46 protein-coding genes and 6 pseudogenes are annotated in these 48,054 nt (G+C 69.4%); 23 read left to right on the plus strand and 29 right to left on the minus strand.

What is annotated here, in order from left to right; translation table 11 throughout:
* Positions 1-1,149: 1,149 nt before the first annotated feature.
* A complete protein-coding gene (locus tag ACGF5T_RS34915; RefSeq protein WP_361019167.1) occupies positions 1,150-1,446 on the minus strand; it encodes a hypothetical protein in 297 nt (98 codons plus the stop codon).
* Between the two features lie 185 nt (positions 1,447-1,631).
* Between ACGF5T_RS34915 and ACGF5T_RS34920 the strand changes: the two genes are divergently transcribed.
* The 7 genes from ACGF5T_RS34920 (at position 1,632) to ACGF5T_RS34950 (ending at position 11,251) form a co-directional block, all read left to right on the plus strand.
* Positions 1,632-2,387 carry an ankyrin repeat domain-containing protein gene (locus tag ACGF5T_RS34920; protein WP_366768868.1) on the plus strand — a complete coding sequence of 252 codons (756 nt, stop codon included), beginning with the start codon at positions 1,632-1,634 and terminating at the stop codon, positions 2,385-2,387.
* Positions 2,377-2,868: a hypothetical protein gene (locus ACGF5T_RS34925; RefSeq protein ID WP_366768867.1), complete on the plus strand. Its 492-nt coding sequence runs from the start codon at positions 2,377-2,379 to the stop codon at positions 2,866-2,868. The genes ACGF5T_RS34920 and ACGF5T_RS34925 overlap by 11 nt, the downstream gene beginning before the upstream one ends.
* Positions 2,865-5,555 carry a Helicase associated domain protein gene (locus ACGF5T_RS34930; protein ID WP_366768866.1) on the plus strand — a complete coding sequence of 897 codons (2,691 nt, stop codon included), beginning with the start codon at positions 2,865-2,867 and terminating at the stop codon, positions 5,553-5,555. Before ACGF5T_RS34925 ends, ACGF5T_RS34930 begins: the two co-directional genes overlap by 4 nt.
* A 313-nt stretch (positions 5,556-5,868) precedes the next feature.
* Complete coding sequence (locus tag ACGF5T_RS34935) at positions 5,869-7,248, plus strand: dsDNA nuclease domain-containing protein (RefSeq protein WP_392890278.1); 1,380 nt, start codon at positions 5,869-5,871, stop codon at positions 7,246-7,248.
* Positions 7,245-7,817, plus strand: a complete 573-nt coding sequence (locus tag ACGF5T_RS34940) for a hypothetical protein (RefSeq protein WP_366768864.1) — start codon at positions 7,245-7,247, stop codon at positions 7,815-7,817. Before ACGF5T_RS34935 ends, ACGF5T_RS34940 begins: the two co-directional genes overlap by 4 nt.
* Position 7,818: 1 nt before the next feature.
* Entirely contained in the window at positions 7,819-9,756 is a 1,938-nt protein-coding gene (locus ACGF5T_RS34945; protein ID WP_366768863.1) for an AAA family ATPase, read from the plus strand.
* Positions 9,757-10,411: 655 nt separating this feature from the next.
* Entirely contained in the window at positions 10,412-11,251 is an 840-nt protein-coding gene (locus ACGF5T_RS34950) for a hypothetical protein (protein WP_366768861.1), read from the plus strand.
* A 759-nt stretch (positions 11,252-12,010) separates the two neighbouring features.
* Here the strand turns inward: ACGF5T_RS34950 and ACGF5T_RS34955 are convergent.
* On the minus strand, positions 12,011-13,090 hold the full coding sequence (locus ACGF5T_RS34955; protein WP_366768860.1) for a hypothetical protein: 1,080 nt from the start codon (positions 13,088-13,090) through the stop codon (positions 12,011-12,013).
* Between the two features lie 323 nt (positions 13,091-13,413).
* Here ACGF5T_RS34955 and ACGF5T_RS34960 point away from each other — a divergent pair, with 323 nt between their 5' ends.
* Positions 13,414-14,310, plus strand: coding sequence for a replication-relaxation family protein (locus ACGF5T_RS34960; RefSeq protein WP_366768859.1), 897 nt, complete (start codon positions 13,414-13,416; stop codon positions 14,308-14,310).
* A 978-nt stretch (positions 14,311-15,288) separates the two neighbouring features.
* On the opposite strand, the gene ACGF5T_RS34965 is transcribed toward ACGF5T_RS34960, so the two are convergent.
* Entirely contained in the window at positions 15,289-15,534 is a 246-nt protein-coding gene (locus ACGF5T_RS34965; protein WP_199577817.1) for a hypothetical protein, read from the minus strand.
* Between the two features lie 425 nt (positions 15,535-15,959).
* Here ACGF5T_RS34965 and ACGF5T_RS34970 point away from each other — a divergent pair.
* A protein-coding gene (locus ACGF5T_RS34970; protein ID WP_392890281.1) for an IS5 family transposase occupies positions 15,960-16,777 on the plus strand; the annotation gives its coding sequence in 2 pieces (ribosomal slippage) (positions 15,960-16,311 and positions 16,311-16,777; 819 coding nt in all).
* A 189-nt stretch (positions 16,778-16,966) separates the two neighbouring features.
* Here the strand turns inward: ACGF5T_RS34970 and ACGF5T_RS34975 are convergent.
* Positions 16,967-17,626 (minus strand): HNH endonuclease family protein, encoded by a 660-nt coding sequence (locus ACGF5T_RS34975; protein ID WP_366768857.1) that lies wholly within the window; start codon positions 17,624-17,626, stop codon positions 16,967-16,969.
* Between the two features lie 233 nt (positions 17,627-17,859).
* Between ACGF5T_RS34975 and ACGF5T_RS34980 the strand changes: the two genes are divergently transcribed.
* Positions 17,860-18,153 (plus strand): DUF6207 family protein, encoded by a 294-nt coding sequence (locus ACGF5T_RS34980; protein ID WP_366768856.1) that lies wholly within the window; start codon positions 17,860-17,862, stop codon positions 18,151-18,153.
* Here the strand turns inward: ACGF5T_RS34980 and ACGF5T_RS34985 are convergent.
* Positions 18,140-18,973 carry a hypothetical protein gene (locus ACGF5T_RS34985; RefSeq protein WP_366768855.1) on the minus strand — a complete coding sequence of 278 codons (834 nt, stop codon included), beginning with the start codon at positions 18,971-18,973 and terminating at the stop codon, positions 18,140-18,142. The genes ACGF5T_RS34980 and ACGF5T_RS34985 overlap by 14 nt on opposite strands.
* Before the next feature lie 298 nt (positions 18,974-19,271).
* On the opposite strand from ACGF5T_RS34985, the gene ACGF5T_RS34990 reads away from it, so the two are divergent.
* Positions 19,272-19,820 (plus strand): hypothetical protein, encoded by a 549-nt coding sequence (locus ACGF5T_RS34990; protein ID WP_392890296.1) that lies wholly within the window; start codon positions 19,272-19,274, stop codon positions 19,818-19,820.
* Between the two features lie 705 nt (positions 19,821-20,525).
* On the opposite strand, the gene ACGF5T_RS34995 is transcribed toward ACGF5T_RS34990, so the two are convergent.
* On the minus strand, positions 20,526-20,762 hold the full coding sequence (locus ACGF5T_RS34995; protein WP_366768854.1) for a hypothetical protein: 237 nt from the start codon (positions 20,760-20,762) through the stop codon (positions 20,526-20,528).
* Positions 20,763-20,971: 209 nt separating this feature from the next.
* Here ACGF5T_RS34995 and ACGF5T_RS35000 point away from each other — a divergent pair, with 209 nt between their 5' ends.
* A complete protein-coding gene (locus ACGF5T_RS35000; protein ID WP_366768853.1) occupies positions 20,972-21,397 on the plus strand; it encodes a hypothetical protein in 426 nt (141 codons plus the stop codon).
* Positions 21,398-21,500: 103 nt separating this feature from the next.
* The gene (locus ACGF5T_RS35005; RefSeq protein WP_366768852.1) at positions 21,501-21,842 is read left to right on the plus strand and encodes a hypothetical protein; all 342 of its coding nucleotides are present in this window, start codon (positions 21,501-21,503) and stop codon (positions 21,840-21,842) included.
* Positions 21,843-21,994: 152 nt separating this feature from the next.
* On the opposite strand, the gene ACGF5T_RS35010 is transcribed toward ACGF5T_RS35005, so the two are convergent.
* From ACGF5T_RS35010 to ACGF5T_RS35040, 7 genes are all read right to left on the minus strand, one after another.
* A complete protein-coding gene (locus ACGF5T_RS35010; RefSeq protein ID WP_366768851.1) occupies positions 21,995-22,957 on the minus strand; it encodes a hypothetical protein in 963 nt (320 codons plus the stop codon).
* Positions 22,954-23,499, minus strand: a complete 546-nt coding sequence (locus ACGF5T_RS35015) for a hypothetical protein (protein WP_366768850.1) — start codon at positions 23,497-23,499, stop codon at positions 22,954-22,956. The genes ACGF5T_RS35010 and ACGF5T_RS35015 overlap by 4 nt, the downstream gene beginning before the upstream one ends.
* A 207-nt stretch (positions 23,500-23,706) precedes the next feature.
* Positions 23,707-24,117, minus strand: coding sequence for a DUF6415 family natural product biosynthesis protein (locus ACGF5T_RS35020; protein ID WP_366768849.1), 411 nt, complete (start codon positions 24,115-24,117; stop codon positions 23,707-23,709).
* A gap of 44 nt (positions 24,118-24,161) precedes the next feature.
* Positions 24,162-24,344 (minus strand): hypothetical protein, encoded by a 183-nt coding sequence (locus ACGF5T_RS35025; RefSeq protein ID WP_366768848.1) that lies wholly within the window; start codon positions 24,342-24,344, stop codon positions 24,162-24,164.
* Positions 24,345-24,440: 96 nt separating this feature from the next.
* Positions 24,441-25,292, minus strand: a complete 852-nt coding sequence (locus ACGF5T_RS35030) for a helix-turn-helix transcriptional regulator (protein WP_366768847.1) — start codon at positions 25,290-25,292, stop codon at positions 24,441-24,443.
* A gap of 31 nt (positions 25,293-25,323) precedes the next feature.
* On the minus strand, positions 25,324-25,851 hold the full coding sequence (locus tag ACGF5T_RS35035) for a DUF6879 family protein (protein WP_366768846.1): 528 nt from the start codon (positions 25,849-25,851) through the stop codon (positions 25,324-25,326).
* Positions 25,820-26,011: a hypothetical protein gene (locus ACGF5T_RS35040; protein WP_366768845.1), complete on the minus strand. Its 192-nt coding sequence runs from the start codon at positions 26,009-26,011 to the stop codon at positions 25,820-25,822. Before ACGF5T_RS35040 ends, ACGF5T_RS35035 begins: the two co-directional genes overlap by 32 nt.
* A 1,415-nt stretch (positions 26,012-27,426) precedes the next feature.
* Between ACGF5T_RS35040 and ACGF5T_RS35045 the strand changes: the two are divergent.
* A pseudogene (locus tag ACGF5T_RS35045) lies at positions 27,427-27,633 on the plus strand (transposase); the annotation flags it as partial.
* A 64-nt stretch (positions 27,634-27,697) separates the two neighbouring features.
* Here ACGF5T_RS35045 and ACGF5T_RS35050 read toward each other — a convergent pair.
* On the minus strand, positions 27,698-28,009 hold the full coding sequence (locus ACGF5T_RS35050) for a hypothetical protein (RefSeq protein WP_366768843.1): 312 nt from the start codon (positions 28,007-28,009) through the stop codon (positions 27,698-27,700).
* 153 nt (positions 28,010-28,162) lie between these two features.
* Positions 28,163-28,642: an ATP-binding protein gene (locus ACGF5T_RS35055; RefSeq protein ID WP_366768842.1), complete on the minus strand. Its 480-nt coding sequence runs from the start codon at positions 28,640-28,642 to the stop codon at positions 28,163-28,165.
* 158 nt (positions 28,643-28,800) lie between these two features.
* Between ACGF5T_RS35055 and ACGF5T_RS35060 the strand changes: the two genes are divergently transcribed.
* The gene (locus tag ACGF5T_RS35060) at positions 28,801-29,175 is read left to right on the plus strand and encodes an STAS domain-containing protein (protein WP_366768841.1); all 375 of its coding nucleotides are present in this window, start codon (positions 28,801-28,803) and stop codon (positions 29,173-29,175) included.
* A gap of 48 nt (positions 29,176-29,223) precedes the next feature.
* Here ACGF5T_RS35060 and ACGF5T_RS35065 read toward each other — a convergent pair whose 3' ends face one another.
* Positions 29,224-29,520: a hypothetical protein gene (locus ACGF5T_RS35065; RefSeq protein WP_366768840.1), complete on the minus strand. Its 297-nt coding sequence runs from the start codon at positions 29,518-29,520 to the stop codon at positions 29,224-29,226.
* Positions 29,517-29,714: a toxin-antitoxin system HicB family antitoxin gene (locus ACGF5T_RS35070; RefSeq protein ID WP_366768839.1), complete on the minus strand. Its 198-nt coding sequence runs from the start codon at positions 29,712-29,714 to the stop codon at positions 29,517-29,519. Before ACGF5T_RS35070 ends, ACGF5T_RS35065 begins: the two co-directional genes overlap by 4 nt.
* A 334-nt stretch (positions 29,715-30,048) precedes the next feature.
* On the opposite strand from ACGF5T_RS35070, the gene ACGF5T_RS35075 reads away from it, so the two are divergent.
* Positions 30,049-30,261 carry a DUF6233 domain-containing protein gene (locus ACGF5T_RS35075; protein ID WP_392890287.1) on the plus strand — a complete coding sequence of 71 codons (213 nt, stop codon included), beginning with the start codon at positions 30,049-30,051 and terminating at the stop codon, positions 30,259-30,261.
* Between the two features lie 299 nt (positions 30,262-30,560).
* Positions 30,561-30,959: a hypothetical protein gene (locus ACGF5T_RS35080; protein ID WP_366768838.1), complete on the plus strand. Its 399-nt coding sequence runs from the start codon at positions 30,561-30,563 to the stop codon at positions 30,957-30,959.
* Positions 30,960-31,036: 77 nt separating this feature from the next.
* Here the strand turns inward: ACGF5T_RS35080 and ACGF5T_RS35085 are convergent, their stop codons facing one another.
* From ACGF5T_RS35085 to ACGF5T_RS35115, 7 genes and pseudogenes are all read right to left on the minus strand, one after another.
* Positions 31,037-32,434, minus strand: coding sequence for a replication-relaxation family protein (locus tag ACGF5T_RS35085; RefSeq protein WP_366768837.1), 1,398 nt, complete (start codon positions 32,432-32,434; stop codon positions 31,037-31,039).
* 589 nt (positions 32,435-33,023) lie between these two features.
* Positions 33,024-33,152, minus strand: coding sequence for a hypothetical protein (locus ACGF5T_RS35090; RefSeq protein WP_366768836.1), 129 nt, complete (start codon positions 33,150-33,152; stop codon positions 33,024-33,026).
* Between the two features lie 89 nt (positions 33,153-33,241).
* On the minus strand, positions 33,242-33,970 hold the full coding sequence (locus tag ACGF5T_RS35095; RefSeq protein WP_366768835.1) for a hypothetical protein: 729 nt from the start codon (positions 33,968-33,970) through the stop codon (positions 33,242-33,244).
* 45 nt (positions 33,971-34,015) lie between these two features.
* On the minus strand, positions 34,016-34,213 hold the full coding sequence (locus ACGF5T_RS35100) for a hypothetical protein (protein WP_366768834.1): 198 nt from the start codon (positions 34,211-34,213) through the stop codon (positions 34,016-34,018).
* A 135-nt stretch (positions 34,214-34,348) separates the two neighbouring features.
* Positions 34,349-35,137, minus strand: a complete 789-nt coding sequence (locus ACGF5T_RS35105) for a hypothetical protein (protein ID WP_366768833.1) — start codon at positions 35,135-35,137, stop codon at positions 34,349-34,351.
* 168 nt (positions 35,138-35,305) lie between these two features.
* Positions 35,306-35,900, minus strand: a pseudogene (gene mobF / locus ACGF5T_RS35110) (MobF family relaxase).
* Positions 35,809-36,396 (minus strand): relaxase domain-containing protein, encoded by a 588-nt coding sequence (locus ACGF5T_RS35115; protein ID WP_392890291.1) that lies wholly within the window; start codon positions 36,394-36,396, stop codon positions 35,809-35,811. The pseudogene mobF and the gene ACGF5T_RS35115 overlap by 92 nt, the downstream one beginning before the upstream one ends.
* Before the next feature lie 528 nt (positions 36,397-36,924).
* Between ACGF5T_RS35115 and ACGF5T_RS35120 the strand changes: the two genes are divergently transcribed.
* The 4 genes and pseudogenes from ACGF5T_RS35120 to ACGF5T_RS35135 form a co-directional block, all read left to right on the plus strand.
* The gene (locus ACGF5T_RS35120) at positions 36,925-37,578 is read left to right on the plus strand and encodes an ABC transporter ATP-binding protein (RefSeq protein WP_366768831.1); all 654 of its coding nucleotides are present in this window, start codon (positions 36,925-36,927) and stop codon (positions 37,576-37,578) included.
* Complete coding sequence (locus tag ACGF5T_RS35125) at positions 37,575-37,862, plus strand: hypothetical protein (RefSeq protein ID WP_366768830.1); 288 nt, start codon at positions 37,575-37,577, stop codon at positions 37,860-37,862. Before ACGF5T_RS35120 ends, ACGF5T_RS35125 begins: the two co-directional genes overlap by 4 nt.
* A 281-nt stretch (positions 37,863-38,143) precedes the next feature.
* Positions 38,144-40,741 carry a polyprenyl diphosphate synthase gene (uppS, locus tag ACGF5T_RS35130; protein WP_366768829.1) on the plus strand — a complete coding sequence of 866 codons (2,598 nt, stop codon included), beginning with the start codon at positions 38,144-38,146 and terminating at the stop codon, positions 40,739-40,741.
* 431 nt (positions 40,742-41,172) lie between these two features.
* Positions 41,173-41,358: pseudogene (locus tag ACGF5T_RS35135) on the plus strand (arsenic resistance protein); the annotation flags it as partial.
* 55 nt (positions 41,359-41,413) lie between these two features.
* Here ACGF5T_RS35135 and ACGF5T_RS35140 read toward each other — a convergent pair.
* The gene (locus ACGF5T_RS35140) at positions 41,414-41,887 is read right to left on the minus strand and encodes a hypothetical protein (RefSeq protein ID WP_392889933.1); all 474 of its coding nucleotides are present in this window, start codon (positions 41,885-41,887) and stop codon (positions 41,414-41,416) included.
* Positions 41,888-41,910: 23 nt separating this feature from the next.
* Positions 41,911-42,603, minus strand: a complete 693-nt coding sequence (locus ACGF5T_RS35145; RefSeq protein WP_392890294.1) for a hypothetical protein — start codon at positions 42,601-42,603, stop codon at positions 41,911-41,913.
* A gap of 322 nt (positions 42,604-42,925) precedes the next feature.
* On the opposite strand from ACGF5T_RS35145, the pseudogene ACGF5T_RS35150 reads away from it, so the two are divergent.
* Positions 42,926-43,493: pseudogene (locus ACGF5T_RS35150) on the plus strand (HNH endonuclease); the annotation flags it as partial.
* Positions 43,494-43,727: 234 nt separating this feature from the next.
* On the opposite strand, the pseudogene ACGF5T_RS35155 reads toward ACGF5T_RS35150, so the two are convergent.
* Together ACGF5T_RS35155 and ACGF5T_RS35160 are read right to left on the minus strand one after the other, a co-directional pair.
* Positions 43,728-43,937, minus strand: a pseudogene (locus ACGF5T_RS35155) (DNA helicase); the annotation flags it as partial.
* A 13-nt stretch (positions 43,938-43,950) separates the two neighbouring features.
* A complete protein-coding gene (locus ACGF5T_RS35160; RefSeq protein ID WP_366769422.1) occupies positions 43,951-45,207 on the minus strand; it encodes a serine hydrolase domain-containing protein in 1,257 nt (418 codons plus the stop codon).
* A gap of 186 nt (positions 45,208-45,393) precedes the next feature.
* Here ACGF5T_RS35160 and ACGF5T_RS35165 point away from each other — a divergent pair.
* A pseudogene (locus tag ACGF5T_RS35165) lies at positions 45,394-45,920 on the plus strand (GNAT family N-acetyltransferase); the annotation flags it as partial.
* 463 nt (positions 45,921-46,383) lie between these two features.
* Here the strand turns inward: ACGF5T_RS35165 and ACGF5T_RS35170 are convergent.
* Entirely contained in the window at positions 46,384-46,719 is a 336-nt protein-coding gene (locus tag ACGF5T_RS35170; protein ID WP_356611055.1) for a MerR family transcriptional regulator, read from the minus strand.
* Between the last annotated feature and the right edge of the window lie 1,335 nt (positions 46,720-48,054).

Raw genomic sequence — 48,054 nt, forward strand, 5'->3', positions numbered from 1 at the left:
CCCGCGGAGCGGGTACCACATCGCTGCGCGATGTGCAAGCGAACACCCGCGCTGCGCGCGGGTGTTCCGCTCCCGCTCCGCGTGAGCGGAGCGGGACGCTGCGCGTCCCGCTCACCGGCCTGGCTGCGCCAGGCCGGTGACGCTCCGTCCGCTGCGCTCCCGGAGCTGCGGGGCATTGCCCCGCTGGGGTGGCCTGCGCTGCGCTCCAGCCACCTCGTGGCGCTGCGCGCCAAAAAAGGCCGGCCCCGCTGCGCGGTGCGGCCAACGGGCCTGCGGCCCGGGCGGCGAGGAGAGGGGGCTGGGCCAGGCGGTTCTACTCGGGCTGGGTCACAGTCAGAGCCCAGCGGACACTGTCATCTGAGGCGTCAACGCCCACGGTGAAAGAACCTCGCTGCACGACCCCGGGATCCATGGTCACCGAGCCCACACCTGCACTGCCGGCAGGACAGTCCACCGAAAACTCAGCCACGCGTGCCTGCTGCGATTCCATCGTCACCGCCGCACTGCCTCCGCCTTCACAGGCCACCGTGAGCACGGTCGGCAGCCCTTCCCATGCCCCACCGGATGCGACCCCGCCGTCCCCCGTCCACTCCGGCACCCACACCAAACCCTCAGGCCCGGGATGAGGAAGAAGACCACCATCCGCCGCGGCCGGCACCGCCCCTGCGCCCACCGCCCCGAAAGCCGCCAACAACACCACTGCTACGGTCCTACGCACATTCATCACGCTTGCCCCTCCTTGATGGTCTGTCACGGCCAAGACAGTGTGACGCGAGGGAAGACCGCCACGCATGAGTACAACGACTCATGGCATCCAGAGCACTGTGCGCCACAAACAGCTCGGTCCGGGCAGCGAGGGCACGGAAGTGAGGGCTTGACTCACTCAGCCGTCGCGCGCTGTGGCTTTCCTCCTGGCCCGGCTCGCCACCCACCGCGTCACCACGTTTACTACGGCCACGAGAACCCCGAAGACAAGCGCGTCTAGCCATGTTCTGCCTGTAACCGCGCGCCACACCACCGCGGCCACCCCGTAGACGGCCACAACAACCACCCACCGCACCCACCGTCGAGACCACCACTCGACTGACCGCTCTGGTGTCTGCATGCCACTCGGTTACCCGGGAATCGTGCCCGCAGGGTGACGTGGTTTCAGGCGGGGGCGTGACGACGGGTGGCCGGCGCCTTGTGTGGGGCGGCGTGGTGCGCGGGTCGGCCGGTTGCAGGAACGGTGAGGCGCCGCAGGGAGAGGCTCGCGGTGGCCAGGAGAACGGTGAAGACGGCCAGGAGGAGGACGGACACCCACATTTGCCGGCTCCCCGGGGCCTGCCAGCCGGTCCAGGCCGCGGACCCTGCCCACAGGAGGATGGCCGCAGTGTAGAAGGAGCGGATGCGGCGCAGTTGCCGCTCGGCCCGCAGGAACTGGATGCGTTCGGTCTTCGGTGCCATGCGGCACCGTGTACCCCGATGTGCGATGCCCACCGGGGTCGGACGAGATCTCGCGGAGGGGATCGGTCGGGGGTTCCGCAAGACTTCATCTCGGTGTGATGCAGTATGTAGCATTGGCGTAAAGCAGGGACACCACAGTAGGCAGGTGTCCGCAACGTCCTGGCAAGGCCGGCGGAGAGGGAAACATGATGGATTCCGATGCGCTGAGGCCGAGCTCTTTTCCCAAAGTGGAGCCGTGGACGCCGGCGCACGAGGCCGTAGAGATGAGTGAGTATGAGACTCTCGCCAGGCTCCTGAACGCTGGCGCCGATCCGGACGAGGTGTGTTTCGGGCTCACGCTGCTGACTCACGCGATCGACACAGAAGGTGACAGTCACCTGCAGTCGGTCCATCCCCTGCACACGGCCGGTATGGCAATCGTGCTGGCGTATGGAGCCGACCCTCGCCTGCCGTCTGCCGGCGGGGAAACTCCGCTGCAGTGCGCCGAGGACTACGACCACGAGCCGGCCACGCGGCTCCTCAAGCGCTTCCTCGCACCGGTGGAAGCTTCAGGGAGTGGGCGTGGAAGTGGTCGCGGGGCTTCCGTCGAGGTGGAGTCGTGGACGCCCGTGCACAGGGCCGTGGAGATGAGTGACTACGAGGCCCTCTCCATCCTGCTGGACTCCGGGGCGGATCCGGACGAGGTGTGCTTCGGGGACACGCTGCTGACTCACGCGATCGGCCTGGAAGGCGACGCTCACGTACAGACGGACTACCCCCTGAGTACGGCCTCCACCGCGATCCTGCTCGCCTACGGTGCCGATCCACGCCTGCCGGCCATCGACGGAGAGACTCCCCTGCAGATCGCCGAGTACTACCACCACGAGCCGATCAAATGGCTCCTCCAGCGCTTCCTCGCCCTCACCCCGGCGGAGACTCCAGGGAGTGCGCGTGACGAATGACCGCGGGCTTTCGCCCCTCGGTCCGGACTCCGCTTACAGCGATGCCTCGATCTACGTGAACGCGGAGGCCGCTCCGCGGGTCGTAGGCAGGCTTCGAGACTTGCTCGGCCTCGTCGAGGACGACGGCGCGGAACTGGTGGTCGGGCCCGTGCGCGTGGAAGGCGAGCCCAACGGCTACGCCACAGGCCAGCGCGCACATCCCTTCGACTTCCTTCAATGGCCGACCGTGCTGGAGTGCGAGGCCCCCGCGGGAGCGCCGGCCGAGGAGGTGGTGCAGGCCGTCACAGCCGTGCTCGAAGCACTGTGGCGCGGGGGCTTCAAGGCCGTAGCCGCCTGCGACTTCGAGGACGAGCTGCCCGCCCGCGGCGGCATCGACAAGTACTCGCTCCCCGCACCTGGCTCTGGCGGGTCCGGTGCTTCCGTGAGCTCGTGGTGGAAAAACCTGATTTCACCCGGAAAAAGGAAGGATCGAATGTCGTGATCAGCCTCCGGGAACATCAGGTAACCCAGAAAACCGCAATCCGGGAATGGGTCAAATTCTTTGCAAGATCATCTGTGCCTGCTGAGGGGGCACGGGGCACGCTGGTGTCCGCCACCGGATCGGGCAAGACGATCACGGCTGCCGCGAGCGCGCTGGAGTCCTTCCCAGGCGGGCGGATCCTGGTGACCGTGCCGACCCTGGACCTGCTCGCACAGACCGCCCAGGCGTGGCGGGCGGTCGGGCATCGGGCACCGATGGTCGCGGTGTGCTCGCTGGAGAACGACCCGGTGCTGAAGGAGCTGGGCGTGCGGACCACCACTAACCCGATCCAGCTCGCCCTGTGGACCGGGCACGGGCCGGTCGTCGTGTTCGCCACGTACGCCTCTCTCGTGGACCGCGAGGACATCGACGCTCCCGTGGGCCAGCGGAAGGTGCGCGGGCCGCTGGAGGCCGCTCTGGCGGGCGGGGAACGGCTCTACGGGCAGCGCATGGACGGCTTCGACCTCGCGATCGTGGATGAGGCCCACGGAACCGCTGGTGATCTTGGTCGTCCGTGGGCGGCGATCCACGACAACGCCCGCATCCCCGCCGACTTCCGGCTCTACCTCACCGCAACCCCACGCATCCTCGCCGCACCCCGCCCGCAGAAGAGCGCGGCCAGCCAGGAGGCGGAGATCGCGACCATGGCCGACGACCCGGACGGCACCTACGGCGCGTGGCTCGCAGAGCTCGGGCTGAGCGAGGCGATCGAGCGGGAGATCCTCGCCGGGTTCGAGATCGACGTCCTGGAGATCCGCGACCCCTCCCCCGTCCTCGGCGAGACCGAAGAAGCCCGGCGCGGCCGGCGCCTCGCGCTCCTGCAGACCGCCCTCCTGGAGCACGCGGCGGCGTACAACCTGCGTACGGTCATGACGTTCCACCAGAAGGTGGAGGAGGCCGCCGCGTTCGCGGAGAAGCTGCCGGAGACGGCTGCCGAGCTGTACGTCAATGACGCCTCCGATGAGGACTTGGCCGCCGCCGACAAGCTCCCCGTGTCTTCCATCGACGCGGAGTTCTACGAGCTGGAGGCCGGCCGCCACGTCCCGCCGGACCGGGTGTGGTCGGCGTGGCTGTGCGGCGACCACCTTGTGTCCGAGCGACGCGAGGTGCTGCGCCAGTTCGCCAACGGCATCGACGCAGCCGGACGCCGGGTGCACCGTGCGTTCCTCGCCAGCGTTCGCGTTCTCGGTGAGGGCGTGGACATCACCGGCGAACGGGGGGTCGACTCGATCTGCTTCGCCGACACCCGCGGCTCCCAGGTCGAGATCGTCCAGAACATCGGCCGCGCGCTGCGGCTCAGCCGCGACGGCTCCACCAAGGTAGCCAGGATCATCGTGCCGGTGTTCCTGGAGCCCGGTGAGGACCCGCAGGACATGGTCGCCAGCGCCAGCTTCCGCCCCCTTGTAGCTGTCCTCCAGGGCCTGCGTTCGCATGACGAACGTCTGGTCGAGCAGCTCGCTTCCCGGGCGCTCACGAGCGGGAAGCGCAAGGTCCACGTCCGGCGCGACGAAGACGGGCAGATCGTCGGGGCCGGCGGAGAGGGCGACGGCGAGGACCAGGAGGACGACAACACACAAGCCGCCGCCGAAGCGGCCCTGCTCCACTTCTCCAGCCCGCGCGACGCCGCGACCATTGCCGCGTTCCTTCGCACGCGGGTGTACCGGCCGGAATCGCTGGTGTGGCTGGAGGGCTACCAGGCGCTGCTGCGGTGGCGGAAGGAGAACGAGATCACCGGCCTCTACGCCGTGCCCTACGACGTCACGGTCGAAGTCGGGGTCACGAAGAATTTTCCCCTGGGCAGGTGGGTGCACCAGCAGCGGAAGGCGCTGCGGGCCGGGGAACTGGAGGAGCGGCGCAAGACGCTGCTGGACGCGCCGGAGGCCGGGATGGTCTGGGAGCCGGGTGAGGAGGCGTGGGAGAACAAGCTCGCCGCGCTGCGGTCCTACCGGCGGGCGGCCGGGCACCTCGCGCCCCGTCAGGACGCGGTGTGGGGCGAAGGTGAGGCGCTGGTGCCTATCGGGCAGCACATGGCGAACCTGCGCCGGGAGGGCGGTCTGGGCAAGGACGCGGAGCGGGCCGCCGTGCGCGCGCAGCAGCTGGCCGCGGTCGATGAGGACTGGAACTGCCCGTGGCCGCTGGACTGGCAGCGGCACTACCGCGTTCTGGCGGACCTGGTCGACGCCGACGGCGTTCTGCCAGCCATCGAACCGGGGGTGCTGTTCGAGGGTGATGACATCGGGCGGTGGCTGGAGCGGCAGAAGAACCCGGGCACCTGGGTGCAGCTGTCGACCGAGCAGCAGCAGCGGCTGTCGCAGCTGGGTGTGCAGCCCGCTGAGACGCCGTCTCCCGCCCCGTCGGCCGCGCGCACGGCGAAGGGCCCGGGCAAAGCGCAGGCGGCGTTCCAGCGGGGACTTGCGGCCCTCACGCAGTGGGTGGAACGCGAGGGCGCTCGGCCTGTGCCGAGGGAGCACAGCGAACAGATCACGGTCAACGGCGAGCCGGTGACCGTGAAGCTGGGCGTATGGATTTCGAACACAAAATCAAGAAGGAACCGGCTGGACGCCGACCAGCTCGCCGCGCTCGCGGAACTGGGCATGGACTGGGCAGTGCCGGTCACGATCCCCCACCTGGCCCCGGACAGTCTCTGACCACCTCCAGCGCCGTGTCCGGGTCTCGGGCCTTTCCAGGCCCGGGGCCCGGTGCTGTGTGCCGCGCTCTGCCGAAGTCGCCGCGGTCAGCGGCCTGCCGGGCCCAAGATCTGGGCGCGCCTGTTCCCTCCTTACCGAGGCAGGTCCGCCGCCAGCAAGCCGAAGCCAGGTACGGGTGCGTCCCCACATCTGATCCGCAACGCACAGTTACGCGTTAGTCCTTGAGTGTGATATCGCTAGAGATCTTCAACACCTACCGACGCAACAGAGCGGTGGGGAAATGCGCTCATGCAAGCCAGAGCGGGGGACTTTGATGGTCGATACGGCGGGCGTGGGCCAGGGGGACGAGGGAGTCGGGACGCCTTCTGATGCGGGGGGTCCTCACGGTGCAGCACACACGCTCTTCGATCTGGCTCCCGAGGAAGACAGCGGCTCGGACACTCTTGGCCGCTACCGGTACCAGGCGGAGGTAGCCGCGCGGGACTGCCTGGCCATGCTCACGCAGGAAGCCATCGACTTCGTCGTCTGCGAGTGGCATGAAGACTTCGTGGTGGCGTGGACCGACGGATCAGTGGAGCTGGTGTCGGTCAAGCATCGCGAAGGGACCAGGGGTCCGTGGACGCTCCCTGAGCTGTGCAAGGACGGTGGTCTGACCCATCTCTTCGACCGCTGGTGCGCATGTGAGTGCGCGGACAATGTCCGTCTGAGACTGGCCACAAACGCGGCTCTGAAGCCAGGTAAGGGCAACGCCGGCGTGCTGGCTCGGATGTGTGGCCCTGAGCCTGAACTCACGTCCGGGCTGAACACCATGGCGGAGGACGTCGCACGCCAGATGCTGAAAGTCCGCTGGAAGCAGCCTTATCCCAACGTCCCGGGTACCCCAGAGGTGCGCAAGCTCACGGACATTCAGATACCCGAGGGCTTCGTGGCCAAGGTCGTGCGCTTCCTGGCAGTACTGGAGATCTCTTGTAAGCCCCCCGAACGCGAGAGCATCACCGACGTCAACATCCAACGGCTTCTGGCGCCTGCGGTCGAGCACCTGCAGCTGGCTCATGTGGACCTGGAGGCCACATACCGAGGCATTGTGGATCGGATCGAGCGCGCGAACCGCGATGAGAGCGACCGCGCCCAGCTCGCCGTGTACATCGCTGACCCAAGCCGTTCTCGCCACAGCACTCAGATTCAGCAGCGCGTCGGCCGACGCAGAATCACCCGCGAAATCCTCCATCAGCAGATCGCCTACACGACGGCGCGACTGCCCACCTTTCCGCGCGGCAAAGCGCCCGTCGCGGCGCCCGGAGGCGCAAAGCTCCGCCGCAAACTGCGTCGGGGCCTGGTGCCTGCCGACGAAGCGGCCTTCGCCGAAAGACTCCGGTCCGCTTGGTACACGACCTGGTCCGAGCGGCGCTCCGGCCTGGCAGGGGACGAAACCGACCTGCTGAATCTGTCCACGGACGTCCTGGAGATGGCCTTCGAGTGCCGACGTCACGCCCGGGCGCAGGTGCCCGAGGGCAGCGAGTTCGGCATCAAGATGAACGACCTGCTCGCCGAACGGCTCAAGGTCGAGGCTCTGCCCTCGCCGCCGCCCTTCCAGCTCAACAACCAGCACCTGCGGGGGCTCGCCTACCAGTTGTGCGACGAGTGCCTCTTCTTCTTCTCCGAGACGTTCGACGTGGATGAGGAAGCCTCATGACGCATGGCGCCGATTTCGAGACGGCTGTAGCGCGTATGCGGACTCAGCGCAGGCAGGCCGAGCAGCGTGAGGTGCACTATCACGAGGCGCGCATCCTCCTCCTCGTCGCCCGGTTCACCACGCCCAAAGGCGGGCTCGCAGGGCTGACGAAACTCGCCAAGCTCGACTTCCTGCTGCGCTACCCGGCAATGCTGGAGCGTCTCCTGCCCGCGGGTGAGGCGTCGTGGCCGGCAGGAACGGCGCCCACACCGTCTGAGCGCCTTGCCGTCGAAAGCCGCATGACCCGTTACAAGTACGGGCCCTGGGACCAGCGCTACTACAGCATCCTCGGCTCGCTCACCGCCCGCGGCCTAATCACGTACGGCGACAGCGCCCGAGCCGAGTTCCGGGTGACAGCGCAGGGCGCCGTCGCAGCGGCCAGTCTTGCCGCCACCCCGGAGTGGGCAGTGGTCGACAACCGGATCAGACTGCTCAAGCGGAACTTCAACAAATCAGGGTCTGCCTTGAAGAACCTCATCTACGACCGCTTGCCCGACGCCGTCGACCGGCCATGGCGGACGGAGATCTGACATGGCCGTCAACCTGCGCATTGTGTCCCTGACCGTAACGACCGCCGAAGCGGAACAGACCTACCGCTTCGACCGACCGGCCACGGTCATCACGGGTCCCATCGGCACCGGCAAGTCCAGCCTGCTGATGCTCTTCAAGCATGCCCTGGGTGGCAGCGCCATGCTCACCCCAGCGGTCCGGGAGAACGTGCTGTCGGTCCAGGCCGAGGTCGTGGCCGGCGATGAACGCATGGTCCTGAAGCGGGCCATCGAGGGAGACGCCGCCGAGACCGTCGACCTCCTGGACCCCCACTCCCTGGCGCTGGAACGCACGCTCCCCCTGCGGGCCGGCGACGGCCTCACGACGCTCTCCGACCACCTGCTTGACGCGCTCGGCTTCCCGCGGGAACAGATCGCTGCGCGCAGGGAGGGTTCAGCCCGGCCACAGAACCTCACCTTCAACGACCTGTACGCCTACGTGTACCTCCAGGCGCGCGAGATCGACCGCCAGGTCGTTGGTCACCTGGACAGTTGGTTCGAGACCAAGCGCAGAGAGCTCTTCCGCCTGATGTTCGGGCTCACCGACAGCGCGCTCATGGAGCTCAAGCGCACCAAGAACCAACTCTTGGACAAGTTGAAGGCCAGGACGGCCGAACACAAAAACGTCAGCGCCTTCCTGGCGGCCTCCGACCCCCGCAGCGACGACGAACTACGGGCTGAACTCAAACAGCTGCGCGACACCCTGGGCCGGGCCGAGGCCGGACTGAGGAGTCTGCGCACCGAACTCGAGGAACAGACCGCCGCTGACACCGCGCTGCGCCAGGAGCTCCAGAACGCCATCCGCTCCGCACGGCAGGCAGAAGAAGAAGTGGCGGCAGCCGCCGACCTTGTGGAGGCCCGGCACGCGGTCGTTGCCCAGGTCCACCTCGATCTGTCCCGTCTCGCCCGCTCGGCCACGGCCATCGACCAACTTTCCCCATTCGAATTCGTCGTCTGCCCACGGTGCATGCAATCCCTGGCAGCCCGGTCCGTCGAGGACGGCCACTGCCTGGTCTGCCTCCAGCCCGACCCCGTCGAGGCCAACATCGACCCGGCAGCCATCGAAGAGACCCGCACGACGCTGCACCAGCAGCTCGGGGACGCGCAACGCATCCAGCAGTCCGACGAGGCGCACCTGCAGGCCGCCCAGGAGCGCTCGCAGCAGCTCAGCTTCGTTGTCTCCAGCCTGCGCCGGCAGCTCGATGCTCAGACCCGTGATGCCGTCGCCCCCCGCTTCGACGCCATCGCCGAGGCCAGCTCCCGGGTTGCCGCACTCAAGGCAACCATCGACGCCATCACCCAGCTGCGTGAGTCCTGGGCCCGGGTACGCACCATCGAGTCGGACATCCGCGCGATCAAAGCCGAACGCGCCCGGGTCAATAAGGCCATCAAAGACAAATCCGAGCAGCTCAAGGCCAGCCAGACACTGGTCGGCGACCTCAGCACCGAGTTCGGCCGGCTCCTCACCGGCTGGAACCTGCCCTGGGTCGACACCGCTGTCATCGACCGCGACACCTACCTACCCGTGATCAACGGCCAGCCCTTCGAGAGCCTGCAGGCCTCCGGCGGCGGCATCGCCACCTCCGTCAACCTCGCCTACAGCCTCTCTCTTCTCGCTTTCGGACTTGATCATCCCGAGGTCCTGGTGCCATCGCTTCTCGTGATCGACTCACCCCGCAAAGCCTTCGGTAACAACGACTCCGACCGGCAGCGCGCGGCCGAGATCTACAGCCGTTTCAGGACCATGGCCGACGCGTACGGCGAACGCCTGCAGGTGATCATCGCCGACAACGACCCCCCACCCATCACTAGCGAATCCTTCGGCAAGGTGGAGTTCGATTACGACAACCCCATGGTGCCCGGCGTCGACCACCCCGGCCCCGACCACGCCGGCCGCCTCGAGAACGAAGCGGACGGCTGACCTCACCGGACGGTACGGGCCCCAGTCGGTGTCACCGGACGTTCGCCAGCCGCCGGCCCACGGGCCGTCGGTGGTCGTGAGTACACGACCGGCGAGCAGGCCACCCAGGATTCGGTCGATCACGGCGGTACCTCCATCCGGCGCAACCCTTCCGCCTCACCCCCTGGTGGGCCTCGCGGCACCAGAAGGACAGCACCGAGGCGCCGGCCACTTCCGTCCCGGCTCCGCCGCCGGGTCGACGGCGGCGAGGCGCGGCGGCCCCGACCGACGCGCAACCGGCTGAGCGCCCCGATCCCCGGCCGCGGCCGCGCCGCCCATCCCGCCCGCCCGCCCCTTCCTCCTTCACTCCAGCCAAGGGACATGGGCAGAGCAGCCGCAACGGGGATGTCAGCGATCCGACCACGGCAAAACAGCGTGGTGACCTGCGCGGACAGAGGGACGGTCCTGCGGGCCGCGCAACACCTAGCGCAACCCTTGGCACAACATCCAGCGCAACAGATAGGCGCAACCCTTGGCGCAACCTCGTGTTCCTGGTCGAACGGGGCGACCGGTCACGCGGCCCGGTGGGTTTCGTGAGTCAGTCCAGCCGTTCCGGTCCTGGTCAGCACGGGTTGTCATGCCGGAAGATGCTCCAACGTGCAAGGGAGGAATCTAGGTGGCGAACGGTTTCGATGCACAGCTGGCCAAGGTATTGAATGCAGCCACGGAGAACATCCGTCGGACGGTGGCAGCAAACTTCATACCAGCACCGAAGGTGGAGCTTCCAGCGCCGCTGCTGGAAGGTTTGTCCAAGGCCGTCGCGCCTTTGCAGTCGGTGCTGGAACGCCTGGACGCGATGATGCCGGAGAACTGGCAGGGCCAGCGCCTGGCGTACAAGGACATGGTCCGGCTGATGCAGGAGGGCATGCCTCTGGCGTGGGTGCCCCCGGCAGATGTGATCCGGCAGTTGCTCGTTGCGGGTGACGCCCCCGCCCGCACGGCGGTCCTTGACGACTGCCGACCAGAGATCCTCGCCTCTTGCAGCGAGGCTTTGGCTGCCGTCACTGACGCACGGTTCTCCGCGCAGAAGACCTTGCTTGAAGAGTGTGTACGGATGGCCGAGCGCGGCATGTTCAGCGGTGCGCAGGCACTTGCCGCGAATGTCTGGGACACCCTTGTTCGCGGTCTGGCCTTCGCCAACCCGGCATGGCTCACCGATAAGGGCTGGTGGCCCGGCTACGGCAAGATCGGGCGGAGCGTCCCCACCGTCGACGTCGACGACGACGCCACGATCGGACAGTTCCGCAAAGCGGCCGTTTCCCTCCCCTTCGCCAAGACGCTGGAGGAGTTCTGGCGCCAGCACCCTGTGCCGGAGGGCTTCAACCGGCACGCCACCGCCCACGCTGCCGGCGCTCTCCAGTACACCGCTGCCAACGCCGTAATCGCCATCATGATCGCTGTCAGCGTCCTGCGCGAGATCGACGATCAGGCCTATCCCATACAGCTGCACGCCTGACAGGAACATCGCAATGTCAGAGCCCATGGGCGCCGTCCCTACGACCTATGCTGGCACCCGCTTCCGGTCCCGCCTCGAAGCTGACTGGGCCATCACGCTCGACGGCCTCGGCATTTTGTGGGAGTACGAGCCTGAGCTGATCGTCCTTCCCTCCGGCACCCAGTACCTGCCTGACTTCTGGCTCCCTGAGGTGGGGACGTGGCTGGAGGTCAAGGGACCGAACACGCCCCGGCGAGAGAAGGCGACAGAGCTCGGCAAGGACCGCGCCTGCCACTGCAAGGGTGCGTGCAGCTGCCGGTGGCCAATTGGTCCTGCTGGGTTGGCCCTCGCACCGCAGTCCGAACCGGCCGGGGTATCGCGCCCGTTACGGTCACGCATGGTGGGGCGCGGCGTACGGTCCAAGCGCCTATCTCATCGAGTGCCCGTCGTGCGTCCGCGCCCACTGGGTCACCCTGCGCAGGCCGTGGCGGTGCCGCGGTTGCCGCGCCAGCATCGGCGCGACGCCCCGTTTCTACAGCCCAGCAGAGCAACTGATCCGATTCGGCGAAAGCGACTCGCTCGCGTCGGCACTCCTCGAAGAGGACATGCGGCGGCTCGCGGAGAAAGAGCGGCTCGCGGAACTCGGAGACGATGACGGCTGGTGACCCCTGCGGCTTCCGCACGATCACCCCAGATGATCAGTGCAGTCCTTCCAGTGCACCTGGGAATGCGGCTGCGGTTGCCGGGCGGATTCGGCCGGCAACCGCAGCAGAGCCTGCATCAGGCGGAAGGCAGCCCGGGGAGCACCACGACGGCGTACGCGGCGAGGACGCTGCCCAGTGCTCCACTGACTACGGCCGATTCGAGGAGGCCAATGGCTTGGCTGCCCCAACGCCGGAACCTGCTGGGGTCGGGAGATTCACTACCGGCTTCGGTTTCGAGACGCGTGGCGAGTTCGGTGAGCTCCTGAGCGTCGTCTTCTGGCAGGTCCAGCACGGGTGCGGCCTGGCGCAGGGCGCGGGCGAGCATGACGACCGCAGCGGGGTCGATCCCGTCCTTGCTGGTCGTGGCGTTCATGGTGAAGTTGCGGCTGTTGGCGGCGATGTTGCCTGTGTTCTCGCCGATGTTGAACGTCGTATTACCGCTGCTGTTCCGACGCTCGTAGGCGCTGACGTCACCGTCGTAGTGCTCCACGCAGTCCTGCCCTTCCGCAGTGATCTCAGCCCGTACGGGCCCCTCGGTCTGCCAAGACTTGGTTCCTGTGATCAGTCCCTTGGACAGCAGGTAGGACCCGGCGCGGTCGATCTCGTCCGATGTCAGTCGCTTTCCCTCGAAAAGCGAGTGCGGAGACTGGAGGACACCTTCCACGAGGGGTGAGCCCACACCGTCGTTCTTCTGCTCCCAGAGCCAGTTGAGCAGACCCGTACGTGCGGCGGCACTACGCGCTTTGGGGTCAGCGCGCCGACGGCGGCGTTCCTGTATCCACTGCAGGCCACGTGGCGTCAGATTGGCTGCTGGATCGCCCATCGTGTCGTAGTCGTCGCTCAGCAGTCCCCAGCTCTTGCACGTCTGCAAGAGCCGAAAGGACTGCTCTTCGTCGAGGCCATGCTGCTCGCCGAAGGCAGTGATCGTCACATACTCCGACGCATCCACGGCCGTCTGATCGTGAACCCACTCCACCAGCGGCTCATGCAGAGCGGCAAAGTCAATGGCCATGGACACGCTCTCCTTGCTCAGTGCGATGAACTCATGAGCATAAGGCGCACCACTGACACCGGGCGGCGCGCGCGGCCCCGGCGTCGCGCGGAGGAACACCGGCGGCGCCTGATCCCCTCGCCCGCCGTCCGGGGTCTGTCCCACCCACCCACTTCACTGTCTTCCTGCTGTGGGGCGTGGACTCGGGGGCGTAGAGGGGATGTCGGCCTGCCGACCACGACCGGACCAGCATGGTGACCTGCGAGTTCACAGACAGGCGCGGCAGAGGGTGCGGACGGTTGCCGGACGGGTTGTCGGAGGGGTTATCGGCGGGGATGTGGGCGTGGTCCAGGGCGGTGTTGTCGCTTCGTGACCGTGGTCGGGCCTTCGTGGTCGGGGTTCTGGTCGGGGCCGGCTGCTGCCGTGACCGGTACGCGCGATGCCGGGCAGGCCGGTACCGCACCGGACGGGAAGCGAGTGGATCCGTGATGATCGGCGTGGAGGCGGGAAGCGGCGACCGGCTGGCGCTGGCAGTGCTGGCGCAGTACCGGATGGCCACTACCGAGCAGATGCACCGGGTGATCGCCCCCAAGGTGCGCATCGAGCAGACCCGGCGGCGACTGGCCCGACTACGCACCGAGGGGCTGGTTGACCGCATCACCCTGCCGCAGGCCGGACGGAGGCGGGTGTGGTTCCCCACCCTGTACGGCGTGCAGCTCGCCTGCGAGTGGCCTGAGATGCGCGGGCGTCGGCTCTCCAGAACTGTGTCCGATCCGACCGCGGTGCGGCTGAAGGTCGGCCACACCCTGACCGTGACCGAGACCGCGCTCGCCTTCCTCGAGGACGCCCGCCGCCGCGGCGATGTGTGCCGGCCGTTGGACTGGATCCCCGAGGTCCACCATCCGATCGGGAGCGGCGAGGCCGTCATTCCCGACGCACTCCTGTACTACCGGTGCGGCCCCGCCGACGGCGACACCGGGTCGATGCTGCGGGCGTTCGTGGAAGTCGACCGGGCGACCATGGGCCCCGAACGCCTGGCAGCCAAGCTCCCCGCGTACGAGCGTCTCCACCGCTACGTGCCCGTGATCCCGGGGCGCCGGCCGACCCTCCAGGAACCGGCGGTTGAGGAGTGGCGGCGGCGCTACCCGCTTTTTCCGCGCGTCCTGTTCGTCCTGGACGGCACCGGAGCGGCCGGTGTCGAGAACCGGATCAGCGCCCTGCGCGCGGCCGCCAGGCCCCTGGCATCTTTCCTGCGGGACGTCCCCGTCCTCGCGGCGCCAGTGGCCGAACTGCTCCACCACGGCCCCTGCGCACCCGTGTGGCGCCCCGTCCACGACCCCGCCCAGCGAGTCCCCTGGACCATGCCCGACCCTCGACAGGTATGACGCAAGGCCGCCACGGACGACAGCGCGGGTCTCTACCCTGTACCTGTGCTGACCAGCCGTGGTCGGGGCCGGACGCGCCCTGACGGGAGGCCTGGTCGGGGCTGGGCGCGGCTGGCGGGAGGCGCACGGTCGGGGCGAGGGCCGGGGCGAGCGCGGCCACCGCGGCCGCCTCGTCGGCGGCCACCATCACCACGCTCCAGGCGAACACGGTCGCCGTGATCGTGACCGTGGTGAGCGCTATCTGCCGAGGCTTCATACGGGGTTCTCCCCTTCGTCGTCGGGTCAGCCATGTGAGCCCGGCAGCCCATCCGGAAAGGGCACGCCGGTATCCCGAGCAGGCGGGTGCCGAGGCCGCCGCGCTGGGGAGGGCAACCAGCATGGCCAGATGGGGAGTTGCTACGCCACGTGATCAAGGAATCACGGAACAATAGCGATCAGCGAGATGCGCTCGGCGGCCGGTAGAGCGACGGCCACCAAGGGAGGCAAGTCGGCGCGCTGACGGGTGGAAGTTCCCGGTTCTCCTTGCAATTGCACGCCGAAACGACGTCAATAGGACATGACGCCGTTGGTGTCGGCCTTCCATCCGGAAGGGCCCCTCCCCGTGCCGAGAACAAAGGGGGAGCGGGCATCCGCTCTCGCCTGGCCGGCCTTAGAGGCCAGGCGAGAGCGCAACCCCGCGCAAGGGGGCACGACGACCGTAGACCACAGCACTGACACTCCCCCACGACTCCGGGCACCGGCGCTCGCTCCGGGCAGAGACTCGGCTGCTCACACACGGAGGGCGCCTCGATAGGGACGGCTCAAGTTCAGCAGCAGCGGCATGACCGGCGGCAGCAGCCGTCGACGGATTGATCGCCTACCGCATCAAGGCGCGCCCGAGAACTGGCCGGGCCCCGCCCGAGCAGCCTACGGACGGAGCGCGGTACCGGGCAGTTCACAGCGCTGCACCATCGCTTGCACAGGCAAGACACTGACGGGTCACGACTGCTGGTCGTCCTCGCCGGTTCGATCGCGGACCGCTCTCTTGGCACGATGCCAGGCCGCGAAGACCTCGGGGAGCTGATCCAGAAGCGCGCGCACAGTAAACATCAGAACGCTCATAGCGCCCGCCACGCCCAAGATCCACAACGTGAGCACATCCACCGCTTCGATACCTTCGTGACAGAGGTCGAACCGGACGATGTAGCTCAGTTCGACCAGAGAATGGTCAGAACTGAGTTCCACGCCGACAGTAAAGCTCAGGCACAGCTGATGAGGTCAGGCGGAAGCCAGGGCCTCCGCAAGCGGCCGGTTGGGTGCAGGAGTCCGGGTCGTGGTTCACGGATCACAACAGAGACCAACGACATGTCGGCTCGCTCGTCCCTGCGCCTGCCAAGCACCACCCAACCGCACCGCAGCGCCTCACGTCTTGGTTGCCCCAACATCGCCACCCGATGAGACAACTCGTGTTATATGCACGGTCACTCACAGAACAGCGCCACGGCCTCCAGAGGGAGGTCGGGGCATGGGCGGTGCAGGCGTACAAGGTGGCGCCACCGGCCAGCGACGTCGCGAGCGACATCCACATCGACCTCCACCACCAGTCTTACTGGCTCTAACAAAAGCTGCTGATCATGAGTCTGTCGGCCTCTCTGCTCGTAGGTCTGGGTATGGGAAACCGTCAGTCGCGGCCGTGGATCGTGTCGGATGAACTGTGGTCGCTGGTCGAGCCGTTGCTGCCGAAGCCGGGTCCGAAGAAGGCAGAGGGCAGACCGCGGGTGCCGGACCGGAAGGCCCTGTGCGGGATCCTCTTCGTCCTGCACACCGGCATCCAGTGGGAGTACCTGCCCCGGGAACTCGGCTTCGGCTCGGGCATGACCTGCTGGCGGCGCCTTGCGGCCTGGAACGAGGCCGGCGTCTGGGACCAGCTCCACCAGCTGCTGCTGAACGAGCTGCGGTCGAAGAACCAACTGGACTGGGAACGGGCGGTGATCGACTCCTCGCACGTGCGGGCTGCCCGACGGGGCCCAAAAGCGGGCCGAGCCCGGTCGACCGCGCACGGCCGGGCAGCAAGCACCACCTCATCGTCGACGGACAGGGCATCCCGCTCGCGGTGTCACTGACCGGCGGCAACCGCAACGACGTCACCCAGCTCGAGCCGCTGCTCGACAAGATCCCCGCCGTCGCGGGCCGGGTCGGCAGACCCCGCCGGCGCCCCGACGCGCTACTGGCCGACCGCGGCTACGACCACGACAAGTACCGCCGCCTGCTCTGGCAGCGCGGGATCCGCCCCGTGATCGCGAAGAGAGGCGAGCCGCACGGCACCGGCCTGGGCATCTTCCGCTACGTCGTCGAGCGCACGATCGCCTGGCTCCACGGCTTCCGCCGCCTGCGCATCCGCTGGGAACGACGCGACGACATCCACGAAGCATTCCTCGGCCTCGCCGTCTGCCTGATCACCCACCGCCACGTCCAGCGCCTTTGTTAGGACCTCTTAGGGTCCGCAGCGGCGCCTGGTGGCAGGTCGGGGCTCGCCACGGGCGTGGTGAGCATCGGGTCCAGCAGGGTGCACGTCATGGCACATGCCTTCCACCATCAGCCGGAGTTCGCTGGGCCGCGCCAAACGGCGCTCGCGCCGCCGAGGGGCGGCGCGAGCGGTCGAGGGCCGCGTCGCCGGTTACTCGGCCGGCTCGTACGTCACGCTCTGGTCCGGGCAGCCCGCCGCCGTCTCTCGCAGGGCCGCCATCTCGGCTTCGTCGGCCGACAGCGCCCACCGGAGTTTCGTGCCCACCCATTCCGCGACGTACCGACAGTGCACGTCAGCAGCGGGCGGCAACCACGTCGAAGGATCCTGGTCGGCCTTCGACCGGTTCGAGCGGGCAGTCACCGCGACCAGGCTGGCGGCCGCTCCCTGGTCGTTGGCGTACGCCTCACGCTGCTGCGCCGACCATGCGGAGGCGCCGCTGTCCCACGCCTCGGCGAGGGGCACCATGTGGTCGATGTCCAGGCCGGATGCGGACGTCACCCAGGTCGCGTCGTAATAGGACCACCAGGTGCCGCCGGTCAGGCGGCAGCGAGGGCCGACGGTGGGCGGCTCGACCGCCTCGGAGATCAGGACCTCGGAGCGAGTGTGGCAGCCGTCTGCCGGATCGTCGCCGCTGTTCCAGTGCTTAAAGGCGTCGCGGTCGTATCCGTCGCGGGACTCGGTATCCACCGGCAGCAGGCTGACCGCCTCCGACAGCGGCAGAGTCTCCACGGCGTGAGCGGGCGTGGTGACGGTGAGGGGCAGGACGGCGAGGGAGGCAGCGGCGAGGCCGCGCAGAACAGTCATGAGCATGAGCCGTTGATAACGGCAGGTGAGGGGGCGCTTGCAGGCGTTCGCCGAGTGCGCCGCCCGTGTGGGGGGGAATCGTCGTACCGCAACCGGTGAGGCACGGCACTGCCGCAGCACATGACGGACGGGATTGTGCCGCTGGTCGGCTGTCGGAGGGCCGAGCCGGTCAGGCATCCACGGCACACGCCAAACCACAGCGGGAGGTCAGCACCGTACGCTCCGCCGTCCCCGGTCGAGTGACGCTGCCCGAACGCGAGAACTTCGGCGAGCACCGACGCGTCGTGCCGAGTATGAAGCCGATCAACGAAGCCCATGTGGCGGAGCCGGGACTTGCGGTGGTGGAGGTCGCGGCCGCCGATGACGAGACAGCGTTCGGGGTCCAGGAGCTGCTCGCCACACGGTGGGCGATCGCCCCGGCGGACCGCACAACCCACGAGCCGGGCGAGCCGGGTGTACGGCTGCGCTGTTTCCTGGACCTGCGGCAGCACTCCGGACACGAGGCCGACGACCGGGTGCCTAACAGTTGCTGATCAACTGCGCGCTGCCGGAGCCGAGCTGGATGGTGCCGGAGCAGGGCGTTCTGGGACGGTAGACGGCTTCTGGGATGCGGGCTGCAGAACGTGTCAGCAGCTCGACTACTTGATCGTGTGCGGTGTCGGAGTGGGTGTCCCAGATGAGCTGGTCCGGGCGGGTGGGGTTGCCGGGGACCCAGGCCGGGCTGAGGTCGAAGCGGTACCACAGGGGCATGGAGCGCATCAGGAGGGCGCTGCGCAGCGGCGTACTGGCGATGTACGTCCAGCTCGTATGGTGCGCGGCTTCTTCGTCGGTGAGGCCGTTGTGCCGCCACAGCGGAGATCGCCCGTCCCTGTGATGCCAGCTGTTTTCCTGCCGGAAGACCATGCGTGCGGTGTTCATGTCGTGCCAGCGCTGCGGGTCTACGAGGTCGAGACGGGCTCCTGTGGGGAGGTGGGTGAGGCGCACTCGCCGGCAGGTGACGTCGATCAGTCGGAGGCCGGGGATGCCGCACACACCGTGGTCTTCGTGGAGGTACGGCAGGATGCGGCTGGCGATGCGGCAGGCCGTGTTGGTGTGGATCTCCAGGTGATCGGGTTGGTGGCAGATGGCGTTCAGGTAGCCGCTGATGCTGGCCATCGCGCTCTTGCGCGGCTGTTCCAGGGAATGCGGGTGCTCGCGGGTACTCATCAGGCACTCGAAGAGCAGCGCCTGGAAGGCGAGTTGTCCGCGGGCGGTGGGGTCCAGGACGGGGCGTTTGCCCCTGGGCTGAAGGCGTCCCAGGTACAGGAGGCGGGCGAGTTCCTGGTAGGTCCGCTTGTCGGTCGTGTGCGGCATGAGGTTCCTGCTCCGGCTGCGCCCGGGCGGCAGCCGCGGAGGAAGGACCAGGCCTGCACGGACACCGAGATGCGTGTTGCGGGACCGGGCATCACACCCTTGAGACTCCTGCGCATCCGCCCGGGCGGACCGCTCGCCTCCAGGCCGTCCCTGGCCTGTCAGGGGTGACAGTAGCGGCCCGCGCGCAGCGGGACACGTGACACGCCGGATCCGATCGGCTCTCGTCTTTCGGCACGGCGGGTGGTTCGTCGCCGGGCGGTGGAAGGGATCCGGTGTGACGTGGATGCTGCCGGAGCCGATGCTGAGCACTCCCGTGTCCAGCCCTGGTCTGCGGCCGGGCTGGGCGGGCGAGCCGAAGTGGGACGGGTTCCGGGCTGCCGTTTCGGTCGACGCGGGGCGGGTGGTGCTGCGCTCCCGGAGTGGCACCGAGATGGGGCCGGCGTTTCCAGAGATTGTGGCCGGGTCCGTGCAGCTGCCGGATGCGACCGCGATGGACGGCGAGCTGGTCGTATGGGACGCCGCGGGGCGCCTCGCCTTTGAGCGGTTGCAGAACCGGCTTGCCCGACGCGGGTCCGGTGCGGTCCAGGCAGCTGAGGAGTCTGCTTGCCCACTTCGTGGCGTTCGATCTGCTCAGGCTCTCCGGGACCGTGACGACCGGATGGCCGTACCGCAGGCGGCGGGCGGCGCTGGAGTCGGTGTTCGCCGCCCGCCGGCTCTTCGCCCCCGTGGGCGCTGTGCCCGTCGACCACCGACCCGGACACCGTGCGCGAGTGGCTGTCGTGGGCGTCGGTCGGGATGGAAGGTGTGGTCTTCAAGCGGCTCGCTGATGCCTATAAGCCGTCGGTGAGGGGCTGGGAGAAGTACAAGGTCCGTGAGACGAGTGAGGCGGTCGTCGGTGCGGTCACCGGCTCCCTGACCGACCCGCGGACGCTGCTGCTCGGCAGGTACGACGCCGAAGGGCGTCTCCAGACGTCGGTCGCACCACGACCCTCGCTCGAGCGGCAGGCACCGCGGTCGCTGGCCTGCTTGAGGTGGGACGGCGCGGGCATCCGTGGGCGGGCTGGTCGTTCTCCGCCGGATGGGGCAGCCAGGAGCAGTTGGACGTCACGTTGGTCGAGCCCGGGCTGGTGGTGGAAGTCGGCGTCGATGTCGCCCGTGATGCCTCCGGCCGGTGGCGACATCCCGCGCGCTGGCACCGCGCCCGCCCCGACCTCTCCCCCACCGACATTCCCCGCCTGACATCTGCGCCGCACGACGGCGGCACGCGCGGAGGCTCCGGCCGACGCGCAACCCGCTGAGCGCGCCCCGATCCCCGGCCACGGCCGCGCCGCCCATCCCGCCCGTCCCTTACTCCTTCACTCCAGCCAGGGGGCATGGGCAGAGCGGCCGCAACGGGGATGTCAGCAGGCCGACCATGGCAAAACGGCGTGGTGACCTGCGCGGACATGGGGGCAGTCTTGCGGACCGCGCAACACCTAGCGCAACCCTTGGCGCGACAGATAGGCGCAACCCCTGTCGCAACCACGTGCTCCTGGTCGACCGGAGCGACCGGTCACGCAGCCCGGACGGCTCCGCGGATGCGGGCGAGGTGACGCAGCTCGGAGCGTGCCGCCGGTACCGAGGGGGCGGTTTCCCAGTAGGGGTGCCACCACAGCCGTACGGACAGGAGCAGCAGGCGGCGGCGCAGGGCGGCGGTGTCGCGGGGGCGGGGTGCGGCGAGCGCGTTGTAGGTGGCGTTCCAGGCGGCTTGCGTCTGCACCAGGTCGTCGGGGAAGTCGGTCGCGTCCATACCCGCCATTAGATCGCTTGTTCGAATTGCGTGTCACTTCGGACACGCCCACCCCTAGCGCGGCAGATCGGGTGCGGACCAGCACGGTCGGCCTCATGGTCGGGTCCCGGACGCCTTGCGCGGAAGCCCGCCCCCTTGTGGTCTGCGTCGGCTATACCGGGATGGATCCGATCACCTCGCCCGCCGCAGTAGATGGAGCCCACTGCCTCATGACCGACGCCGCGAACGCCGCCTCCACCAGCCGCGCCAACCGCGTGATCACGATCGTCGCCGTCGTCATCGGCCTCGCCTTCACCGGCTTATGGACCTTCATCTCCATCCCGCAGCTCATGAACTTCATCGGCGACCGGGACATCACCGCGCCGCTGTTCCTGGCCATCGCGGTCCTTGCCGGTCCCACCCTGTTCTGGTCCTTCATCGGCATCGGTATCGGCATCAGCGCGCTGGGCTGGGCTGCCGGACTCACCACCACCGGCATCTTCATCACCCTCACCTACGGGTCCCTCGTCGCCGCCTCCGACGGCCACGGCTTCTCCTACTGGCTGTTCATCGCCCTGCTCGTCGCCTGCAACATCGCCGCCTTCTGCGTGATCCCCTACGTCCTCGTCCGCGGCACGGTCGGGCGCCGCCGTTGACCCGCCGGCCCCCGGGGCGGGCAAAGTGGCCGGAAGACCGGACCGCCCCCGCCCGGCGCTGACACACTCGGCACCGTTGTGATCACCTGTACCGACGGAGGACATGTTGAGCCAGCAGGAGCAGCCCTGGCAGCCCGGCCCGAGCGATCTGCCCTTCACCACCCACCTCATCAACCCGCACGGCGACCGGCACCTCGGCTTCAACGACGTCGAGGGCCGCTTCTACCGGCTGTGGCAGCACCGTGATCCCGAGCCGCTCCACACCGGCGACGCGATCCTGCTGCGGCCCAGCGACATCGACCAGATCATCAAGTTCTCCATGATCTGGGTGAAGAACCACCCCACCCACCCGCGCAGCAGTGACCTGTCGGACGAACTCGCCGCCGGCGCCAAGACAGTCGTGCTGCACTTCGCCCAAGCCGCGCAGGCCCCCGTACAGCGCTAGGACGGCCCCTCGGACGCCCCGCCCCACCGGCCGGCGAACTCCTCCAGGGCGCGGCGCTGCTGTTCCTCGCGGGCGACCTGCCGGGCGAGGACGTCGCGGTGGGAGCGAACCTCCCTGCCGGGTGCACAGGCGTGCCCCGCCGCCCGGCCGGGCTACCAGCGGCGTAGGTCCTTGGTGAGTTCGCTGTGCCACTCGGTGCGGCGCGGTACATACTCGTCGGGTGCCGGTCCGAGCGCGACGACCTGGTCGATGATCCCGTAGGTGACCCGGTAGGCCAGGACCTGGGTGGCGAGGTCCATCCATGCCTGGGTCTTGTGTGCCGGCGGTACGGGACCGAGGACGGTCACGAACCACATGGGCAGCAGGGCGCGGTCGCGGACCGCGTCGGCCAGGCGGCCGCGCAGCAGCCAGTTCAGCTTCCGCTCCGCTTTGTCGCCCTGCTCGATCAGCGACGCCTTCGCCTGCCTCAGTGTGTCGTCCTGGGCCAGTGCGGCCCGGGCGGCCTGAGCGGGGCCGGCCAGCTTCTTGGCCCGCTGGTCGTGCGTCTCCGCAAGGGGGCGGGACATGCCGAAGTCCCAGACGGCCTGCTTGTACTCGCGGGATGTGCGCGGCCGGGTGGCCAGGATGCCGGCGGCCTCCACCACCTTCGCGCGATGCTCGTCGCGCTCTTCAAGTGCTTGTTCGTGGTGGCGGATGCTGAGGCGGTGGGCCTCGCGCTGGCGTTCGGGGAGCAGGCCAGAGCGTACGTTCCAGCCGTGGCTGGCGGTCCTGGCCAGCTTCTTCCACTCCGGGTCGATGGTGTCGAGGTCGGCGAGCGGGGCGCCGCCCGCGGCGAGCAGGTGCGCTTCGAGAGCCTGGACGCGGCCGGTCAGCCGCTTGAGGGCCTGCTCGGTGTCCCGGATGTCGCCGCGTACGTCATCGTCGAGCTCGGTGAGGTCGTTGCGGACGGTGCTGAGGTCGTCCTCGATGCTGCGGATGTCGCCGCGGATGTCGCGCAGCTCGTAGTCGAGGTCTTCGACCTCCCCCAGCTTCGAGCGCAGCGAGTGCAGCTCGTGCTCCATCCCGCCGGTCCGGCTCTCCAGACGGCGGACCTGGTAGCCGTAGTCGTCGCTCACCGCCGCGCCCCCTTCGGGTCTGCGTCCGTGCTGTCCATGGAGGACCCGGCGACAAGCATCCAGCCGATGGCGGCGGCGATGATGAACCACCGGCTGATCACGCTCAGGCTGATCAGGGCCATCAGGAGAGCGACCACGTGCAGCCCGACGGCTCCGAAGCGGCGGTCACGGTGCTGTTCGGCATCGATCTCCTGGAAGCAGCCGGCCACCGTGCCCGCGAAGTGCGGGACCAGCAGGACCAGCCACCAGGCCGAGCGGTCGAGGATGAAGACGAGCGCAATCAGCACCGCGCCGACGGCCGCCTCGCCGCGCCAGGACCACGTCACGATGCGCTCACTGCGCCTGCGCTCGGGTTCGGCCAGCCGCTCGGGGATCGTCTTATCGAACTCCACCAGCTTGCTGGTGACGTTCACCAGCCGGGCGTACTCCACCGCGAACTGGTCGTCGTCGACGTCGTGTTTCAGCAGCTCCGTATGGCGAGCGCCGACCTTCTGCTGAAGCTGCGTCAACTGCTCCTCGATCTGCTGCTCGGCGCTGCTCACCGAACCACCCCCACCCGCGATGCGACGACACGCCGACCGGACACTTCCCCGCCGGCGGCAACCGCCAGCCGTCAAACCGATCGACCGTACCCACAGCTGTCCGGGCCTCGCCGGGTAATCGCACTCAGTGGCCGAAACCTTGCCGATCAAGTCTGTTCACCGCTGCCTACCAGGAGCTTCACGGCGATGGCAGATACAGCGCACGGGTCAGCCGACGGGCGGTGCAGTCCTGTCCGGGGTGAGTGCGGCCTCCAGCCGGTCAAGCCGTTCGTAGAGGGCGCGGACCAGGCGGGCGCGGTTCTGGACGCAGCGCACGGTGCCGTCGATCGTTGAGGACAGCCGGCCTTCTGCCTCGCGCAGGACGACGTCGGCGAGCGCTTTGGGTCCGCTGTCCTTGGGCAGCTGGTCGGCGCGGCGGCGGACGTCGGAGGCGACGGCGCGGGCGTGGCCGGTGAGCTGGAGGGCGATCTGCTCCAAGTCGCGGGTCGTGAGCGTGTCCTGGCCGGTCCACGCGAGGACGACCTTGACGAGACACTCGTACGGCTCGCGGTCGAGCGGGAGTTCCGCCTCGATCAGACCGGCGGGGTCGTACAGGACCGTGTGGGAGCTGGTGTGCATGGCGGGCCTCGCTGCCGGGAGCGTCGTGTGCAGGTGGCCGGCGGTCACCGGTGGGGGTCATCGCCGCCGCCGGCTCCGTCGTCCTGGTCCTCGTTGTGCTGGCCGAGGAACCGGGCGAAGCCGCGGTCCGCGCGGGCCAGCAGGGCCGGGGAGGGGACGCCGTAGGCAGGCGACTGGAGGCCGCGGCCCTCCCGGGCCGGGGCGGTGGAGTCGGTGTGTACGCGCATGAGGCCCCGCCTCTCCGGCTGGTGGTCCGTCGGTGCCGTCGACGCTACGCACCCGCGGTCTGGGCGCTCAAGGAAGTTGCGGAGAATTGCGGAAGTTCACTCCAGGACGTCGATCGCGGCTCGGATGAGATTCCGGGCGTCGTCGCCGTAGACGGCCATCTCCGCGAGGCCGGCGAACGCCTTCAAGTAGTCGGCGAGCTCGCGCGGCTGCGTCACCTTGATCTCCGCCGTCAGCGTCTCCACCACGGCCATGGTGTCGTCGTGGACGTAGAAGGCTTCCAGCGGCCACACGGTGCGCTGCGCGGTGAACGGGATGATCCCCAGCGAGACGGACGCGAGCGGCATCACGGCCAGGAGATGGCGCAGCTGCCCGCGCATCGCCTCGGGGTCGGCGGTGCGGAAGCGCAGGACGGACTCCTCCATCAGGACGACGTAGCGGTGGCCGCCCTCGTAGAGGAACCGGGAGCGGGCGACGCGGGCGGCGACGGCTTCGGCGACGTCGTCGGGGGTGCCCTGGAAGCGGGTGATCTGGTTCATCAGGGCGGTCGCGAACGCCGGGGTCTGGAGGAAGCCGGGCGGCACGTTGGAGAGGTAGACCCGGCAGTGGCGGGTCTGCTCGTGCAGGGCGAGCCAGTCCTCCTGTACCTGGCGCATCCCGTTGCGGTGCAGGCGGCGCCATTCCATGTACATCGAGTCGACCGCGCGGGCGGTGGCGATGAGGTCGTCGGCCTGGTCGTCGGCGCCGCACGCCGCACACCAGATGCGGATGTCGCTGTCGGAGGGCGCGGCCGCGCCCTTTTGGATGCGGGTGGTCTTGGCGGGGTGCCAGCCGCACCGGGCGGAGAGTTCCTTCCCGGTGAGGCCGGCGTCCTTGCGCAGGTGCGTGAGCCGGACGGCGAGCGCCTCGCGGGCCGCCTGGGCGCTGGAGGAGGGGGAGGCGGTCGTCATGAGGTGCGTGGCCCCTGGGGTTGTGCGTCGGTCAGATGCGGTAGTCGGCGTGGTCGGTGGCCAGGTCCCACACCGCGCGGAACGCCTCGGCGCACAGCTTGATGGCCTGCGGGTCCTCGGTGTGGTCGGGCTCGAGGGACTGGCCGTCGCCGGAGAAGATGTTCCAGCGCACGAGGCGGTCGTCGATGAGCCAGAAGTCGTTGCCGGGCAGGGCGAGGGTGGAGGCGCGGCGGCGGGGCAGCCAGCGGACCTGTTCGCCGGCGCGGAGGTTGGCGTCGGTGATGGCGTGCTCGAAGCGGATGTAGTCGGTGACCGGCTCGGAGACGATCCGGGCCCGGCGGACCTTCACCCCGCGGGCGACGGTCCGCTCCACCAGCGGCAGCCACCCGCTCCAGTACTCCGAGTCGTCCCCGGGCACGCTCCCGTCCCGCAGGAACGCCTCAAAGACCTCGCGCTCCTCCCCCACGGCGTACACGTCGCGGAGCTCCAGGTGCAGGGCGTGGGCCTGGGCGGAGTCGAACAGGTCCTCAAAGCTGGGTGCCGGCGGCCTCTGCGGCATCGCACGCCCTCCTGATCTGCTCCACCATGCTGAGCGGGATCCGGACGATCCCTTCGTCGTCTGCGGGCGGACTGTCCTGGCTGCAGGTGGCCCGGGTCGCTGCGTCGGCGAACTTGCCCTGCAGAACCAGTTCCGGGCCCTGGGCGGTGTCGGTGTCCACCCACACCGCAGGGCAGTTCCCTCCGCCCGAGTTCGGGTCCGTGCCGAAGAAAAGTAACGCCATGATCGCCTCCGGAGAAAGCCAGTTGCGGGGAGTTGCGCACTGACCGTCCCGCAGGCAGATACCGGCGTCAAGGGCGTCTCGCGAAGACCAGCTACGCCTGAGACCTCCGGGCGACGCCTGTCTGGGCTGTCCTCGGCATGTCGGCCGGCACCCCCACTTGGCCGGACCGCGGCCGGGGTCCACGAACCAGCCCGTGCCCCCGCCCCCGGCGCCGGACCGGCCAGGGCAACCGGGGCGGCCAGGGCAGTGCCGGTAGCCGGGGCGGGAGCGGCCGGCGGGGAGCCCGGGCCGTACCCGGTGCTGCGGCCAGCGGGTACGGCGGCGGTCGGAGACTGCGCCGCAACCCCGAGGGCCGCCGACGCGGAGGTGGGCGCGGCGGCCGCGGTGCCGGCCGGGGGCGGCACCACGACGGCGGCGGTGACGGCGACGACGGCCTGGTCGGTGCCGAGCCCTGCGGCGCGGAACAGTCCCCTGCCCTAGCAGCGCGAGCGCTTGGAGTGGCTCGGCATCACGCCGCTCGCCCCGGCCCCGGAGGCCGCGCCCCGGCCCATGACCGCTTTCGACAGGAGCGTCGCTGCCCCGGGCCCAGTAGACCAGGGGCGGGAGGGGTCGGTGACTTGCGGACGGCTTGCGGACACGGGTACTCCGCGGCCTCCCGCAGGTCCTGCACGGCGTCCTGGAGCACGTGCAGGGCGGCGCGTGGGTCGTTGAGCAGGACCAGGGCGCCCGCGCTGTCGACCGTCCAGACGCGGCCGGTGTCCGGCTCGGTGTCGGTGACGTCCAGGAGCTGGCCGCAGGCGCAAGCGAAACGTCCCGTCCGGCTGGGCGGTGTAGGGGTGGGCGTGGGTGCAGGTGATCGGGTCCATGAAGAAGCGGCCCGCCTTTCGGTCCTCGTTCTGGCGTGGTGGTGACCAGGAGGCCGCGCGGTGGGGCGGGGACTCGACGAGGCCGCGCAGCGGGCTGTCGACCGGGGCCGGTGGGTGCGCCCGCAGGGCGCCGGCCCCGGCGGTCCGTTCGGCGCGCAGCGCAGGACCGCAGCACGAAGAAGGGCGAACTCGCGCGTCGCGTCCGGGAGAGCCCGCAGGGCGCTCCCGCAGGGCGCTCCCGCTAGGCCCCCGGCCCGCTGTGTGGCACCCTGGGCCGCTCCACGCAAGGAATGCGCTGTGTGAGGGGTGTTGGAGGGGCGGCAAGCTGGTGGAGCGGTACCGGCCGGGACGGGGGACTGGTCCCAGCCGGTACGCCGCGGCTGGCTCAGGCCGGGAGAAGGACGTGCCAGCCGCTGCTTGCACGTTAGATCATCTTCAGCCTTCGTGGCCGGTGAGCAGTGCTGTGTCGCGCCGGGGGCCGCCTGGTACCTGAACCTGACGATCAAAACCGTGAGCCGCCCCCGGGACACCTCGGGTTTCATCGTGCTGCCCCGCCGCTGGGTCGTCGAGCGGTCGCTGTCCTGGATCATGCGGGCCCGTCGACATGCGAGGGATTACGAACGACTCGTCCAGTACTGCAAGACCCTGATCACCTGGGCGGCCATCACCCTGGTGACCCGCCGTCTCACCCGCGGCACCAAGAGCCTCAACCGGCTTCCTGTCACTCCAAGGGCCCTGCAACGAGCGGCTGCCTGACTTACTGATCAGCCAGAACGAGAAGGTCACCGCCATCGGGCGGTTCTGTGACCGTGTGTCCCAGCTGGACCAGCAGGCCTGACTCCGCGGCCTGCACGATCGCCTTCATGCTGTCGCCCGAGACTCCAGGCTGGTCCCTCGCCAGCGAGGTGAATCCGTCCGAGGCGGTCCACTTCACCAGCACCCCAGTCGGCGCCTCCGTCACCGCAAGCCCTGGCCTGCCGTCCTCCGCATCGTCCGCAACCAGGTGAAACCCTGCCTGGGTCAAGGCATGCCGAACCTGCACGAGCAGGTTGGAGGAGGCAGATGACACAGGGCTTCGCCTGCCCCGACTTATCGTGATCATGCCACCGGCTCAAGAACAGGCGTTGAGGCGTCGTCCGTCGGCGTCGTCCGTCGGTCCTGGGAATGGAGGGCTGGGGCGTTGGGGTCGGCTCGGGCGCGGGGTAAGTGGTCGGGCGCTGGGTCAGTGTGGGGTGCGGCCGGTGATGGCGCCGCCGGGGTCGTCGAGGAGGGCGATGCGGACGCAGATGCGTTTGCCGACCGGTTCCCGGTGGGCTTCAAAGCTCTGGGCCACGGCCATCACGATCTCCAAACCGTGCTGGCCGACCCGCCCCGCATCGGCCGCCCGGGCCATCGGCAGGTCCGCGTCCGAGTCCCACACCTGCACCTCGACCGTGTCCCCGATAATGCGCAGGTCCATCAGGATGGTGCCCGGCGCGTACTTGCGGGCGTTGGTGACCAGTTCGCTGACCACCAGCTGGGTCAGATCCATGGCCCGCTGGGCCACCGGCAGCCCGTGCTCGCTCTGGACCTTCGTCAGGAAGCCCGTGGCCAAGTGACGCGCCCGGCTGATGTCCGTGCCGTCATCGTCCAGGGCGACCGTGGTCTGTATGAGGTGGTCGTAGGGCGCGAGGCCGTCTCCGTCCACAGGCACTGAGTCCATACCGGCCGCCTTCACTACCCCGTTCACGCCCCCGCGAATACCCGCCCACCGGCGGCACACGCCTTCCCTGCGGCACCCGCCTGGTCGCCCGGCGTCCGCATCAGGCAGGGCGGGAGGGCGTTCCCGGAGCAGGGGCCTGGTATGCAAGTATCACCGACATGGCCGAGGAGCAGGCAGGCATCGGACGCGACGGACTGGTGGGCGGGCTGTCGACCGCGACGGCTGTCACCGGGGGTGTCCGCATCGTGACCCTCGCCGGTGAGATCGACCACCACACCGGCGGGCAGCTCCGCCAAGCCCTCGACCTCGCCGGCGCCGTCCGGCCCCGCATCGTGATCGACATGAACCGGGTCACGTTCATGGACTCCGTCGGCATCAACATCCTCATCGCCGCCCACCAGGACATCGCCGCGGCCGGCGGCTCGCTGCGCCTGGCCGCGCCCACGGATGCCGTCTCGCGGGTCCTGCAAATCGTCGGCATCGATCAGATCATCGAATGCCACCCCACCCTGAGCAGAGCTCTGGCCCTCTGACGTCGCCGTGATCGCCAAAGGGCTGTCGGTGAGCGTCGTAGCAGCTACTTACAGGTCTTGGACGGCGCGCAGGGCGGCGTCCACGCGGGACATGGCCGCGGCATCGACCGGGCCGATGAGTGTGGCGCCGTCGAACCGGTCGACGCGTAGTTGTGCGATGTTGACGGCGACGGCGGTGCACGGCAGTGGGTCGCCGATGACAACGGACATGGCGGTGTCGGGGTAGCGGCCGCTGTCGTGCAGCACGATTCCGAGGACCGCCCCGTAGGCCTCTTCGAGGCCGGTCAGGCTGATGATCAGGACGTTGCGGCCGTCAGCGAGCGACCAGATTTCCCCACGGTTCACAGAGTGTCGCCCTCGCCCGCCAGGTCGTCGCCGAGGCCGAGCACAGCCAGCTGCTTCGCGGCATCGAGGGTGGCGGCGCGGCGGGCAGCGCGCACCACGTAGGCGTTCACGCTCAGGCCGGCCTCGGAGGCGGCAGCCCGGATGGAGGGGGCTATGTCGTCCGGGACGCGCAGGGTCATTGTGGTGACAGACATGGTTGCAGAATAGCCACCACTTTCCGGTTGCGTAAGGCAGTAGCGCAACATACGGGAACGGCTTGCCTGCGGCGGCGGTCGCCTAGGGGTTCCGTCCGGCAGTCTGCTCGATCATGTTGACGAGTGCGGCGCGGTCGAGGGCGGTGCCGGTGGCGCGGTGAACTTGCCGCCCTCGCTGCGTGTTGCGCCGTGGCGGCCTTTGCCCGGGCGGGCGGCATGGGCGGCTTGGACCTGGTCGGCGGCGTAGAGGGATTCCCCACCGAGCCCCTTCCGCCGACGCCGCCGACGTCGGCGGTCCGCGAGGTCCTCGGGGAGCGCCGGCCTTCGGGGGGGGGTGCTGGCGAAGGAGCGCGAGGGGCGGCGCCCGGCCCGCGGGGTGCTGCACGCCCCGGACTGTGAAGAAGCCCCGCAGGGCGCGCCGCTGCTCGGTGTGGAGCAAGCGCTGAACGTAGCGGAGCACCCGGGGACGCGGCTGTGCACGCTGTGCGGATGCGCTCAGGAGCTGACGCCGATGCTGAGCGGCTTCGACCACATCACCGACGCTTGACCTGCCATGGTCGGTCCTGTGGTCGGGGCGACCAGCGCCGTGGTCGGGCCCGTGGTCGGGGGCCCCGAGTAGTGGAAGCGGCAGCTCACGCACGGGCCGGGCGGGCGGGGTTCGCCGGGGTGCGGGTCAGTACAGGGCGCGGCCGCCTGGCCACTGGGACAGCTCCGTGGTCAGGGTTCGTAGAACTCGACACGTACCCCCTGATTGATCAGGTGTGGGTCTCGTCACGACCGCTCTCTGGGTGGCGAGGGATCTCCATACGGCGGACATGGACCGGTGATCACTACGAGGATGACGAGATGCACTCACACCTGCGTTTCACAGCCTGGTTCAAGGACCCCGCGCCGCATGCCGAGAAGGACGACGTGATCAGTCGGCCGGTCGTGGGATGGCGCGAGTCGGACGGCGCCGCGATGGTGCTGGACGAGAAAGCCGGCCGCATAGTGCCGGCAGCAGAGCAGGACGGGTTCGTGGAGATCGAACAGCTCCCGGGTGAAGAGCCGCTGGGAGTAGTGCCGGGCAATGGCTGGCGGGTGTCCCAGAGCAAGCAGGGGCCGATCCGCGACTCCGCCCGTGCGGTGGCGGCCTTCATCGTCTACGCCGATCACGTGGTGCCGGTCGTCAATCTGCCAGCGGGCGGCGACTACCGGGGAGCTTGGAAGGCCCGCGACTGGCAGCTCCTGGGACCGCACGACTAGACGCTGAGTCCGGGGCGCGGGCTTGCCCGGGGCCGCCTTGGGCTTGCCCGCGTTGTCGGTGGCCACGGCTTCCCGGGTCAGGCGCGGAAGCGGGAGAGCCAGCCGCCGGTTTTCTGTGCGGCGGCCTCTTCCTCTGCCTCCTGGCGCAGGTGCTCCTGTTTCTGGCGCTCGCGTTCGTCGGCTTCGGCCTGCTGCTCGGTTGCGACGGCCTGGTCCTGGCAGTGCTCGCACAGGTGCGGGTGTGACTCGCGCTCTCCCCAGCCGCCGGTGTAGCCGACCGCTTGCCACCGGTCGTCGGTGAACTTCTGCCCGCAGTCCGCGCAGACCGGCCGCTGCGCCTCCCGCTGGGCGGCTTCCCGCTCTTCACGGCGCCGCTGTTCTTGCCGGGCGGCCTGGCGGCGGCGGGCGAGGTAGGCGTCCCGGCGGGCGTTGCCGATCGCGTCCAGCAGCGGCTGGCGGTGGTCGCGGCCGAAGCGCCAGAAGGCGGGCCCGGCCGGGCCGTGTTCGCGCAGCAGCTCCAGGGTGGTCGCCACGATCGGGATGCAGCCGGTGTAGGAGTGGTAGCCGCCCTCGCGGTGCCAGATGCCCTGCCAGTGGTGGCAGGTGAGGTCGGCGACCCTGGCCATCTGGTTCTCGGCGGAGCGCTGGCCGGTCTGGTGGAAGACGAGCAGGACCGGCGGGTGCACCCGCTCGTACTCATCGGCGGCGGGCGCGGACCAGCGGGTGCGCCACAACGGCTTCTCGATGCCGTCGGTGTCCTTCTCCTGCCGTTGGAAGAACCGGGCGTACTTGTCGAACTTCCTCGCAATGAGGACGGCTTCCTCGGTGCAGTTGTCGACCTCAATGAACAGCAGCGGCAGCCCGGCCTCGGGGGCGGTCAGGACGACGTCGGCGCGGGCGCTGCCGACCGCGGGGTTCTTCCAGGTGCCCTTCACCGGGAGCGCGACCTCGGTGGCGTAGGAGGCGAGGGTGCCGATTCCGTCGGGTGCACAGGCTGCGGTCCGCGCGGCCGCGACCGCTTCGGCCGACTCGCGCGTGACCTTGTCCAGGTTCGGCTTCGGGCGGATCAGCGCGATGACCGTCTCGTTCACCGTCATCGCGTGCGAGGCGCCGGAGCGGCCCCCGCTCCTGGGCATGCCGCCCATCTCCTCCAGCTCGCGGTCCAGGTCGATCGCGGCGGCGGCCAGGCCGTCCTTCGTGAGCAGCCGGGTCTCCTCCCCGCCCCGCGTGCGGCCGCCGTCCATGGCCAGGCCGTGGCGCCGCAGGTCGTTCACCGCGGCGCGGTGGGAGGCGGTCCTGGCTTCCTTCCGCTTCGCTGGGGTCGGCTTGGTCGTGTGCCGGTAGGTCAGGTGCGGCGTGGACAGCCGCTGGATCTGGTCGGCGGTGGCGATCTTCAGCACGCCCAGGACTCGTAGGACATCCGCGCGCAGGTCGTTGCTCGATCCCGCCTGGTTCTCCTTGCGCTTGCCCGCCATCAGGCTCGCCCTCCCGTCGTCCGCGACCGGCCCACAGCCGGGCGCCGGCCCCCGGCCGTGGAAGGGACCGGGCCCCCGAACCCGATGATCTCCCCTACCACCGACAACCATCTCAAGTAGTAAGGGTGAGAAGAGGGTTGTGACGATCCGGCGCAGGGCCGGAAACCCGTGGTGACAAGGGAAAATGCCGAGTGCGTGGCTGCCGGGCACGGAAGTGGCTTCGGCAGTGGGAACGCAAGCGCCAGCGGCAGGACCTCACCAGGGCTTGCCCAGCAGTCGACCCGGTGGGCGCGGCGAGGCCGGTCGGCGACGGTGTGAGGGGCCGGGCTCCAGGATCGCGGCCGCGCGGGGCGGCGGGAAGGGGTAGGTCGGTCGGGGGCTGGCACGGTGTCCTCGTTCCTCCGGCCTGCTGGCCGGGTCGATGGTCGTCCGGCCCGCGCGCGGATGTGCGCACGGGCCGGGAACACCGTGAGGAAGGACCCCTTGTCCGCGGTCTGACGGCCAGACCCGGCAGGCGTCCGATTTCGCCTCGACCATCCCTTGCAGAGCTGTTTTGTCTGTGGCTGACGCCACACCATCCGGGCGGAGTTCAGCAGGCGGGACAGGTGCTGGACGACGCGGCTCCGCGCCGCCAGTCCGACGGCTTCTGGCCGCGGAACGTCGCGCCGCTCTCGATCCGGGCCTTGCTCCGAACGAACTCCTGCTCGGCTGCCGACATCTGCCAGGGCTGTAGCCACCGCTACTGGGGCATAGGCTTTGCCCGGTTCCTCTTCGTCCCCGTGAACTCACTCCTCCGCCAATCGGCGGTCACCCCTGCTCGCAGGTCTCCACGGGCCTGGCCTGCGGAGTCCGGACGGTCCTCCCCGGCGCGGCTACATCCCCACCAATCACGTGGAAAATCGAATCCTGATCCCTCTCCAAGCGATTGTCGCCGTCGCGGCTCCACTTGATGCCGTCCCTGTCCACAAAATCCAGCTCCGACAACTCCAGGTATCGCAGCCCGTTGAGCTCCCGCCATGTGTCCACGCCGCGCGGCAAGCCGGGAGCAACCGGCTTCTGTGCAGCCAGCTCGCCCGGGTGAGGCTTCCAACGGAGCCCGACGGCCTCCTCGGAGATGACGATCTCCGAGCAGGGGCGAAGGCTTCCCAGGTCGAGGACGAAGACCACCAGGCCGCGCGGGGGCTCGTCGCTGTCGTCCTTCGCGGTCCAGGCACGGAGCATCAGCTCGACGTTGTGGATCGGATCCAGTGACCTGTTCATGATGTGGAGGTCCGATCGGCCGTCTTCCGTCCAGTGTGAGACGAGAGCGGCCTGCTCTCGAGCTGCCTGCTCGGACACTCGGCGGGACTGCTCAAGCTGGTCCCCGGTTACAGCCGCCTGGAGGTACGTCGCAATGGCCGAGACCAGCAGTGTGCCGACTCCCACCAAAACGGCCGCCACAGTCCCGACCTGTGTCCAGGCGCCGTGCTGCCACCAGCTTCTCCCTGGTCCCTGGTCCGGCGATCCGCTCACCTCTTCGGTCTGGTCACCCGGCATGCACGCCCTCCTCAGTACGTTCGCAGAAGAACAGGACGCGTCCGATCATCCCCGGCGACGGCCCCGCGCGGTGTGCCACGGGTTCGGCCGGCCCTCGGGGTACTGCCGGGAGCAGGGGCGGCGCCGGGCGGGCGGCGGCTTCGGCGACCGCGGCAGCGTCATACGCAGCCGGGCCGCGTCGGCGAGCTGCTCCAGCCGCTCGCACTGCTCCCGCGAGAGGTTCAGCGGGGTCGGGGCAACCATGAGGGCCTCCGTGCTCTTGGGGTCCTTGGCACCCTCCCCGCTCCCCGGTGGCTTCGGGGATGGGCTGTCGGACGCGTCCCGGCACCTGGAGCGGTGACTTCGTTGTCCGTTCCGCCGTGCGGACCACACGGCGCTTCACGGGCGGAGGCCCTGGCCTTGGCCGAGGTCGGGCTGCTGGCGCTGCTGCTCGTGATCCTGGCGGCGCTGGTAGACCGGATTGGCAGGGTCGGCGGCCGGGGCCTTTCGGTCCTCGATGGCGCGGCGGCGGGTGTCGGCGGCGCGGGTGAAGGCGGCGAGCCGGTCCAGGTTCCTGGGTGTGCGCAGCCACGTCGCTGCGTCGGTCGTGCGGCCCTCCAGGTACTCCTCGGGCATCGCGGCCTGCTGATGGGTCTGGACGGCGGCGGCCCGCTGCGCCGGAGTCGCCAGGGTGGCGGCCCGGCCCGGGTGGTCGACGGTGTGGGGAGCGGAGGCCGTCTCGCCCTCAAGGTCGCGGTGGTCGGCGGGTGCGGAGACGGCCGAGGCCGTCGCCTCGGTGGCGTTCGCGGCTCGGATGCGGGCGTCGCGGATCGCGTTCTGCACGGCAAGGCTGGCGACCCGGGCTCGCTCGTAGCGGCTGGACTCCCGCGGCGGCGTGCCTTGGGCGGGAGCGATCCACCACCGGTGCGGCACCGGGAAGTCGGCGGTGTAGCTGAACGGGTCCGGCGTCGGAGCCTTCCGGTCGGGCTTCGCGACGGTGCGGCGACGGGAGTACCGCAGCAGGGCCCGGTGGGTGATGTAGTCGTCCAGGCCGCGGGTGAACTCGCGGCCACGCAGCGTCTCCAGCAGATGCCGGCGCGCTTCGGCCAGGATGTGGCGCCGGGAGAACTTCTCACGCACGGTAAAGACGACCGCGGCGACGTCGACGGCGGCGAGCGTCACGTCCACGGTGGAATCCACCCGCGCCCGGATCGCCGCTCCGGCTGCCCGGCACCTGTCCAGGAGGCCGTTGATGAGCTGCTGGCCGAAGCGGAGGATCGCGGAGGCCCGCCACCACGCGAGCAGCTGCGCGAGTGGCTTCGGCTTCTTCTTCGCGGGCCGGGTCTCCTGCGCCGCTTACCAGCCCAGTTGGTGGCGGCCGCGCTCGCCGGGCAGGTGCCCGTGGTCCTTCACGTACTGGTCGGTGAGCACCTCCAGGGTGTCCTCGATGCGCTGGCGGCGCGACGCCGACCAGTTGATGAGGTCCTCGGGCACTCCGGCGATCTCCATGACCGGACGTAGGCCCGGAGTGACCTCGCGCGGCACGGTCGCCAGCCCCAGGGTTTCGCACACCTCTGTCGTCATCGCCAAGGTGTAGAGCGTCCCGGCGGCCACCACGTTCTGGTAGAGGCGGTAGGTGTCCACAGCGCCCCAGACCGGATCGCCGTCCGCGCCCAGGCGCTGGACGCGGTTGAGGATCAAGCAGTGCTCGTGCAGGAGCGGCAGCCCGTCGCGGTTGTCGAAGTGCCGGAAGGCAGCGACCACGAGCGCGGGCGTCTTCGCGCGGCCGCCGGCCTGACGCCCACCTGGTCTCGGCAACCTCATCCTCCAGCCAGCGCAGCGCCGCGGCGACGGCCCTCTCATGGGCCCGCTCGATGACCCGGCGCACGGTGGCATCGCCCAGCGCCCACAGCACGACCAGCGATGCCTGCGGCCGAAAGGTGAGGTCCATGCCGAGCACCGGGGTCTGCCTGCGCGCCTCGATGTCCTCGATCGGCTGCCCCTACCGTCAGCCGGCGGGCCGTCGCCGCGTCGACGCCGTCGTCCAGGAGGCCGCGCTCGATGCGGTCCGCGTCCGGGTGCCGGCCCTCACCGAACAGCAGCTCCAACTGACGCTCGGACACCTCCGCGCCCTCGGTGAGCTCCAGCGCACGCAGACCACGCCCCAGCCACCGTCTCGATGGGAGCCCGGCCAGCTCCTGGGCGTTCAACGACTGGCCGACCGGGCGGCGGCCGTCGCCGAACGCCACTCCGCGTATGTAGTACCGCCACGCGTCACGCCTCTGAATCTTCGCGACACTCAGCATCGCCCCAGCACACACCGGCTCTGAAGCGCGAGAAAGCACGATCCCGTGAGGCGGGAAGTTCACCGGTACTTCACGGCCGAACCCGTACGGCGGGTGTTCGCGGCGCCACCGTGCCCGCCCGGCGGACACCACCAGGGCCATGTAAATGCTGCGCGGCAGCCAGTCACACGCGCCTCTCACACACCGAAAGCCGCCAGCAGACGAATCCACCGTCAACGAGCGCTCATCTACGTACCCCTCCCCCACCCAGCGGCCAAGGACGCCGCGCCCTGCACCACGTCACCCACTCTCCGCCCCCGGCAGCGCCGGGGACTTCTTGCTGCCTGGAGGACCGACGTGCCCACATACGAGACCATGACCCGCTTCGACAACGACCTGCGCCGCCTCGCCCCTGAACAGCGCCGCCGATTCCGCCGGGCCGTCAGCGCCTTCGTCCACGACCTGCGCGACGCCGACGGGCGCTTCCGCGCTGGCCTCCGCGAAGCACGCGGGTTCGCGGAATCTGGGGAGTGCCCATGCTTGAACCCGAGTGTCGGAGGTGCCAGGGGCGGGCTTTGCGAGCGGGTTCGCAGGGTTGATGGGTGGCACCGTGGACGTCGGGTGCTGATTGCACGCTACGGAGCGCTTGTTACCGCGCTACCATCGCGCAGCCCAGTCGTTGCTTATGGTGTGAACAATTCAACCCGGGCGTCCGCAGGTACCCTTCTGCGTCTCCATGGCGTCCGTAAAGCTTATGGCCGGCGCCCGGTACTGCGCGGGGTAAGCCTGGACGTGCCGCGGGGCTGTCTGCTGGGCATCGTCGGCGCGAACGGCGCCGGCAAGAGCACACTGCTGCGCATTTTGGCGGGTCAGGCCGCGGGCGACAGCGGGACGGTCCAGTGCCGAGGGCGGATCGGATACTGCCCGCAGAATACTGTGCTGCACCCGGCATTCACGGTCGCTGAGCACGTGCGGTCCTTCCAGGCCGCCTACCGGCTCGAAAGCTGTGCGCGCGTGTGGGAGCTGCTGGAAGAGCTGGGCTTCGACGAGAGCCCTCGCAGCCGCATGCACACGCTCAGCGGCGGGACGCGGCAGAAGCTGAACCTGGCCCTGGCGCTTATGCACGACCCTGAGGTGCTGCTCTTGGATGAGCCGTATCAGGGTTTCGACTGGGAGACCTACCTGCGGTTCTGGGACATCGCTCAGAAACTGCGGGAGCGGGGCCGGGCGGTCGTGGTCGTCTCCCACCTCGCCTACGACCGGGAGCGTCTGGACGTGCTGCACCGGCTCCAGGACGGCGTTCTGACCGTCGACCACAGCAGCGCCGCGGGAAGGGACGCATGAGCCGACGGCAGTCTCCGGTCACCGCGGTGCGCGACGACGCCTCCAGTTCAATGTCCGCGCTGCTGTGGCCTGCCCGCTCCGTGGGCTCCGGCGGAGCCCTGCTCGCCTGCGCTCTGCGCCGGGCGGACCGGGCCGGTCAGGAACTGCTTCTCCGCACGGGCGGCGCTGCGGATCTGGACGCCCATAGGGCACCCGCGTCCAGGGGGTGCTGGAGGAGTGCGGCGCCCGCCAAGCGGGGGAGGACCTCATCCAAGAACGCCACCACCACGCCCTGGAACGCCTGAACCGCACCCACCTGCCTGCCGCGGCGGCATTCGCGCTGCGTGACCCGATCCAGGCCGTGCACAACCGAACCCCATGACAGGCGTGCTCTCGCAGTGACCGTGTCCTGTCACCCCCTGGGGCCAGAGTCGGCCTCCCACCGAATTCGTGGAGTGAAAGTGTCAACGACCCAGCACAACCCTGGCCACCTGCCCCAGTCGCAGGACGGCACCCCGACCGCCGACCGACGCGGCGTCACCGGGCGTGCCGCATGAGGTGGTGGGGGCGGTGTCTGGGGACAGCGGTGCGCCACGCTGCGCTGGAGCAGGCCCGCAACCGGCTCGCGCTAGTCCTGGTGCTCTTCTTCGTTCCGCTGTGGCTGACGCTCGCCTACCAGGTCCTGCCCAGCGACCCGGTCCGGTTCTTCCTGCGCGCGGCCGATCAGCCCGTGGCCCTGGGTGCCAACACGGTCAGCCAGCTGTCCGGTGGGCTGCACTCCCTCGCGCTGATCGTCGGGTTCATGATGTTCCTCGCTGCCAGCCGCTCCGCGGAATTCGACCACCGCATGGTGCTCGCCGGCTACCCGCGCATCTGCCTGCTGCTGGCTCGCAGCACCGTACTGCTCCTCACCGCGGCACTGACCGCCTCGTATGCCACCGCATGGGTCTGCTTCTTCTACCGGCCTGAGCGCCTGGACGTCATGGCGGCGGCGTTCATGGTGGGAGCCCTGACGTACGGGGGCGTCGGGATCCTCCTGGCGGCGCTGCTGCGCAGTGAGCTGGCGGGGATGTTTGCCGTCATCATGCTGAGCTTCATCGATCTGACGCTGCAGAACCCCGTCGCCAACCCTTCTGCGGACAGTCCGCTGCTGAAGTGGCTGCCCGCCTACGGGGCGATGCAGTCCGCCGTGTCCGCGGTCGACCTCACCCACACCCCCTGGCGGCACCTGTTGCTCGGCCTGTGCTGGTCGGCAGGACTGACCGCCGCCGGCCTGGCTGCTTTCACCGCCCGCACCAGCCGGCGCACCATCACACAGAGACTCCTGGGCGGGCACGCCACCAGGCCCCGCGCCCGCCAGATCGCCCTGTGTCTACTGCACCCGGTCCGCACGTACGTCTACCGCCAAGCCGGTATCCACGACACCACGGTCATCACCGGCTACGAGCTCTGCCGCCGCCTGATGCACCGGTCGGGTCCGGTGGAAGCAGCTCTCACCAAGCTCCTGCCCGGCCGGCTGCGACCGTTGTTCTGGGCCATGTACGGATACGGCCGGCACCTCGACGACCTCTCCGACACCCAGCACCTCGACCGGCAGGAACGAGTCGAACGCGTCAGCCGGTTCAGCGAACTACTGGAGGCCGATCTGCGGGCAGGCCACAGCGAAGACCCCCTGCGCGCAGCCCTCGTGCACGCCGTATGGACTTGGGACCTGCCGAGCGACGGAGTAACGGCAGCCAACGCCGTATACCGCCAGGACGCCAAAGGCCAGAGCGCCATCACCTCCTGGGACGACTGGTACACCTACTGGCACACCCTCACCTTCCCTTTCGGCGTGAAGCGCCTGATGGTCCTGCTCACCACCCCCGGCTTGGCCTTCACGCCCGACGACGCCCAGGCGCTGCGCGTGTGGACCGACGCGCTCAACCTCATCGACGCGCTGCGCGACCTACGGGAAGACGCCGAGGAGGGCTTCGTCAAGCTGCCCGCCGCCGTGCTCGACGAGCACGACGTCAGCCTTGAGGACCTCGCCCACGGCCGGGCGGACGGCCGGTATGCCGACATGGTCCATGCCATGACCGCCCAGGCCCGCCAGTGGCTGGCTCAGGCCGCGACCGCCGGCGCCCAGCACCCACCCATGGCCGCAGCCCTGCAAACCGTCATCGACCTGCACCTGCTCGAACTGGACCGCATCGACCGCCAACCCCACGCACTGCTGCAGAGCCGCTCCCGGGCCAACCCGGTCCGCTTCCACCTCACGCTGGCCCGCGGCCGACTCCGCACGGCCAGGTCCTGGCATCGCCACACCCAGAGCGCTGCCACCACTTCTGCCACCATCCACCTGCCGCACCCCGCAGAAGGCGACCACGGCGCAGCGCGCACGGCCCCTCCGCTACCACCGGTGCCCCACCCCAGCGGTGTCCAGGCGCCCCAACTCCCCGCCCACCTGATCCCCCGACACGTGGCGCTCATCATGGACGGCAACGGACGATGGGCCACCCAGCAAGGCCAGCCGCGCACCGCTGGCCACAAAGCCGGCCAGCTCGCGGTGCGGGACGTCATCTACGGCGCCCTCGAAATCGGCCTGCCCCACCTCAGCCTGTACACCCTGTCCTCGGAGAACTGGGCACGCCCCGCCGCTGAGATCCAGGCCATCCTGCGCCTGGTCCAGGACGGCCTCGTCATGGAAACCGAGGAAGTCTGGCGACGCGACGTCCAGCTGCGCTGGTCCGGCCTCCCCGACGGACTGCCACCGGACCTGGTGCGCGCACTGCGCCAGACCGAGCACCTCACACGCCACCGCACCGGCCTGACCGTGAACATGTGCATCAACTACGGCGGCCACAGCGAAATCACCCAAGCCGCACGCGAACTCGCCCGTCAAGCGGCCGCGGGGACCATCCAGCCCGACGACATCACCCCCCGCCACCTCGCCGCCCACCTCCACCACCCCGACCTGCCGGACGTGGATCTGCTCATCCGCACCGGCGGCGAACAGCGCACCTCGAACTTCCTGCCCTGGCAGTCGACCTACGCCGAACTCGTCTTCCTCGACACCCTGTGGCCGGACACCGACCGCACCCACCTGTGGCAGGCCATCGACACCTACACCCGCCGCGACCGTCGCTTCGGCACCACCCCCTCCCCACCCACCAACCGCGATGAACAAGCATTCACCGGGTGATCTTGTGTGACCCGTACCGGCCACCCTGTCCTTCATGGACCTCGACCCCGTCCCGTTCACGGTCGAGGTCCACGGAGACCCCGCAATCGCCTGCGCCCCGGCCAACGCCCCACTCACGGAATCCCGCTCCAACCCAATCGAGCGTCATCGAGCGCACGACAGCCCCAACCAACCAGCACCGCTGAGCAGACCACGTCACCGACGCCCTTCAACACGAGCAGCCACCCCCGGCCCCCGGCGGGGGGCCGGGGGCCGGGGGCTTCGTGCTTCCTGGAAGAGTTCACCGTGCCCACGTACGATGCCCTGCCCCGCTTCGCCGCCGACCTGGACCGTCCTACTCCCGAGCAGCGCTGCCGCTTGCGCCCATCGTGACGGCGGCGATGGCCGTCGGCGGACTGCTCGGCCGGGCGGCGCCCGGCCTCGGGCCGGGGATGGCGTTCGCTGGCAAGGTCGTGGCCCGCCTGTACCCCCTGGACTCACCCGCGGGCCGGGCGATCGTCTTCACCGGGGCGACCTGCAACTCCCTCGTCGTTCTCCCCCTCGCCCTGGCGCTGCCCGGCGACCTGGCCGTCGCCGCGGTCGTCGTGGTCACCCAGACGCTGGGACAGTCACGGTGACGGCCAGCCCTCATAGTGCGGAGTGGCCGTCGCGGGGCCGGGTTGCTGGCGGACGTCATCCCATTGTGGGGGGTTCCTGCTCAGCGGCGTTGCCGCGTCCGATGGTGAGGGCCCAGGTGACGGTCGAGGGGGCCGTGACTGCCACGGTGCCGGCCTTGTGGGCGGCGTTCATGACGAGTTGGTTGTAGGTCACGGCGGGCTCTGCCGTGCTGCACTCGAGCGGAAAGTCCGTTCCCAGTACGGGCAGCGAGACCTTTACGGTGCCCGTACCCCGGCAACTGACCGCGACGATGAGCGCCTTGCCCCGGGAACCCGCGTCGTAGGAGAAGCTCGCATTGCCGCGAGTTTCGCCGCGCTGACCCGCTATGTCTTCACCGGCCTCGGGATCGAGCGCCGGCGGCGTGAGCGTAGCGCTGTGCTGACTGGTCGGTGGGCCCGACGTCCTGGGTGCCGGAGTCGTGGCAGCGTCGTCCGTCTCGTTGCCGGAGGTACAGCCTGCTGCCGCCAGGGCCAGCAGCAGAAGGGTCAACGCCGCTGTCCTGCGGCGGACCGTCACTTGGTTTCCCACAGCACCCAGCCGGTCCGGCGGGGCGTGTAGATGGTCACGTTCTTCTTCACGCCCTTGGTGCAGTTGGCGTACACGTACTGGTTGTAGCCGTAGGACTTGAGCCGGTACACGCCGTAGCGGGCGTGGGTGGTCCGCTTCGACGGAGTGTTGACGGCGATGGTGTTGCCCAGCTTCGCCGTGAGTTCCACGGCCACGTTGACGCTGAACTTGCCCTCGATCTCGGCGACTACGACCGAGGCTCCGACTTTCAGCTCGTCGGTGTAAGAGATGCCGACCTTTCCGGTCACCTCGGAGGTGAAGGTGGATCTCGCGGTGCGCGAGGTGCCGTTGTAGTTGGCCTGCTCGGCGCCAACGCCCTTGTGGTAGTCCTTGTCCTTGCTGGTGGGCGTGTACCGGTAGCCCGGTTCGCAGGGTCTCGCGTCCAGGGTGTCGCTCGGCTTGGACGTCGGCAGGTCGATCTCGTCGTCTCCCGCGGTGGCATCAGGTGCGGGCGATGTCGTTGGCGCAGGGGCCTCGCCGGTGGGAGCGCCCTCAATGAGGTCGGTTTCCTCGGGCTCCGGCGGCGGAGCGGTCTCGACGACGGTGGTGTCGGTGGCCGTCGCTGACGGCTCCTCAGCGACTGCGGTGCCGCCGGTGGTCAGTCCGGCGAGGACAGTCAGGCAGGTAGGGGCCAGCATTTTTGTGGATATGCGGGCTCTACTCATGAAGCCACCAAGTCCTGGTGGATCGCCCCCGTGGCGATCGAGTGTCCCGAACGCTAGACGTGACGGCATGTACACAGCCAGCACAAGTGGCTTTTCTGAGCACGATTTGAGCAACCAGCGCAATGAAGCGGCCAGTGACACTGTCGCCGCGTTCTCGCCGCACCTTGAGACGGGACTGGAGGCGGCAGAGCAGCCCCGCCGGGGTGAAGGGGGCCGGTATGACCGTTGCACTCACACGGGCGGCGCACTCGGCGAACCACTGATCGTGCCCCTCCCCCGCCGCTATCAACAGCTCATGGTCACCTCCGTGCTGCGCGGCCTGCCGCCTCCCTCGCCGTCCTGTCCGTCTTCGCGTCCACACCGGCCCACGCGGCAAAGACGCTTCCGTCGCCGAAGCCGTCACCCGCCTCCAGGTCGCCGCCGAGTCCCGGGAGGGCTACGACCGTGATGCCTTCCGTCACTGGAACCGGGGGGACGACCCGTCCGATGGCTGCTCCACCCGCAACGAGGTCCTGATCGACGAGGCCATCGAGCCGCCCGCGGTCGGGCCCCGGTGCCGGCTCTCGGGCGGGCAGTGGTGGTCGTACTACGACCAGGTGTGGGTGACCTCCGCCTCCGGCCTGGACATCGACCACATGGTGCCGCTGGCGGAGAGCTGGGACAGCGGCGCATCCGCGTGGACGGCCGAGCGGCGTGAGGCCTACGCTAACGACCGCAGCGCGCAGGCATCGTTGGTGGCGGTCACGGCCCGCTCGAAGCGGTCCAAGGCCGACCAAGACCCGGCCCAGTGGATGCCGCCGACCGCCGAAGTGCACTGCCGGTACATCGCCGAATGGGCGGGCACCAAGCTGCGCTGGGACCTTATGAGGATTCGCTTCTCAGCCTTCGAGCCCCTCCGCCGGTCATCTGAAGAGGCCCCGCCCACAGACCCGACCATGCAGGTCACAGCGTTGTGCAGCCTCAACGGCCGGATGGTGCAGACCGCCCACGCCATACACAGTGCGCATCCCGGGCCAGCAGAAGAACGACAGGCACGACGCACTGACGCTGGCTCAGTAATGACACGACTGCGCTGGCATCGCAACGGCACTTCACAACGGCATGATGTGGGCGACGAGGTGGGCTTGCAGGTCGCAGTCGTCCAGACCGCGCAGGCGAGAGACATGGTGGCGGGTGATGGCCTCGTCCGCGGTGTGGCAGAAGCGTGCGACGGTGCGCAGGGCGGCGTTGGACAGGGCGCGTTGGGAGATCTCACGGTCGCCGTTGCGGACGGCTTTGGTCAGGCCGGGGGCTTGTCCGGTCTGCCAGTGCGCCCCTTGGTCACCCGGGCTTGCGGTCGCCGCACACCGCCTGGTCCAGCAGGCGGACCGCGGCCTTCGCCTGCTCGAGGAAGCGCTTCTCGTCACCGAAGCGCGTGGTGAAGACAGCGGCCGCGGCCGACACCCGGCCGTCGGGGGTGACGGCGGTCTCGGAGGCGGTGCCGAAGGACGTGCCGCCGTGGTACCAGATCCCGCCCGCGCAGCCTGCGGCCGGGCGCCAGGCTAGGCCGAGCCCGTAGCGGGTCCTGCCGTCGGTGGCGTAGCGGGGCGCCGGGACGGTGGTGCGCATCTGCTCCAGCTGCTCCGGCGGCAGCAGCCGGCCGCCCATCAGGGCGCGCAGGAAGGTGTTCATGTCGCGGGTGGTGCTGATGATGCCGCCGTCCGCGCCGCCGCCCACGGCCAGCGTGGTGTCGGTGAGGTCGTTCCGGCCGGGGAACTGCGTGTACCCGGCGGCCGTCGGCATCGGCACATAGGGCGAGGTGTCCGGTATCAGCGTGCGGCGCAGCCCCAGCGGCTCGATGATCCGGTCGTGCACCTCCTGCGCCCAGGGGTTGCCCGTGGCCTTCTCGATGACCATCCCGAGCAGCACGTAGTTGGTGTTGGAGTACGCCCACTGCGTCTCGGCGCCGGGATCGTCCGCGTCCGGCAGCCAGCCGGGGGCGCGCGTCATCGCCACGGCGACCTGTTCCTGGGGGGTCTGCGAGCGGAACCGCTGTGCGTGGAAGCGTTCGGGCGTCAGCTCCGCCGGGTCCTCGAAGGCGATGTCCGTGTAATCGGCCAGGCCGCTGGTGTGCTGGAGCAGGTTGCGCAGGGTGATGCGGCTGCCGTCGTTGCCGTGGCCGGCGACCACTCCGGGCAGCCACTGCTCGACGGTGTCGTCCAGGCTCAGCGTGCCCTCGCCGACGAGCTGGAGTGCGGCCACGGCCGTGAAGGTCTTGGTGTCGCTGCCGATGCGGTAGTAGGCGTCGAAGGGAACCCGGCCGCCGTCCTTCAGGCTCGCGGTGCCGGACCGGGCCTGCGTCTGGCGCCCGGCCGGGTCCCGGGCGAGCACCGTCAGCCCGGTGGCTCCCGTGTCCCGTACCGCGTCCGCGTCCCGCTGCAGCCGCGACCGTGCGTCCCCGCCGCCGGCGCCCATGGCCTCGGCCGTGGTGCCCGGCCCGAGAAGCGACGCGGCCCCGATTGCGGCGACCCCGGCCACGGCCAGCCCCGCACGCCACCGTCCGGACCGGCCCCACCGCGCACTCTTCGTGATCTCCATGCCCGGAACGCTACGGAGGGCCGGCGCCGCGGACCATCCAGCTGGCTGCCCGGACGGGGGTGGTGCTGGCCCCCTGCCACCCGACGGCCACCGCCCTCCTTGCCTCGCATCCCCCTGCAGACTGTGCCGGTGAGAAGCGGTTCCGGCCCGACTTCCGTGGCGAGGTGACAGTAGGTGTTGTCAGCCATATGGGATGGGGTGCGGGGAGAGTTCCGCAGGCATCACCTTCGGGGGATCGACGCCGACGCGGCGCCGCTCTACGCGCTGCACAGCAGCGCCCATGTGCTGCGTTACTGAGACTCCCCGGCGTGGACCGAACCGGCTCCGCGCCCAGCGCTTCATCGCGACCTGCCACGACGAAGAGGAAGGCACGGGAGCTCGGGTGGCCGTCGACCGTGTCTCCGACGGCGCGTTCATCGGCTGGTGCGTCCTGACCAGTTGGAACCCGGACTCCCGCAGCGCGTCCCTGGGGTATGTCTTCGATGCCGACGTGTGGGGCCGCGGAGTCCGCGTGCGCTGTCCTGCGGTGGGCGTTCGACACCGTGGACCTAAGCCGCGTCCAGGCTGAGACCGACACCCGCAACGCGGCTTCCGCCCGGGTCCTGGAGAAGCTCGGCTTCGTCCGCGAAGGCGCCCTCCGCGAGGACTGCGTCGTCAACGGTGAGGTCTCCGACTCCTGGGTCTTCGGCCTTCTCCGCCGCGAGAGGCATCCGAACGGCCACGCCGTGGGCCGGCCCCTAGGGCCGAAACCAACCGCCTTTCGGTCCGTACCCCCCCACCGAGATCGCCGTGGGCCGCTCCGGGGAGCTCAGCTGGCTTGTCCCACCGATCCCGACCATGCCAGCTGCGCCTCGGGGCATGCAGCCATCACCGCGCGATACCCGATCTGGTCCACGGCAGGCCCCTCCCCCGCCCGCGAGAGAGGGCCCACTGTCCGGCCGACAGCACCACCCGCTTGGGCGACGGCAGCTACCGGACGCGGCCATGTCTTGAGCCGCCCAGCCTCCTCCCCCACACACGCACGTGCGCGAGGCGGAGACGCCTGCCTGGTTCCAGCAGCCCACCAGCACGCCCGCGCCGAAGACGCGGGCGAGGGGGAACTTCCGAACCATGGGCGGCTGACGCAGGCCCTGCACGCCCGTACACCCCTGCCAGAGGCAAGGACCACACACTGCCTCAGGCCGCGGGCGGTTGGGACGCTTCGGCGGCGCGACGGTGTTCGGCGTTGATGCGCCGGGCTTCTTCGAGTTGGTCTTCGAGGATGACGATGCGGCAGGCGGCCTCGATAGAGGTGCCGTGGTCCACGAGTTCGCGGGCGCGGGCGGCGAGGCGCAGTTGGTAGCGGGAGTAGCGGCGGTGTCCGCCCGCGGAGCGGAGCGGGGTGATGAGGCGGGCTTCGCCGACGGCACGGAGGAAGCTCTGGGTGGTGCCGAGCAACTCGGCGGCCCGGCCCATGGTGTAGGCGGGATAGTCGTCGTCGTCGAGACGCCCGAACGAGTCGTCTGCTGTCATTGCACCTCTCTGGGAACATATGGAGGGGCCCTGGTGCCGTACCGGCACCAGGGCCCCGAAGGAACTACACCATCTGCCGGCCCCAGAAATGCGCCGGCCTTCTGTTTCCGCGTGCCCGACCTGAACGCTGCCGGGGATGCGGGGATCGCGGATGCGTGACCGGAGACCACCTCACTATCGATGTCCTGCGGTACCCGGACCTGCTACTCGTCCGGGCGATCCTGATGGCGCTCGGCTCCTCCGTTCTTTCCCTCTGATCTGTCACTTGCCAAACCGGTACTGCTGGTGGCCTGGAACAGCGCCACTCTTCGGCAGCCAGCCCCGTCGCCCGTCCTGCATCTGCTCTGGCTTAGAACCCCACTGCCGAACTTCCCGGTACGCGCGCCCGCAGCCAGACGCCTTTACCGGGGAACCACTCAAGACTGCACTGCGGGTACTACGGTCCTGCTCATGGCAGCCCCTGATCACTGCGGGCCGCCCGGTCCGGCCGTCAGTCCCGTCGCCGTCCTGCAATAGCCCTGGCTTCGGAACTCCACCGCCGCACCGTCCTGCGCACTACAACTCGGAACTACTGCCCGGCAGTTCATCTCTGCCGGGCCTCTCTTGATCTCGGCTACAAGAGAAACCATAACCGACCCATCACCTAATGTCTACTGCAGTCAGTACAGATTTTCGCGGGCCCGGCGGTTAGGTAGTCCCCCACGAACAGAACAGCGAGCAAGCAGACCCCTGACTCCTGACCCCTGCGGCTGGGCCACCCCGTGCTCGCCGCCCACCCGGGTGACACCGCGGCCGCCCTGACCGCCTGCGGCGAAGCTCTCTCCCCACGCAGCGAAATCTGAGCAGCCGAGTCCGCCACTAGCCTGGACACCGTGTTCGGCGCGGACGGCCTGGAGCGGAAGGTCGGGCTCTTCGCCACCGGCCCGGCCGGCCCATAGCAACGGCCCACCGATGCCTGGCCCTCACCGCGCGCCTCCCCGGGAGGAGCTCATCCCTTCACCGACTCCCCCGTCCGGCGCACCATCCAGGTCAGACCCGGTCTCGACCCGCACCTGCTCGCGCACCTCCCAAACGGCCCTGAACGACCCCCCAAGGCCAGATCTCCCGCCTCGTCCTCATCGACACCATCGGCGGTTGTGCCCGGCCAGCCGGTCTCAGCATGGGTGAGGTCCGACGCGCCCTGATCGAAGGCGTCGAGGCCGTGAAGCGTGCCGACCGGGCAGCCCTCCGCATCACTCGACTAGGTGTACTGACCCGTGAGGTTGGGGACGCGGCTGGCGGGTGGTTGGCCTTTCAGCGCGGTGTGTCCGCGGTGGTGATTGTAGGTGTGCAGCC

This window comes from Streptomyces sp. NPDC047853, assembly GCF_043204535.1.
Lineage (GTDB): Bacteria > Actinomycetota > Actinomycetes > Streptomycetales > Streptomycetaceae > Streptomyces.

Bases quoted from the DNA above. Each gene is read 5' to 3' on its own strand.
- ACGF5T_RS34935 (WP_392890278.1), top strand. From the start codon at position 5,869: ATGGTCGATACGGCGGGCGTGGGCCAGGGGGACGAGGGAGTCGGGACG.
- ACGF5T_RS34915 (WP_361019167.1), bottom strand. From the start codon at position 1,446: ATGGCACCGAAGACCGAACGCATCCAGTTCCTGCGGGCCGAGCGGCAA.
- ACGF5T_RS34985 (WP_366768855.1), bottom strand. From the start codon at position 18,973: ATGCCGCACACGACCGACAAGCGGACCTACCAGGAACTCGCCCGCCTC.
- ACGF5T_RS34990 (WP_392890296.1), top strand. From the start codon at position 19,272: ATGCTGAGCACTCCCGTGTCCAGCCCTGGTCTGCGGCCGGGCTGGGCG.
- ACGF5T_RS35060 (WP_366768841.1), top strand. From the start codon at position 28,801: ATGGCCGAGGAGCAGGCAGGCATCGGACGCGACGGACTGGTGGGCGGG.
- ACGF5T_RS35080 (WP_366768838.1), top strand. From the start codon at position 30,561: ATGCACTCACACCTGCGTTTCACAGCCTGGTTCAAGGACCCCGCGCCG.
- ACGF5T_RS35085 (WP_366768837.1), bottom strand. From the start codon at position 32,434: ATGGCGGGCAAGCGCAAGGAGAACCAGGCGGGATCGAGCAACGACCTG.
- ACGF5T_RS35020 (WP_366768849.1), bottom strand. From the start codon at position 24,117: ATGCACACCAGCTCCCACACGGTCCTGTACGACCCCGCCGGTCTGATC.
- ACGF5T_RS34940 (WP_366768864.1), top strand. From the start codon at position 7,245: ATGACGCATGGCGCCGATTTCGAGACGGCTGTAGCGCGTATGCGGACT.
- ACGF5T_RS35125 (WP_366768830.1), top strand. From the start codon at position 37,575: ATGAGCCGACGGCAGTCTCCGGTCACCGCGGTGCGCGACGACGCCTCC.
- ACGF5T_RS35090 (WP_366768836.1), bottom strand. From the start codon at position 33,152: ATGTCGGCAGCCGAGCAGGAGTTCGTTCGGAGCAAGGCCCGGATCGAG.
- ACGF5T_RS34960 (WP_366768859.1), top strand. From the start codon at position 13,414: ATGATCGGCGTGGAGGCGGGAAGCGGCGACCGGCTGGCGCTGGCAGTG.
- ACGF5T_RS34920 (WP_366768868.1), top strand. From the start codon at position 1,632: ATGATGGATTCCGATGCGCTGAGGCCGAGCTCTTTTCCCAAAGTGGAG.
- ACGF5T_RS35145 (WP_392890294.1), bottom strand. From the start codon at position 42,603: ATGCTGGCCCCTACCTGCCTGACTGTCCTCGCCGGACTGACCACCGGC.
- ACGF5T_RS35095 (WP_366768835.1), bottom strand. From the start codon at position 33,970: ATGCCGGGTGACCAGACCGAAGAGGTGAGCGGATCGCCGGACCAGGGA.
- ACGF5T_RS35170 (WP_356611055.1), bottom strand. From the start codon at position 46,719: ATGACAGCAGACGACTCGTTCGGGCGTCTCGACGACGACGACTATCCC.
- ACGF5T_RS35070 (WP_366768839.1), bottom strand. From the start codon at position 29,714: ATGTCTGTCACCACAATGACCCTGCGCGTCCCGGACGACATAGCCCCC.
- ACGF5T_RS35115 (WP_392890291.1), bottom strand. From the start codon at position 36,396: ATGGCCCTGGTGGTGTCCGCCGGGCGGGCACGGTGGCGCCGCGAACAC.
- ACGF5T_RS34995 (WP_366768854.1), bottom strand. From the start codon at position 20,762: ATGGACGCGACCGACTTCCCCGACGACCTGGTGCAGACGCAAGCCGCC.
- ACGF5T_RS35000 (WP_366768853.1), top strand. From the start codon at position 20,972: ATGACCGACGCCGCGAACGCCGCCTCCACCAGCCGCGCCAACCGCGTG.
- ACGF5T_RS35035 (WP_366768846.1), bottom strand. From the start codon at position 25,851: ATGCCGCAGAGGCCGCCGGCACCCAGCTTTGAGGACCTGTTCGACTCC.
- ACGF5T_RS35100 (WP_366768834.1), bottom strand. From the start codon at position 34,213: ATGGTTGCCCCGACCCCGCTGAACCTCTCGCGGGAGCAGTGCGAGCGG.
- ACGF5T_RS35055 (WP_366768842.1), bottom strand. From the start codon at position 28,642: ATGGACTCAGTGCCTGTGGACGGAGACGGCCTCGCGCCCTACGACCAC.
- ACGF5T_RS34975 (WP_366768857.1), bottom strand. From the start codon at position 17,626: ATGCTCATGACTGTTCTGCGCGGCCTCGCCGCTGCCTCCCTCGCCGTC.
- ACGF5T_RS35005 (WP_366768852.1), top strand. From the start codon at position 21,501: ATGTTGAGCCAGCAGGAGCAGCCCTGGCAGCCCGGCCCGAGCGATCTG.
- ACGF5T_RS35160 (WP_366769422.1), bottom strand. From the start codon at position 45,207: ATGGAGATCACGAAGAGTGCGCGGTGGGGCCGGTCCGGACGGTGGCGT.
- ACGF5T_RS35025 (WP_366768848.1), bottom strand. From the start codon at position 24,344: ATGCGCGTACACACCGACTCCACCGCCCCGGCCCGGGAGGGCCGCGGC.
- ACGF5T_RS34945 (WP_366768863.1), top strand. From the start codon at position 7,819: ATGGCCGTCAACCTGCGCATTGTGTCCCTGACCGTAACGACCGCCGAA.
- ACGF5T_RS35030 (WP_366768847.1), bottom strand. From the start codon at position 25,292: ATGACGACCGCCTCCCCCTCCTCCAGCGCCCAGGCGGCCCGCGAGGCG.